Source organism: Caballeronia sp. dw_19 (assembly GCF_018449515.1).
Taxonomy (GTDB): Bacteria; Pseudomonadota; Gammaproteobacteria; order Burkholderiales; family Burkholderiaceae; genus Caballeronia.
Genome location: NZ_JAAVUQ010000030.1, coordinates 1 through 56,917, shown reverse-complemented (window position 1 = coordinate 56,917; position 56,917 = coordinate 1). Strand labels below are relative to the sequence as shown.

General features: G+C 60.4%; 55 protein-coding genes and 1 tRNA gene (1 of these 56 cut by a window edge). 22 read left to right on the top strand and 34 right to left on the bottom strand.

Going from position 1 to position 56,917, the window contains the following annotated elements:
* The 8 genes from coaE to HB376_RS30020 all read right to left on the bottom strand — a co-directional run.
* On the bottom strand, positions 1-595 hold the 5' portion of the coding sequence (gene coaE, locus HB376_RS30055) for a dephospho-CoA kinase (RefSeq protein ID WP_213767318.1). The gene continues 53 nt to the left of window position 1, outside the view; only the first 595 of its 648 coding nucleotides appear in the window; it begins with the start codon at positions 593-595; its stop codon lies off the left edge, out of view.
* 25 nt (positions 596-620) lie between these two features.
* Complete coding sequence (locus tag HB376_RS30050) at positions 621-1,532, bottom strand: A24 family peptidase (protein WP_213767317.1); 912 nt, start codon at positions 1,530-1,532, stop codon at positions 621-623.
* A 39-nt stretch (positions 1,533-1,571) separates the two neighbouring features.
* The gene (locus HB376_RS30045) at positions 1,572-2,777 is read right to left on the bottom strand and encodes a type II secretion system F family protein (protein WP_213767316.1); all 1,206 of its coding nucleotides are present in this window, start codon (positions 2,775-2,777) and stop codon (positions 1,572-1,574) included.
* Positions 2,778-2,785: 8 nt separating this feature from the next.
* On the bottom strand, positions 2,786-4,000 hold the full coding sequence (locus HB376_RS30040) for an ATPase, T2SS/T4P/T4SS family (protein WP_213767315.1): 1,215 nt from the start codon (positions 3,998-4,000) through the stop codon (positions 2,786-2,788).
* Between the two features lie 212 nt (positions 4,001-4,212).
* Complete coding sequence (locus tag HB376_RS30035) at positions 4,213-5,502, bottom strand: CNNM domain-containing protein (RefSeq protein WP_213767314.1); 1,290 nt, start codon at positions 5,500-5,502, stop codon at positions 4,213-4,215.
* Between the two features lie 115 nt (positions 5,503-5,617).
* Positions 5,618-7,291, bottom strand: coding sequence for a tannase/feruloyl esterase family alpha/beta hydrolase (locus HB376_RS30030; RefSeq protein WP_213767313.1), 1,674 nt, complete (start codon positions 7,289-7,291; stop codon positions 5,618-5,620).
* Between the two features lie 183 nt (positions 7,292-7,474).
* On the bottom strand, positions 7,475-8,497 hold the full coding sequence (locus HB376_RS30025; RefSeq protein ID WP_213767312.1) for a hypothetical protein: 1,023 nt from the start codon (positions 8,495-8,497) through the stop codon (positions 7,475-7,477).
* A gap of 1 nt (position 8,498) precedes the next feature.
* Positions 8,499-9,851, bottom strand: a complete 1,353-nt coding sequence (locus tag HB376_RS30020) for an MFS transporter (protein ID WP_213767311.1) — start codon at positions 9,849-9,851, stop codon at positions 8,499-8,501.
* A 118-nt stretch (positions 9,852-9,969) separates the two neighbouring features.
* Here HB376_RS30020 and HB376_RS30015 point away from each other — a divergent pair, with 118 nt between their 5' ends.
* The 3 genes from HB376_RS30015 to HB376_RS30005 all read left to right on the top strand — a co-directional run bounded on the left by HB376_RS30015 (position 9,970) and on the right by HB376_RS30005 (position 13,239).
* On the top strand, positions 9,970-10,938 hold the full coding sequence (locus tag HB376_RS30015) for a LysR substrate-binding domain-containing protein (protein WP_213767310.1): 969 nt from the start codon (positions 9,970-9,972) through the stop codon (positions 10,936-10,938).
* Positions 10,939-11,119: 181 nt separating this feature from the next.
* Entirely contained in the window at positions 11,120-11,722 is a 603-nt protein-coding gene (locus HB376_RS30010) for a cytochrome b (protein WP_213767309.1), read from the top strand.
* A 65-nt stretch (positions 11,723-11,787) separates the two neighbouring features.
* On the top strand, positions 11,788-13,239 hold the full coding sequence (locus HB376_RS30005; RefSeq protein ID WP_213767308.1) for a glycosyltransferase: 1,452 nt from the start codon (positions 11,788-11,790) through the stop codon (positions 13,237-13,239).
* Positions 13,240-13,291: 52 nt separating this feature from the next.
* Here HB376_RS30005 and HB376_RS30000 read toward each other — a convergent pair whose 3' ends face one another.
* The 4 genes from HB376_RS30000 to HB376_RS29985 all read right to left on the bottom strand — a co-directional run bounded on the left by HB376_RS30000 (position 13,292) and on the right by HB376_RS29985 (position 15,790).
* Positions 13,292-13,861 (bottom strand): YbhB/YbcL family Raf kinase inhibitor-like protein, encoded by a 570-nt coding sequence (locus HB376_RS30000; protein ID WP_255631636.1) that lies wholly within the window; start codon positions 13,859-13,861, stop codon positions 13,292-13,294.
* Positions 13,862-13,957: 96 nt separating this feature from the next.
* The gene (locus HB376_RS29995; protein WP_213767307.1) at positions 13,958-14,752 is read right to left on the bottom strand and encodes an anti-sigma factor; all 795 of its coding nucleotides are present in this window, start codon (positions 14,750-14,752) and stop codon (positions 13,958-13,960) included.
* Positions 14,749-15,267, bottom strand: a complete 519-nt coding sequence (locus tag HB376_RS29990; protein WP_031360721.1) for a sigma-70 family RNA polymerase sigma factor — start codon at positions 15,265-15,267, stop codon at positions 14,749-14,751. The genes HB376_RS29995 and HB376_RS29990 overlap by 4 nt, the downstream gene beginning before the upstream one ends.
* Before the next feature lie 154 nt (positions 15,268-15,421).
* Entirely contained in the window at positions 15,422-15,790 is a 369-nt protein-coding gene (locus HB376_RS29985; protein WP_255631637.1) for a hypothetical protein, read from the bottom strand.
* Positions 15,791-16,085: 295 nt separating this feature from the next.
* Between HB376_RS29985 and HB376_RS29980 the strand changes: the two genes are divergently transcribed.
* The 3 genes from HB376_RS29980 (at position 16,086) to HB376_RS29970 (ending at position 18,772) form a co-directional block, all read left to right on the top strand.
* Entirely contained in the window at positions 16,086-17,378 is a 1,293-nt protein-coding gene (locus HB376_RS29980) for a CaiB/BaiF CoA-transferase family protein (protein ID WP_213767306.1), read from the top strand.
* Positions 17,379-17,531: 153 nt separating this feature from the next.
* Positions 17,532-17,984, top strand: a complete 453-nt coding sequence (locus HB376_RS29975; protein ID WP_213767305.1) for a hypothetical protein — start codon at positions 17,532-17,534, stop codon at positions 17,982-17,984.
* Positions 17,985-17,986: 2 nt separating this feature from the next.
* A complete protein-coding gene (locus HB376_RS29970) occupies positions 17,987-18,772 on the top strand; it encodes a DUF1828 domain-containing protein (RefSeq protein WP_213767304.1) in 786 nt (261 codons plus the stop codon).
* A gap of 43 nt (positions 18,773-18,815) precedes the next feature.
* Here the strand turns inward: HB376_RS29970 and cls are convergent, their stop codons facing one another.
* Together cls and HB376_RS29960 are read right to left on the bottom strand one after the other, a co-directional pair.
* Entirely contained in the window at positions 18,816-20,099 is a 1,284-nt protein-coding gene (gene cls / locus HB376_RS29965; protein ID WP_213767303.1) for a cardiolipin synthase, read from the bottom strand.
* Positions 20,100-20,375: 276 nt separating this feature from the next.
* On the bottom strand, positions 20,376-20,819 hold the full coding sequence (locus HB376_RS29960; protein ID WP_213767302.1) for a MarR family transcriptional regulator: 444 nt from the start codon (positions 20,817-20,819) through the stop codon (positions 20,376-20,378).
* A 154-nt stretch (positions 20,820-20,973) separates the two neighbouring features.
* On the opposite strand from HB376_RS29960, the gene HB376_RS29955 reads away from it, so the two are divergent.
* A complete protein-coding gene (locus HB376_RS29955; protein WP_213767301.1) occupies positions 20,974-22,515 on the top strand; it encodes a DHA2 family efflux MFS transporter permease subunit in 1,542 nt (513 codons plus the stop codon).
* Between the two features lie 5 nt (positions 22,516-22,520).
* Here HB376_RS29955 and HB376_RS29950 read toward each other — a convergent pair whose 3' ends face one another.
* From HB376_RS29950 to HB376_RS29930, 5 genes are all read right to left on the bottom strand, one after another.
* Positions 22,521-23,030, bottom strand: a complete 510-nt coding sequence (locus tag HB376_RS29950; RefSeq protein ID WP_213767300.1) for a M48 family metallopeptidase — start codon at positions 23,028-23,030, stop codon at positions 22,521-22,523.
* A gap of 92 nt (positions 23,031-23,122) precedes the next feature.
* A complete protein-coding gene (locus HB376_RS29945; protein WP_213767299.1) occupies positions 23,123-24,355 on the bottom strand; it encodes a hypothetical protein in 1,233 nt (410 codons plus the stop codon).
* A 261-nt stretch (positions 24,356-24,616) separates the two neighbouring features.
* Positions 24,617-24,988 carry a hypothetical protein gene (locus tag HB376_RS29940; RefSeq protein ID WP_213767298.1) on the bottom strand — a complete coding sequence of 124 codons (372 nt, stop codon included), beginning with the start codon at positions 24,986-24,988 and terminating at the stop codon, positions 24,617-24,619.
* 180 nt (positions 24,989-25,168) lie between these two features.
* A tRNA-Pro gene (locus tag HB376_RS29935) sits at positions 25,169-25,245 on the bottom strand.
* A gap of 31 nt (positions 25,246-25,276) precedes the next feature.
* Positions 25,277-26,269, bottom strand: coding sequence for a polyprenyl synthetase family protein (locus HB376_RS29930; RefSeq protein ID WP_120309445.1), 993 nt, complete (start codon positions 26,267-26,269; stop codon positions 25,277-25,279).
* Between the two features lie 279 nt (positions 26,270-26,548).
* Here HB376_RS29930 and rplU point away from each other — a divergent pair, with 279 nt between their 5' ends.
* From rplU to proB, 4 genes are all read left to right on the top strand, one after another.
* Positions 26,549-26,863, top strand: a complete 315-nt coding sequence (gene rplU, locus HB376_RS29925) for a 50S ribosomal protein L21 (protein ID WP_056354755.1) — start codon at positions 26,549-26,551, stop codon at positions 26,861-26,863.
* Positions 26,864-26,906: 43 nt separating this feature from the next.
* Positions 26,907-27,167: a 50S ribosomal protein L27 gene (rpmA, locus tag HB376_RS29920; RefSeq protein ID WP_031360734.1), complete on the top strand. Its 261-nt coding sequence runs from the start codon at positions 26,907-26,909 to the stop codon at positions 27,165-27,167.
* A 220-nt stretch (positions 27,168-27,387) separates the two neighbouring features.
* The gene (obgE, locus tag HB376_RS29915; protein ID WP_213767297.1) at positions 27,388-28,524 is read left to right on the top strand and encodes a GTPase ObgE; all 1,137 of its coding nucleotides are present in this window, start codon (positions 27,388-27,390) and stop codon (positions 28,522-28,524) included.
* A gap of 48 nt (positions 28,525-28,572) precedes the next feature.
* The gene (gene proB / locus HB376_RS29910) at positions 28,573-29,691 is read left to right on the top strand and encodes a glutamate 5-kinase (RefSeq protein ID WP_213767296.1); all 1,119 of its coding nucleotides are present in this window, start codon (positions 28,573-28,575) and stop codon (positions 29,689-29,691) included.
* Between the two features lie 485 nt (positions 29,692-30,176).
* Here proB and HB376_RS29905 read toward each other — a convergent pair whose 3' ends face one another.
* On the bottom strand, positions 30,177-30,731 hold the full coding sequence (locus tag HB376_RS29905) for a CNP1-like family protein (RefSeq protein ID WP_213767295.1): 555 nt from the start codon (positions 30,729-30,731) through the stop codon (positions 30,177-30,179).
* 181 nt (positions 30,732-30,912) lie between these two features.
* Positions 30,913-31,563 carry an RNA pyrophosphohydrolase gene (locus tag HB376_RS29900; protein ID WP_213767294.1) on the bottom strand — a complete coding sequence of 217 codons (651 nt, stop codon included), beginning with the start codon at positions 31,561-31,563 and terminating at the stop codon, positions 30,913-30,915.
* Between the two features lie 231 nt (positions 31,564-31,794).
* Between HB376_RS29900 and HB376_RS29895 the strand changes: the two genes are divergently transcribed.
* The gene (locus tag HB376_RS29895) at positions 31,795-33,543 is read left to right on the top strand and encodes a proline--tRNA ligase (RefSeq protein WP_213767293.1); all 1,749 of its coding nucleotides are present in this window, start codon (positions 31,795-31,797) and stop codon (positions 33,541-33,543) included.
* 1 nt (position 33,544) lies between these two features.
* Entirely contained in the window at positions 33,545-34,156 is a 612-nt protein-coding gene (locus tag HB376_RS29890) for a MarC family protein (protein WP_213767292.1), read from the top strand.
* 153 nt (positions 34,157-34,309) lie between these two features.
* Here HB376_RS29890 and HB376_RS29885 read toward each other — a convergent pair whose 3' ends face one another.
* Together HB376_RS29885 and ffh are read right to left on the bottom strand one after the other, a co-directional pair.
* The gene (locus tag HB376_RS29885) at positions 34,310-34,861 is read right to left on the bottom strand and encodes a hypoxanthine-guanine phosphoribosyltransferase (RefSeq protein ID WP_213767291.1); all 552 of its coding nucleotides are present in this window, start codon (positions 34,859-34,861) and stop codon (positions 34,310-34,312) included.
* 119 nt (positions 34,862-34,980) lie between these two features.
* On the bottom strand, positions 34,981-36,348 hold the full coding sequence (ffh, locus tag HB376_RS29880; RefSeq protein WP_213767290.1) for a signal recognition particle protein: 1,368 nt from the start codon (positions 36,346-36,348) through the stop codon (positions 34,981-34,983).
* Between the two features lie 121 nt (positions 36,349-36,469).
* Between ffh and ccsA the strand changes: the two genes are divergently transcribed.
* The 4 genes from ccsA to HB376_RS29860 all read left to right on the top strand — a co-directional run bounded on the left by ccsA (position 36,470) and on the right by HB376_RS29860 (position 42,097).
* Positions 36,470-37,429, top strand: a complete 960-nt coding sequence (ccsA, locus tag HB376_RS29875; protein ID WP_213767289.1) for a cytochrome c biogenesis protein CcsA — start codon at positions 36,470-36,472, stop codon at positions 37,427-37,429.
* Between the two features lie 51 nt (positions 37,430-37,480).
* Positions 37,481-37,786, top strand: coding sequence for a PP0621 family protein (locus HB376_RS29870; protein WP_213767288.1), 306 nt, complete (start codon positions 37,481-37,483; stop codon positions 37,784-37,786).
* Positions 37,783-38,367: a 1,6-anhydro-N-acetylmuramyl-L-alanine amidase AmpD gene (gene ampD, locus HB376_RS29865; RefSeq protein WP_213767287.1), complete on the top strand. Its 585-nt coding sequence runs from the start codon at positions 37,783-37,785 to the stop codon at positions 38,365-38,367. The genes HB376_RS29870 and ampD overlap by 4 nt, the downstream gene beginning before the upstream one ends.
* 718 nt (positions 38,368-39,085) lie before the next feature.
* Entirely contained in the window at positions 39,086-42,097 is a 3,012-nt protein-coding gene (locus HB376_RS29860; RefSeq protein WP_213767286.1) for a ribonucleoside-diphosphate reductase subunit alpha, read from the top strand.
* 409 nt (positions 42,098-42,506) lie between these two features.
* Here HB376_RS29860 and HB376_RS29855 read toward each other — a convergent pair whose 3' ends face one another.
* Positions 42,507-43,904 carry an MFS transporter gene (locus tag HB376_RS29855; RefSeq protein ID WP_213767285.1) on the bottom strand — a complete coding sequence of 466 codons (1,398 nt, stop codon included), beginning with the start codon at positions 43,902-43,904 and terminating at the stop codon, positions 42,507-42,509.
* Between the two features lie 136 nt (positions 43,905-44,040).
* Here HB376_RS29855 and HB376_RS29850 point away from each other — a divergent pair, with 136 nt between their 5' ends.
* From HB376_RS29850 to HB376_RS29840, 4 genes are all read left to right on the top strand, one after another.
* Positions 44,041-44,259 carry a DUF3820 family protein gene (locus HB376_RS29850; RefSeq protein WP_213767284.1) on the top strand — a complete coding sequence of 73 codons (219 nt, stop codon included), beginning with the start codon at positions 44,041-44,043 and terminating at the stop codon, positions 44,257-44,259.
* A 764-nt stretch (positions 44,260-45,023) separates the two neighbouring features.
* Complete coding sequence (locus HB376_RS29845) at positions 45,024-46,319, top strand: ribonucleotide-diphosphate reductase subunit beta (protein WP_213767283.1); 1,296 nt, start codon at positions 45,024-45,026, stop codon at positions 46,317-46,319.
* Positions 46,320-46,488: 169 nt separating this feature from the next.
* Positions 46,489-46,803: a hypothetical protein gene (locus HB376_RS41300; protein WP_255631635.1), complete on the top strand. Its 315-nt coding sequence runs from the start codon at positions 46,489-46,491 to the stop codon at positions 46,801-46,803.
* 30 nt (positions 46,804-46,833) lie between these two features.
* The gene (locus tag HB376_RS29840; RefSeq protein ID WP_213767282.1) at positions 46,834-47,550 is read left to right on the top strand and encodes a histone H1-like repetitive region-containing protein; all 717 of its coding nucleotides are present in this window, start codon (positions 46,834-46,836) and stop codon (positions 47,548-47,550) included.
* Positions 47,551-47,834: 284 nt separating this feature from the next.
* On the opposite strand, the gene HB376_RS29835 is transcribed toward HB376_RS29840, so the two are convergent.
* Both HB376_RS29835 and HB376_RS29830 read right to left on the bottom strand, forming a co-directional pair.
* Positions 47,835-48,311, bottom strand: coding sequence for a glycine zipper 2TM domain-containing protein (locus HB376_RS29835; RefSeq protein WP_213767281.1), 477 nt, complete (start codon positions 48,309-48,311; stop codon positions 47,835-47,837).
* 127 nt (positions 48,312-48,438) lie between these two features.
* Positions 48,439-49,383, bottom strand: coding sequence for a PfkB family carbohydrate kinase (locus HB376_RS29830; protein WP_213767280.1), 945 nt, complete (start codon positions 49,381-49,383; stop codon positions 48,439-48,441).
* Positions 49,384-49,572: 189 nt separating this feature from the next.
* On the opposite strand from HB376_RS29830, the gene HB376_RS41295 reads away from it, so the two are divergent.
* Complete coding sequence (locus HB376_RS41295) at positions 49,573-49,701, top strand: hypothetical protein (RefSeq protein ID WP_255631634.1); 129 nt, start codon at positions 49,573-49,575, stop codon at positions 49,699-49,701.
* On the opposite strand, the gene tpx is transcribed toward HB376_RS41295, so the two are convergent.
* The 8 genes from tpx to HB376_RS29790 all read right to left on the bottom strand — a co-directional run bounded on the left by tpx (position 49,671) and on the right by HB376_RS29790 (position 56,791).
* The gene (tpx, locus tag HB376_RS29825) at positions 49,671-50,171 is read right to left on the bottom strand and encodes a thiol peroxidase (protein WP_213767279.1); all 501 of its coding nucleotides are present in this window, start codon (positions 50,169-50,171) and stop codon (positions 49,671-49,673) included. The genes HB376_RS41295 and tpx overlap by 31 nt on opposite strands.
* 211 nt (positions 50,172-50,382) lie before the next feature.
* Positions 50,383-51,711: a zinc-ribbon and DUF3426 domain-containing protein gene (locus tag HB376_RS29820; protein ID WP_213767278.1), complete on the bottom strand. Its 1,329-nt coding sequence runs from the start codon at positions 51,709-51,711 to the stop codon at positions 50,383-50,385.
* 45 nt (positions 51,712-51,756) lie between these two features.
* A complete protein-coding gene (gene prmA, locus HB376_RS29815) occupies positions 51,757-52,659 on the bottom strand; it encodes a 50S ribosomal protein L11 methyltransferase (RefSeq protein WP_213767277.1) in 903 nt (300 codons plus the stop codon).
* A gap of 29 nt (positions 52,660-52,688) precedes the next feature.
* Positions 52,689-54,071 (bottom strand): acetyl-CoA carboxylase biotin carboxylase subunit, encoded by a 1,383-nt coding sequence (accC, locus tag HB376_RS29810; protein ID WP_031360758.1) that lies wholly within the window; start codon positions 54,069-54,071, stop codon positions 52,689-52,691.
* A gap of 185 nt (positions 54,072-54,256) precedes the next feature.
* Positions 54,257-54,733 carry an acetyl-CoA carboxylase biotin carboxyl carrier protein gene (accB, locus tag HB376_RS29805; protein WP_213767276.1) on the bottom strand — a complete coding sequence of 159 codons (477 nt, stop codon included), beginning with the start codon at positions 54,731-54,733 and terminating at the stop codon, positions 54,257-54,259.
* Positions 54,734-54,888: 155 nt separating this feature from the next.
* Positions 54,889-55,389: a type II 3-dehydroquinate dehydratase gene (gene aroQ, locus HB376_RS29800; RefSeq protein ID WP_213767275.1), complete on the bottom strand. Its 501-nt coding sequence runs from the start codon at positions 55,387-55,389 to the stop codon at positions 54,889-54,891.
* 203 nt (positions 55,390-55,592) lie between these two features.
* Positions 55,593-56,144 (bottom strand): TlpA disulfide reductase family protein, encoded by a 552-nt coding sequence (locus HB376_RS29795; RefSeq protein ID WP_213767274.1) that lies wholly within the window; start codon positions 56,142-56,144, stop codon positions 55,593-55,595.
* On the bottom strand, positions 56,141-56,791 hold the full coding sequence (locus tag HB376_RS29790) for a UDP-N-acetylmuramate--alanine ligase (RefSeq protein WP_213767273.1): 651 nt from the start codon (positions 56,789-56,791) through the stop codon (positions 56,141-56,143). Before HB376_RS29790 ends, HB376_RS29795 begins: the two co-directional genes overlap by 4 nt.
* Positions 56,792-56,917 lie beyond the last annotated feature (126 nt).

The following is a 56,917-nucleotide window of genomic DNA, read 5'->3' as shown; positions in this document are numbered from 1 at the left end:
CCATTGCCAGATAGCGCACGTGCAAGGCGTCCACCTCGCGCTGCAGCGTTTCCAGCGTGGCGGCAGAGTCGTTGACGACGACGTCGTCGGCGGCCGCCAGGCGCGCTTCACGCTTGGCCTGACGCGCGATGATGGCGAGCACCTGATCGCGTGTGAAGCCGTTGCGCCGGATCACGCGCTCGATTTGCGTGTCTACCGGGCAGTCGACCACGAGAATCCGCTCCACCTTGCTCGCACGTTCGCCCGCTTCAATCAGCAACGGCACCACGACGATGTGATAAGCCCCTTGCGCCGCATTGCGTTGGCGCTCGCTTTCGGCGCGGATCAGTGGATGCGTGATCGATTCGAGTTGAGCTTTGGCGGCGTTATCGGAGAAAACGCGGGTGCGCATTTTTGCGCGATCCAGCGAACCGTCGGCGGCAACGTATTCCGGGCCGAACCCGCTTTCGATCAGCGGCATTGCGACGCCACCCGGCGCGGTAATCTGGTGCGCGATCAGGTCTGTATCGATAACGGGTACGCCGCGCGCGGCAAACATGTCCGCCACCGTGGTCTTGCCGCTGCCGATCCCGCCGGTCAAGCCGATGCTGAACATCGTTCAACTCCCTTTTCGTTTCGTTTTATCCGCCGAACACCGCGTAAAGCGGCGTGCCGAAAAATAACGTAATCACGCCGCCTGCTGCGAGAAACGGCCCGAACGGCAGCGGTTCTTCAAAGCGCATCTTGCCAATACCGGTTGCCGCCAGTCCGAAGATCGCGCCCATCAGCGCCGACACCAGCACTACCTGCGGCAGCGCCTGCCAGCCGAGCCACGCGCCAAGCGCGCCGAGCAGCTTGAAGTCGCCGTAACCCATGCCTTCCACGCCGCGTACGAGCCTGAACAGCCAATACACGCACCAGAGAAACAGATAACCCGCGATCGCACCGATAACCGCCTCCTGCAGCGGGACGAATGCAGTGTCGCCGAGATTGACGATCAGGCCGGCCCACAGCAGCGGCAAGGTCAGCGTGTCAGGCAGATAGCGGGTGTCGAAGTCGATCAGGCTCGCAGCCAGCAGCGTCGCGCACAAACCGAACGCCGCGAGCGCGATCAGCGTGGGTCCGAACGCAAACAGCGATAGCGAGGCAAACAGCGCCGTGGCCAGTTCGGTCAGCGGATAACGTGCGCTTACGCGTGCGTTGCATTTCGCGCAACGGCCGCGCAGCAGCACGTAACTCACGACCGGGATATTTTCCCACGGCCGCAACACGTGGCCGCAATGCGGGCAGGCGCTGCGTGGTACGGCGAGATTGTAGCGGGCGGGCAGCGCGTCTTTATGCGCGTCGTCCTCGTTGCTGATGGCGTTCTCGGCCTTCCACGCGCGTTCCAGCATGATCGGCAGGCGGTGCACGACGACCGTCAGAAAGCTGCCGATTACCAGCCCGAAGACGATCGCGAAACCATACTGCGCCGCGAGCGGCAAAGCGCCGAACGCGGAACCGTAAGCGTCGAGATAGCGGCCTGAAAACTCCGCCTGATACAAAGGCTGCATGACTGTCCTGGGTTGAATTCGGCTGCGATCCTACACCACCTACACCACATTCCCGAGCTGAACGATCGGAAGATACATGGCGACGACGAGACCGCCAACCAATGCGCCGAGTACCACGATCACAACCGGCTCGCACAGGCTCGCGAATGCGCTGGTCTGTTCGTCCACCTGACGGTCGCCCAGTGTAGCGAGATCGAGCAGCATCGCGTCGAGCGAACCGGATTCCTCGGCCACGGCGATAGGCTGCACCACATCCGGCGGAAAGCAGCCGACCGCACGCATGGCGGCGGCGAGCCGCTCGCCATGTCGAAGCCGCCTGGCAATTTCGACGGTGGCGGTATCGAAGATACGGTTGCCCGTGGCGCTCGCCAAGGAATCGAATGCATCCGATAACGGTGTGCCCGCCGCCAGTAATGTGCCGAGCGCGCGGCTCCAGCGTGCTACCGCCAACGCTCGCAGGAGGGATCCGGCGAGCGGCAGCTTCAGCATGGCGCGGTCAAACGCGCTTCTCGCTGCGGGGACTCGTCGTAGAAGTCGCTTGAACGCGATGCCGGACACCACGCAAAAGAGCGCGAACGGTCCGCACCAGCGCGCGACGCCATCCGATAACGCGAGCACGAACAAAGTGGGTGCCGGCAATTTAGCGCCGAAACCATCGAAGATGGTCTTGAAGGTCGGCACCACGCCAACCAGCAATCCTGCGGTAATGGCAAGCGACAACAACAGCACCGCGACCGGATAGGTCAGCGCGGCACGCAGTTTCGCCCGTTGAGCGCCTGCTCGTTCGCGGTCTTCGGCGAGCCGCGCGAGCACGACCGGCAACGCGCCGGCCACTTCGCCGACGGCAACCAGCTGGCAATACAGCGTGTTGAAACAGGCGGGATGACGCGCCAGCGCTTCCGAAAATGCAATGCCCTGCGTGATATCCCGTGCAACCGATCCCACGATGCGTGGCAGGCCACCGCGCGAAGGGGTATCGGCGATGAGATCCAGAGACGGCGCAAGCGGCAAGCCGGCGCGCAGCAAGCCGGCGAGTTGCCGCGTGAACAGCGTGACGTCGGCAGCGCGGGCTTTTGGGGGTGGCGCCGAACCGAGCGCAGTGAGTTCCAGCACCGTGACGCCGCCGCGCTTTAGCGCCGCGCGCGCACGGGTTGAATCCGCGGCGATTGTCTTGCCGCGCTTGTCCGCACCGTTTGCGTCAATGCCTCGCCAGCCAAAGCGCGTATCGAAAGACAGTGGGCTCATGTTCACGTTCACGTAAGCTCCGTCGCGTCGGCGGCTTCCGCTACGCTCGTCATGCCTTCGCGTACGCGTGCGAACGCGGCGTCGCGCAGGCTTGGCATGCCCTCGCTTTGTGCCTGCCGCGTGACGGCGTGCGTGGCGGTGCGCGCGACGATCAGTTCGCGCAACGTGTCGGAGATGGGCATCAGTTGATGCACGCCCACCCGGCCGCGATAACCAATGCCATGGCACGCGGCACAGCCACGGGGCTCGAACGGTTTGAAGCCCGGCTCGAACTCCAGGTCTGAAGGTCGCCGACAAGCGTCGCAAAGCCGCCGCACCAGCCGTTGCGCTGTAACAAGCCTCAGCGCCGACGCCAGGTTGTAGGGCGCAATGCCAATATCGATCAATCGTGCGATGGCTGCGGGTGCGTCGTTGGTATGCAGCGTGGAGAGTACGAGATGGCCCGTTTGCGCAGCCTTCACGGCCACGTCGGCGGTTTCGGCGTCGCGGATTTCACCGACCATGATCACGTCCGGGTCTTGTCGCATGAACGCGCGCAGCGCGACCGCGAAAGTGAGGCCCGCTTTGTCGCGGACACTGACCTGATTGATACCGGCAAGCTGGATTTCGGCGGGATCTTCGACGGAACAGACGTTGCGTGACTCCGCGTTGAGCATCTGCAAAAAGCAATATAGCGACAGGGTTTTGCCGCTGCCGGTGGGGCCGGTGACCAGCACGAGTCCGTGGGGCGCGTGGATCGCGGCTTGCACCGTCTTCTGCTGGTCGGGGGCAAGCCCCAGCGCCGCCAGCGACAGATCCGCCGGCAGTGACTCCAGGCGGCGCAACACGAGTTTTTCACCGAATAGGACCGGCAGCGAATTCACGCGATAGTCTTCCGGATTTCCGTTAGCCAACGGCAATCGCAAACGTCCGTCCTGCGGTACGCGCCGCTCGGCAATGTCCATGCGCGCCAGCACTTTGATCCGCGTGATGAAAGCGTCACGCAAATGCGGCGGCGGCTTGAGAAAGACATGCAACGCACCATCAATACGTAAGCGGATGCGCCACTCGTGCTCGCCCGGTTCGACGTGAATATCGGACGCTCCGCGTGCGGCTGCTTCGCGCAGGGTATCGGTGAGCAACGCAACGGCGGGCGCATTGTCGGCGTCAGGGATTGCATCGGCCGGGCGAGCAGATAGCTGCGGCGGCGGCCGTGAAAACGTAACTGGGAAAGAGGATGGCATCGGCATGGCTCGGTGAACGGAATGCCCCGATCATGTCCTTCCACGCGCCTCGTTCCAACTCGGCCGAACGGCTAACGCTTGGCGCTGCTGAAAAAGCCGACCGAATGGCTAACGCGGCCCGACAGGCGATTCGCGGAGGTGGAAAAGGCGCAAGCTGGTGCAACCAGAAGCCCAACGCGAAACCCGACCCGCCCATGAACCCAGCTTCGTTGCTACCCTTGTTTCCTCAGCACCACGCCTTGCGGCCGGAATATCTTCACCGTGCGTATTGCCTGGTCGTCGCTGCGCATTACTTCGAAGTGCACGCCGGCAATACGCACGCTCACGTCGCCGTCCGGAATCTCTTCCAGGGCTTCGAGGATCAGGCCGTTGAGTGTCTTCGGGCCGTCGGTGGGAAGCGTCAGCTTCAGCCAGCGGTTCAGCTCGCGCAACGGCATGCTGCCCGCCACAATGCATTCGCCTTCCTCGTTCCATCCGCCACGCGAACCGGCCCCGCGTGGAATAGTCGTGGTGAACTCGCCAATCAATTCTTCAATGATGTCTTCCGGCGTCACCAGTCCCTGCAGTTCGCCATATTCGTTCACCACAATCGCAATTCGATGCCGGCTCTCCTGAAAGAATTGCAGTTGCTGAAACACAGGCGTGCCGGCCGGGACGAAGTACGGTTCGGCCAACAGTTCGCGCAAGGTCTCGCGCTCGAATTCCTGGTTATGCAGTGCCGAGAGCGTCTTTCTCACGTGCAGAACCCCCAGCACGCGATCGATGTCGCCCTGATACACCACCAGCTTGTTGTGATAGCAGGTCTCGAGTTGATGCAGGATGGTGTCGAAGGGGGCATCGAAATCCAGTGCTTCAATCCGGCGGCGCGGAATCATCACGTCGTCGACCGTGATGTTCTCCAGGTCGAACAGGTTCAGCAGGATGCTGCGGTGCTTGGTCGGCATGAAATTGCCCGATTCCAGCACGATGGTGCGCAGTTCTTCCGTGGAAAGCCGCTGGTCCCGGCCACCTTTCGTGTTGATGTGCAGCACTTTCAGCACGCCGTTCGCGAACAGGTTGACGAACCAGACGAGCGGCCTCGCCACGCGCATCAAAGGCGACAAAACGAGGCTGGCCGGGAGCGCAACCTTTTCCGGATACGTCGCGCCTACAATCTTCGGCGCAATCTCCGCAAACACAATGATGAGGAACGCTACAACCCCGGTCGTCACCGACAAGACCACATTGTTATGGCCAAAGGTGCGCAGCGCGATGGACGTTGTCAGTACCGGAATGATCGTGTTGATCAGATTGTTGCCGATCAGGATCACGCTCAACAGCTGATCGGTCTTGGCAAGCAGGCCCTGCGTGACGCGAGCACGCAGCGAACCCTGGTTGGCGAGGTGTTTTAGCCGATGGCGATTGAGCGCCATCATCGACGTTTCGGAAATCGAGAAGAATGCGGAGAGAAACAGCAGCAGGAAAATGGCGCAGATTTGCGCCCATAAGGGAATGTGGTCCACGCGCGATCTGGAAAGGGAGGATGGGAAAGACTATAGCAGAGCAGAAAGCGATTGCTTCTCTTGCTCGACAAGCCTTTCGGACGACAGTTCGACCCGTCCCGTCCTCCCTCGTGGATTACTGGCTACAACCGAAACTCGCGGCGGAATTGACGTTACCGCCCGCGTATTTCGGCCAGTTCGGGTAACGGCACAGGGGGCGCGTGCGCCCGGCAGTCGCAGCGGTCGAGTCCGTGACGGTGAGCGTTTCCGGCGTGATGCCGTTTTCCGCCCATTGTTCCAGCGCCCCAAGCGAATCGACTTGCGGCAGGAACGGTCCGGTGCCGTGGCCAACGCCTGGCATCAAATAGAAGCGCACGAAACTGTCGACGGAAGCCTGACCGAACTTCTGCACCAGCGCGTTGTAGTAGTCCACCGACGAATCCGTGCTGACGATTTCATCGGCGAGACCGTGGGTGATGATCGCTTTGCCACCCTTCGCGATGAACGCCGAGAGATCGGGGTTGGTGGCATCGCTTTCAGCTGAAACTTGCTGGACTTGCGCCTGATACGCGCCGGGATTCAGCGGATCGAAGGTGAGCGAATTGAACGTCGGGATACGCGTGATGAAGTACTTCACCCACTGGTCGCCCGTGACCCACTGGTTCGCGTCGTTCTTGCCGGCGGGATTGGCCGGTATGGGTGAGGTGCCGAAGTTGCGCGTGGTGTACTGACCCGCGAACACGGAGCCGGCGAGGATGTTGTACCCGGCGTACTGCGTGACGCCGTTCGCAAGCGGATAGGGCAGCAGCAATGGCGAGGCGATGGTGTTCACGGTTGCGATCTGGGCATCGGAGAGGCAGGTGTCTCCCGTGTCCTTGCCAGCCGGGCAGCGCAGGGTGGCGAGCACGGCGGGCGCTTGCAGCTTGCAGGCCGCGACGTTCGAGATGATGCCGTCGGCTACACCGTCGAGCGTGTCGCAGGCTTTAGTCACGGTGTTCTCGAGCAGCACGGTCTTGTTCACGTCGAGCCAGCCCGCGCCGCCATTCAGATAAAGCGCGCGGCCAAGCACAACGTTGGAAAGACGCAGACCCGTGTAGTTAAGGGCGGGCCGGTTGACGACAATGCCGTCATAGTCGGCGGGCCATCGCTGGATCACGGTGAGGCCGTCACGACCGCCGGTCGAGCTGCCGAAGAAATAGGTTTTCGTGGGCGCCGCGCCGTAACGCGCCTTGAGCAATAGCATGGCGACGTCGTGGGTTTTTTTCAGGGTGAGGCCGCCGTAGTTGGCGAGCGCTTCGTCGTTCGCGGCGAACGCACCGTCGGTGATGCTTTTGCTTTGGTGACCGGAGTCGTCGCCGAAGGTCACGTAGCCGCGGGCGAGCGGTGTCGACGAACCTGCGGGCGCCATGTCGAGTGCGGCAAGGCCGGTGATGAGCGTGCCGTCGAAACCGCCGCCGCCATATTGCAGCGCCTTTTCGTTCCATGCCGTCGGCAAGTTGACTTCGAAATTGATGTTCGGCGCGGTTGTATCGACGGGGGCAATGGTGCCGTTCACCTGGCAATACTCGCCGGACGTACTCGACGCCGCGACCAGTGTCGCGCTCGCCACCGTTGCGCCGTTGCTGGGCGCGCCTATCGACGTCGCCGCAATCTTGATCCCGCCGAGCGCAGAGCATGCCGCGGCGGACGAAATAGGTGGCGTAGGCGGCACGGGGGGCGGACTGTCGTTATTGGACGATGAACCGCCGCAACCGGCCAGCGCAGCGACGACAAGGGATACGCCGCAAGCGGCGAGGGTGTTTTTGATCATGCTGTCTCCGTATGTTTATTAACTGCTGCTTGCATCGGACAAACGAACCAACCGAGCCAACCAAACGAGCCAACCAAACGCTTGCCGATAAACCGATCAAGAAACGAACGACGCACCGTCCGGACGACAGCAGTCCCGTCGCCGAAGCAACGTTCTTGAATGTCGTGATGTATTGCGCGGTGTCTAGTCCGTCGCGCCGGCCGTCGATGAATCGGCCACGTTCGCGAGCCGTTGTGCGTCGAACAACGCCCGCACGCCTTCGTGCGAACCGAGCATCGCTGCGCCGTTGTGGCCTACGCCGGCGACTTCCCAGCAGCGATGTCCAAGCCCTGGATGACGGGCTTTGAGGTACGAAAAATAAGAACGTCCACGCGCGAGCCGATGGGGGCCTTGCGCTTGTGCCGCACACGAACGGTCGAGTGCGTCGTGGTGTGGGTCGCAATCCTGCTGACCGAGCAGATAGATAACGTCGTTCGCCGCGTAACGTGTTTCGAACGTATCGAATGACACGGACTTTGCGTAACGCGGCGGGTGCCGCACGCCGTACTTCCAGTCATCCACGCCGGGGCACGCGGTGGTATCGGCGGGGCGCAGAACGCCGTCAGCGTAGGGCCGCACGGAGTCGAAGTACACATACGACGATGGATTCGCGATCACATACCGGCACCGCACGCCTGGCACGTTGCAGCCCGTGCCCACGATCGCGTACCGGTGCGCGACCTGCGCGCCGCCCGAATGCCCGGCGATCACCACCTCGCGCAGAGCCGGATAACGCGCAAGATCCGCGAATTGCGCGATGAATGCATCGAGGACATCGAAGGAACTGAGCGGCGCCGGGCCGAGCGCGTCGTCGCCGCCCATCCATGAGGTCCATTCCCAATGCAGCGTGTCGGCGGACAAGCCGTGCGCGGCAATATCCTCGGTGGCGAGGAACTGCGGTACGAGCAGTAACGTATGGGCGGGATCGGTCGATGCCGCCGCCAACGCACGTTGCGCTGAGAGCAAGTAAGCGTCGGCATCACGCAACCGGCCGTGCAGCAGGATCACGATTCGCGAAACGTTCGCAGCATCCCGTTCTTCGATCGACCGATAAAACGGCACCGTACCCGCGCCGCGCGACGTAACCACGCGCAGCCGTTCGTTGCCGACTGCACCAACCGGATGCTCATTGCGGGCTTTAGGGGAAGAGGGGAGCACGGCAGTCATTTCAATCCAGCGGGAGGGCATCGGGATCGCGGCGCAGACGTTGCCCGGAACGTGTCAGCCCGACCAGCGCGAGCGACACGAAGCCCGCGAAGATCAGGTAATACGCCGGCACGATATTCGATCCGGTCACGGTGATCAGCGTGGAGACGGTCAGCGGCGCGAGGCCGCCGAACAGCGTCACCGCGATGTTGTACGAGAGCGCGACGCCGGTAGAGCGCGTGGCAGTGGGGAACAACTGCGTGAGCATGCCGGGATGCGGTCCGGACATCAGGCTCAGCACCACGGTCGCGACCATTTGAGCGGCGAAAACACGGCCCGGCGTGGGGGACGCGAGTACCCATGCAAACAGCGGATACGCGATCACCACCCACACGATAGTCACCGGAAAGAACAGCCGGTACGCGCCGATCCGGTCCGCGAGTTTCCCCGCGAGCGGATAACCCACTATGGAAACCAGCCCCGACACCGCCGTGCCGAACAACGCATTCTTGAGCGGCAAGTGCAACTGACGCTCGACATAGAGCGGCATGAACGTGTGCCACAGATAATTCGTTGCGGTCCCGACGATGATCACGCCCATCGCGCACAACGACGCGTCACCGCGTTGCCGGAAAAAGCTGCGAATGGTCTGCCGCGGCGCATGGCCGAGCCGTTCTCGCAACTCCACGAACTCGGGCGACTCCGCGACTTTGTGCCGGATATAAAACCCCACCGGCCCGACCAGCGCGCCGACCAGGAACGGCACGCGCCAGCCCCATGATTCGAGCGATGCCCGGTCCAGATTCGATGTCAGGAAATAACCAAACGCCGAGGAAAGCACCAGCGCCACCGCCTGCGATGTCATCTGGAAGCTGCCGAAGTACATTTTCTTGCCGCGCGGCGCGTATTCCGTGAGCATCGCGGCGGCCGTGGCGAACTCGCCGCCCACCGACAAACCCTGCATGACGCGTGCAAGCAGTACTAGCAAGGGCGCGGCGACTCCGATGGTCGAATAGCCGGGCGTCAGGCCCATCAACAAGGTGCTGGCGGCCATCATCAGGATGAGCATGGAAAGAGTCTTGCGGCGCCCGACGCGATCCGCATAGGCCCCAATCACGATCCCGCCGAGCGGCCGCACGATAAATCCAACCGCAAACGTGCCGAGCGTCAGCGTTGTGGAAAGCGCGGTATTACCGACTGGGAAAAACACATGCGCGATGATCTTCGCGAAGTAGCCGTAGATCAGGAAATCGAACCATTCCAACCCATTGCCAATGACCGAAGCCAGCACGGCGCGGCGAATCTGCGACTTGCTGAGCGATGCCAATGAAGCGGGCGGATGATCGGCCGCGTTGGATGGGAAGGTGGTTTCCATATGTCTCCGGATCTGTGCATTTATGTGTATTTGAATCGAAGAGTACGAAACGCAGTGGCAAATGTAAAATACATATCGGATGGCATTGCCATATCTGTCACGTATGTGAGGCCTCTCGATGGAACTGCGTCATCTGCGGTACTTCCTTACCGTCGCCGAGGAGCGCCAGTTCACGCGGGCGGCGGCGCGGCTGCATATTCAGCAGCCGCCTTTGTCGCAGCAGATTCAGGAGCTTGAACGCGAACTGGGTTTTGCGCTTTTTACGCGATTGCCGCGCGGGGTGGAACTGACGTCGGCGGGTGCGGCTTTTGTCGTCGATGCCCGCGCCGTGCTCGACACGCTCGATCAAGGCGTGGTCAATGCGCGGCGGGTGGCGAACGGCCAGCTCGGTTCCGTGCGGATCGCGCTGACGAGTTCGGCGGCGTTCCACCCGCTGGCCACCGCCGCGATCCGCCGTTTTCGCGCGACGCATCCGGACATTGCCATCGACCTGAACGAGATCAATGCGGCTGACATCATCGAACGGATGGTGAATGGACGCGTCGATGCCGGCATCCTGCGCAAGCCGATCGAGACGCCCGCGGAGTTGCGCTTTGACCTGCTGCACGAGGAGCGCATGGTGCTCGTGCTGCCGGTCGGGCATGCGCTGCTGCCAGCGAAAGGGAAAGGCGTGCGCCCGGGCAAACAGCCGCGTGTGCCGCTGAAGGCGCTTGCCGGCGAGTCGTTTATTTTCGTGCGGCGGCCGGGCGCACCGGGCATGTACGCGGACTTCATCCGCGCCTGCGAGGCGGCGGGTTTCAAGCCAGAAGTGGTGAGCGAAGTGCCGCGCATGCTGAGCGCCATCAACCTGGTGGCGGCGGGCGGCGGTATCACGCTCGTGCCGGCATCCATGCAGCGATACCAGCAGGAAACCGTGGTGTATTGCGCTGTTGCCGGCGACGAAGCGTTCTCCGCGCCGCTCCACCTTGTCACGCGCCGCGACGCCGCGAATCCGGCCGCGTTGCGATTCGCGCAGGCGGTGCTGGCGTTTGTGTCGCCGGGAGCGAAGGGCGCCGAACCCGCCGAACCCTTTCAACGCCTTGACTGACAAACCTGCTACAAACGCAACTTCGCGTTTTCCCGCAGAATCGATGGAATAAAGCGACGCCACGGTGCGTTTGGATCGTGTCGTCTGCAAACATTCGCGCTTGGCTTGAATAGACCAATCCGCCGCGACAGTTTGCAGAAAGAACCATCCAGCCGATCCTCATTTTCCGCACGGAGTTTCAATGTCCACGCAAGCTGCCAACGTGGTGTCAGACCCGCCCCAGACCGAGATGCCGCTGCGCTACACGCGCACCGCGATGGTCCTGCACTGGCTCATCGCGTTGTTGATTATCTGCAACGTCGTGCTGGGGCTGACGGCGGAATCGTTCCCCGATTCGTGGGTGCGTCCGGTCGTCGATACCCACAAGTCCATCGGCATCACCGTTCTCGGGCTGGTGCTGCTACGGATCTTGTGGCGCGTTTCGCATCGGCCGCCGCCATTGCCGAAGGCGTTTCCTAAGTGGGAACACATGGCCGCGCACATCGCACACTTTGTGCTCTATCTGTTGATGATCGGGTTGCCGTTGTCCGGCTGGCTGCACGACTCGGCGTGGAAAGACGCCGCCACGCATCCAATGCATCTCTTCGGCCTGGTTCCGTGGCCGCGCGTGGGTTTCGTGATGCATCTCGATCCGGTCCTGAAGGAATCGTTGCACGATCGTTTCGGCGCATTGCATACGTGGCTGGGTTACGCGCTGTACGCCCTTTTGGCGATGCACGTGGGCGGCGCGCTCAAACATCAGTGGATCGACAAGAAGTCGGTGATCTCGCGGATGGTGCCGTGATGGATGTGAAACTTCACGCCGTACCCATGCGAACAAAAAAGACCCCGCCCCAACCGGATCTGGTGGTGAAACCCTCTCTGGAAGAGGCGCTCGCGCAGGCTTCGCCGCGCTTGGCGCCTCGCCCCGTGACGCTCGCGAGCGTGCTGATTCACGGCGGCGTGGTCGTGCTGTGGCTCGTGCTGTTCGCCCGCGCGTTTTTCCTGCACGGCGTGGTGGCATGGTCGACGGGCATTGCCTACGTGGTCTACGACACCTTGCTGCTGATGTTCGTCGCGGCGAAATCGTGGACGCTTGTCAGGCCGCGCAAGCCGCTTGATCGCAAGCAGCGCGAACGCGGTTTGCCGAAGCTCGGCGTGATCGTGGCGTCGCATAACGAGGCGGCCGTGCTGCCCAACACACTCGCGAAATTGCTCGGGCAAACGCATAGCGCGGCGCAAATCGTGATTGCCGACGATGGTTCTTCCGACGCCACCGCCGAGCTTCTCACGCAACGTTTTGGCCTTGTCTCGCCGGCGGAGGGAGAATTGAGCGCGGCATCGACGGTGCATCCGACGCTCTTCTGGCTACGCGTGGCACATGGCGGCAAGGCGCGTGCGCTGAATGCGGCAATCGAAAAGATCAGTACGCCGATCGTCATGACCGTCGATGCCGATACCCGTCTCGCCGATGACGCCGTCCTGGCCATGCGCAGTGCGTTTGCGTCGCGGCCGAACCTGGTTGCCGCGGCGGGCATCCTGGTTCCGGTGTGCAGCAAAACGATCAGCGGGCGCTTTTTCCAGTGGTTCCAGACTTACGAATACATCCGCAATTTCATCGCGCGTTTTGCGTGGATGCGCGCCGATAGCCTGTTGCTGATCTCGGGCGCGTTCGCTTCATTTCGCCGCGATGCGCTGCTGGCCGTCGGTGGTTTCGATCCGCAATGCCTGGTGGAGGATTACGAACTGATTCACCGGCTGCGCCGTCATTCCGTCGATCACGGTCTGGACTGGGATGTGCGGGTAGTGGGCAACGCGCACGCCATCACGGACGCGCCGAGTTCGTTCAGTGGTTTCATGCGACAACGCCGGCGCTGGTTCGCGGGCTTTTTGCAGACGCAATACTGGAATCGCGATATGACCGGCAACCGGCGTTACGGCACCCTCGGTTTGCTGATGTTGCCTGTGAAGGCCTTCGATACCGTGCAGCCTATCTACGGCTTGACGGCGTTTGCGCTGCTGTTGGGGTTTATCGTGGATCGGCGCGGCGCTATTGTCTTGCCTATTTTCAGCGTGATCGGGGGGAAGATTCTTATCGATTTCGCCTTTCATTTGTGGACCGTGCATTTGTACCGGCGCTGGACGGGCGACACCGCCGGGTCGAGCCTGTGGATGGCGGTCGTGACGGCGATTGTCGAGCCGTTCACGTTCCAGTTGCTGCGCCATACGGGCGCGGCGCTTGGCTGGGTCGACTTCCTTGGCGGTTCACGTGCATGGCGCGTGCAGACGAGAGCGGGGCTCGCGGCTGCGGATGAGGCCTGAAGGTATAAGCCGCGATGACGTTGATGTACTACCTAATCACGCATCGCGGTAATCAACGCCCGTACCGCACCACCATGCTCGATGCCGCCAGCACATGCCCCTTCATCGCCGCGATCAAAGCGTCGCGGTTGAGCGCGGAGGGCAGGGCATTGGCGGCGATATCCAGCGCATAGGCTTGCACGACATAGTGATGCGGTGCATCGCCGTGCGGCGGGCAGGGTCCGTAATAGCCATCCTTCCCCGTCCGGTTGATTCCGCCAATGCTCCCCGCCGGCGGCGGCCCGCCTTCTGCGAGCGCGGTCGTCGTAGCAGGAATTCCGTAGAGAATCCAATGCACGATTCCGAGGCCGCGCGCGCCGTCGGGATCGTAGATAGTGACCGCGAAGCTTTTGGTGTCAGTGGGCGCGTTGCTCCACGCGAGCGGCAACGAAACGTTCTTGCCTCCGCAATCCTGCGCGCTGGCGGCGTGGCGGGAGTCGAGGGTGGCGTTATCGGCGAGGCCGGGCGAGGTCAGGGTGAAGCGCTCATCGGCGACGGCGGCGACGCTCAGGAAACATCCCGCGCCTATCGCGGCAACGCGCAAAAGCCGCTTCGCGCGGCACATGCTTGAATCACTCTTCATTGTTCTTCTGGCCTTGAGTCTCAATAACTTCGCTCCGGGTACCACGTGCGCTTGATGTATTTCCGCCGCTTCAAGCGCCGCGATCCTGCCACCTTCTCACTGCCATTTCTTCGGATCGCCGCCCAATGCGGCGCAGGTATCGAAGCTGATGGCACGGAGCTTCGTCTCGCCGATCTGTCCCGAGAGCGCATAACCCGCGTGATCTGTCGTCCAGTAGAAAGTTCGTCGCGAGCCGTCGCGCAACATCCGTATGGCGTATTCGTCCTTGTGTTTGCCCGAACCGCTGGTCATGTACAGCGTGAGCCGTTCGCCGCTGGCGTTCTGATACATGAACTGAGCCGCCGGCCCGTCCTCGCCGGGCAACAAGCGGCCACCGACCAGCTCGAACCCATATTCGTGCAGTGAGGGAATCGTCAGGGTCCGGTTGAGCCGCTTGGACAACCATGTAACAAGATGATCTTCCTGCGATGCCGCGACTTCCACCGCGTGCCGCTGTTCAGGCGCATACACGGCGTAAGCGATATCCGCGCGTTGCGCGAACGTCGGCGCCGGATGATCCTGAGCGAGGACCGGCAACAGCATATGCATCAGGAAGCCGCACGCAATCCCCACCGCCAGCCAGCTCGCCGCCATCAGATAACGCTTGCGCGGACGCACGATCACGACTTGCGGTTCTTTATCGGCCGTGGCGGCAAACAGCGCCCGCAGCGCATTGTCCTGCGCGCGATACGCGGCGACCGTCGCCGCGCTCGCCGGATCGCGGGCGATGCGCGCCGCGGTTTCAGGGCGCTCGGCCTCAGGCGCCTCATCGTCGATGAACGCCGACAGCGCGCGCAGCTCATCGGCTGCCGCGCTGGATTCCGCCTGTTCCGGACGTTCGGGGTTCGTCATGTGCCACTCACGATTTTCAACGACGCCGATTTGCGGCCCGGTTCCTCACCGAGCAGCACACGCATATGCTCCCGTGCCCGCGATAGTCGCGACATTACTGTCCCAGCCGGCACGTTCAGCACCACGGATGCCTCCTGATAACTCATGTCCTCAACGCAGACGAGCAGCATGACTTCGCGTTGCTCGACCGGCAGGCAATACAGCGCGCGTTGCACGTCGCGCAGCACGAGCCCGTCGACTTCGCCCACGGGCGCGGCCATCTGCCGCCAGGGCGCGGTTTCATCGTCGACGGCAATATCGCGCCGGCCGCGCAACTGATCAATATAGAGATTGCGCATGATCGTGAACAGCCACGCGCGCAGATTGCTACCGACGCGAAATCCTTTCGACCGGCCCAGCGCGCGTTCGGTCACGTCCTGCACGAGGTCATCGGCCCACGCACGGTCTCCCGTCAGCGCGCGCGCATAACGCCGCAACTGCGGGAGAACTCCAACGAGATCGGTATCGAAGCTCAACGGCCTATGCTCATGACTGGTTCACTTTCAGCGCTCCGGACCCTGTTCCCGTGACGACGATATTGCCGCCACGGGAACAGCGGCCATCGATCGCTTCATGCTGGTCTCCATCGCTGTGATGGTGTCTTGCTGCTTCACGCTTGGTGCATCCCGCTTATTGCTTCACGGTGTGCCACATGTCCTTGAAATTGTCGCCGTTGGCATCGCCGGGCTTCTTGTCTTTCGCGAACGTGTACACGCGCTTGCCTTTGTATGCCCACTGGTTAGCGCCATCGGCTGCCGGCATCATGGTCCAGTCACCTTGGGGCTTGTCCGCGGCATCGGCCATTACCGCCGGCCACGCCTGGGCGCAACCGCCGCTGCACGCGCTCGGACCCGACGCCGGATCTTTGTCGAACGTGTAGAGCGTCATGCCTTTCGCGTCGGTGTACATACCGGCTCCGGCCATCGGCGGGGCGGCATGGGCGCTCAGGCTGAAGGCCGCGGCAAGGGCCAGGGCGGCAGCGAGCATTGGGATTCGCATTCTCACGTTGTTTGTCTCGTTACATTTGTACAGATACGGGATAAACGGGTGGCGCTCGCGGAATATTCCGATACCTGACAAATATTTCGACCAAGTTCCGTAATTTTGATCCTGTCGATTGGCTGGTGCGCCTCGAGATATACGAGGGGACGTCCTATCTGGCGACTTGGCTACAATCGACGGCATCGGACGATGCGGTTCTCCGCCAGCCGCCTGACCGGGCGTGCCGATTCGCATTTTTCCGGCCATGAACGGACCCATCAGCCAGAACCCGGCTTGAAACGAACGAGGTGAAATGGTGCAGGACAGCAAGAATCAAGCGACGCCGGAGAACCTTGGCGCAACCATCAATACGACAAGAAAACGCCCGTTGGACGGCATTCGCGTGCTGGATTTATCGAGGGTGCTGGCGGGGCCGTGGTGCACGCAGAACCTCGCGGATCTTGGCGCGCAAGTGATCAAGATCGAGCGTCCGGGCACGGGCGACGACACCCGCACGTGGGGGCCGCCGTTCCTGCGCGACGCCGAGGGCCGTAATACGTCGGAGAGCGCCTATTTCCTGTGCGCGAACCGCAACAAGCAGTCGGTTGCCATCGACATGAGTTCACCCGAAGGCGCTGCGCTGATCCGCGAGTTCGCGAAGTCGTGTGACGTGGTCGTCGAAAACTTCAAGGTCGGAGGACTCAGAAAATATGGGCTGGACTACGAGAGTCTTTCGGCGATCAATCCGCGGCTCGTGTACTGCTCGGTGACGGGTTTTGGACAGAGCGGCCCGCTATCGCAGCGCGCGGGTTACGACTTCCTGATCCAGGGGATGGGCGGGCTGATGAGCATTACCGGCGAGCCCGACAGCGTAGCGGGTGGCGGCCCGGAAAAAGTCGGCGTGGCGGTAACGGATCTGATGGCCGGCATGTATGCCACCACCGGTGTGCTCGCCGCGTTGATGGAGCGCGAGAAGAGCGGACTCGGGCAGCATCTCGATATCGCGTTGCTCGATTGCCAGCTCGCCATGCTCGCTAACCAGTCCATGAACTATCTCACCACGGGCATCGCGCCACAGCGCATGGGCAATGCGCATCCGAACATCGTGCCGTATCAGACGTTCGCCGCGAGCGATGGCCATGTGATCGTCGCATGCGGCAACGACAGCCAGTTTCGTTCGCTGTGCACCGCGATGAACGTGCCGGAACTTGCACTCGATGCGCGCTTCGCCACCAATAGCGGGCGCAGCGTGAACCGGGCGGAATTGCTGCCGCAACTGGCGGCGGTGTTCATGACGCGTCCCCGCGACGCATGGGTGGACGCGCTAGAAGCGTGCGGCGTGCCGTGCGGGCCGATCAACGATATCGCGCAGGCTTTCGATTCTGACCAAGCGCAATTTCGCGGCGCGGCGCGGGGGATTCCGCATCCCGTCGCGGGCGTGGCGCCAACTGTGGCGAGTCCGCTGCGTTTATCGGCTACGCCGGTTGCGTACGATCAGGCGCCCCCGATGCTTGGACAACACACGAGCGCCGTGCTGCGCGACGTGCTTGGAATGGATGACGCACAGATCGAGGCGTTGATGCGATCGGGGGTGATCGGCGGGTAGCTTCTTGATAGCTTTGTCGCGATGTCAGATGTGGTCGGCATGGCAAGTCGACACTTTATGACAACGTTCAGCTTGACTCGCCTAAAGTGCATCAAGGTATGGTTGGTCATGTGAAATCCACGCAAGCACGCAGGATGCAAACCATGACCTCATATGATCGACGATCTTCCACGGGACGAGGCGGAACGCCTGTTGAGCCTCAGCAAATTCGGCGATCCATCAACGGGATGGAACAAGCACAAGGAGGCAGTGAGTTTAGCCAAATGCGTGTTCGGAATGACGGATGCCGACGGCAGGCGCATTCAGGGTATGACTGCACGTCTCTCTGTCAGGTACGGCCGACGACCGCCCTTCAGGCGGTTTGTCTTCGGCATGTACCACTGTCAGAACAAAAGTGATCGACGTGCTTATCAGCTAGAGATTATTCAGGGCAGCCGGCTAATAACCGATCTGCATCGCAATCCTCATGAGCACGTCGGGCGTGATCGGATTGCGGGCGCCGCCGAATGGTCTGGCTTAAGTTACGCAAGTGCGCTACGGCTCTTTTGCAAAAAGACTAACTTGACGCTGACGTGCGTCTTACCTGACCCATCGGTTCCGGAATAGAAATGAACATTCAGTCATCCTGCCAGGACATGTGCGCGAAGCTTGGCTTCGGTTGCGTGCAACTTGAAGAGGAAGAGCCGCCCATGATGGCGCTCCACACACCGTTTGGTTTTTACGGCGGCGACCCGTTCGTCTTCTATGCCGAATATTTGGACGGTGGTAACCAGATACGCTTCTTCGATTCCGGCGAGACACTATTCCACTGCTTTTGTCGCCAGATCAATTCGTTTCATCTGCGGGACTACCAAGTCGTGAAGGCAGCGATCAAGCAGCCTGACATCAACGTAACGCATGAGGGCGAAATCGAAGGCACATTTGAAGTTGCCCACATGGCGTCTGGTTTCGCGAGCTATGTCGACGCGTTGCTGAGTCTGGCCAGATGGGAGTTCGATAACGCGGGCACGGACTTCGCTGTTCGCGAGCCCAGTCTGATCGGCGATACGAGGCTTTATCTCAACGCAATGAAGCCGGATGTCCCGGCGATCAAGAGCAAGTTCAAGGCCGCAGGCGTGTCGGGTCGTCAGTACGGCTTCGACCTGTCGCAGGGTGACACGCAGATCGACGTGATTTCATGTCATCGCAACGCTTCGTCGTCGGAGCTTTACAAGCTTGTGGACCTGCGTGGCAGTGCGCTGACTGCCAACACGCCGATCATCGTGGTGGTGGACGACCGTTTGCTACCCGAACAGGCGGATCGTGAGGTGGCTGTGATCGGCCAGTACGCCGAGGCGTGGCCTATGAGAAAGCTGATTGAGGCAGCGGCGGGCGGTGGGTTAACGCGGCATTGAGGTCCTATCCGGCAGTCGAAACCGGGGAAAACCATGCCGGTGTTCAAAGCTGCCAGTCGAGCAACGGCACCACTTTCTCTATCAGCTTCTCTGATCTTGGTCTGTGCAGCCACTCTTCGTACGTGACGAGGTGCGACTTTTCAATATCGGCGTCGAAGATCGCGCTTTGCTGACGGGCAAATTCGCGATCGTAGATATTGAGGTTCGCTTCGTCGTTGAGCTTGAACGAGCGGCTGTCGAAATTCGTCGATCCCACTGAAACCAGGTAATCGTCCACCACGAGTAATTTGCAATGGAACATGGTCGGCTGATATTCATGGATTTCGATACCCGCAGCCAGCAGATCTCCCCAGCAGGCGCGGGAGGCTTCACGCACTGTATGCGTGTCAATACGTTTTCCCGGCGTCACAATGCGCACTCTCACGCCGCGTCGTGCGGCTTCCACCAGGGCGTTGATCGCGAGGCCATCGGGGACGAAATACGCGCTCGCCAGATGAATGCTGTGCGTGGCCGCCGTAATCGCCATGAGATACATCAGTTCCATGTCGTCCGCGCCGTGGGTGGGAGAGCTGCTGAACATGTGCGCAACACCATGACAGGCCTCGGCTTCGGGCAAGGAGGAAATCTCAGGAAAGTACTTGGGACCATGCAGCACATTGCCGGTCGCCTTGATCCAGTTGTCCATGAACACGGCCTGCATGTGACCGACCACCGGACCTTCCACTCGGAAATGCGTGTCGCGCCAATGCTTTTCGTCTTGCGCGTTCCCCGTCCATTCCTCCGCGATCCCAACGCCTCCAGTGAAACCCATGCGGCCGTCGATGATCAGCAGCTTCCGGTGCGTCCGGTTATTCATTCGCCCGAGTCCGGTCCAGTGTGGCTTGTGATACTGAACGACGTCGGCACCGGCTTGCCGCAGTTCGTCGAGATAACGGTGATCCATTTTCTTGCAGCCCACCCAGTCGAGCAGGACATGCACCGCAACGCCCGAACGCGCTTTCTCCGACAACGCCGCCGCAAATCGCGCGCCAATGTCGCCGGACCAGTAGATGAACGTTTCGAAGGTAATGGTCTCTTTGGCGGATTGAATGCCATCGAGCATGGAAGGGAAGATTTCGTCGCCGTTCAGCAGCACGGCATACCGATTGCCCGACGTCACCGGCGGCCCCAGCAAGAGGCTCATTGAACGAATGAATTGCGGGTCGTCGCTGGAATACAGCCTGTCGATGTTGTGCTCGACCTTCTTTTCGCCGCTCACGAAGTTCGCAAGGATCAGGACAACGACGAGCGTGACGATTACCGTAAGCGGTATGGCGAGCAAGAGCATGTCGGATTCCGGACGAGACGAGCTGCAATCGGGAGGGAGGTGTGCGCGGTGCCGGAGCCCGGAAGCTCAGCTACGCGGCGGATGTTCCGACACGCTTGGTAGCAAGGGTCGGACCTCCTATCTATTGCACTGCGTCGATCGATCTAAAATCTGGCTGCTCCACGACCCTTGCACGGCCGAGTTCTGCAACTATCGAGTCGAGCGTTTCACGGCGGTGGCTTTTTGCAGTTTCGGAAGAGACATAAGTGCGCCGCTTCCCGAGCTCCTGCAAAACGCTTACTCGTCCACAATCGTGCTCAGATTCACCCGCACGCGCCGCAGCAGCGAGATCAGTTGCGCGCGCTCGTCGGCATCAAGCCCTGCCAACGCTTCAGCGGCCACTGAATCGCCCACCCGGCGCGCCCTGCCAAGCGCGCCTTCAGCCTTGGCCGTCATCCTCACCGTCCGCTCGCGACGGTCATCGGGATTCGAAAAACGCTCGATCCAGCCGCCTTCCTCCATCCGGTCCAGCAGGCGGCCGGCCGATATCGGCGCGACTTCCAGCAGATCGGCCAGCCGTGCCTGGTTCACATCGCCGAAATGGGACAGATAGGCGAGCGCGCGGCATTGCGCCCGCGTGAGATCGAGGGACGACTTCGCGAGTTCGTCGAAGCGCTTGCTGCACAAGCGCCCAACGTCCGAGATCAGAAAGCCAAAGCGCTTGTCGAGGTGCGTTTCCATGCCCGGATTATACGAAAGAAGCTCGCGCCCACCTACATTCCGGCAAACACGGGTTTCTCCTGATTTTTGACTTCTTGTCCCGATCATTAGCTTGTTTATAATAAGCATGCTTACTATTAAGGGTAAGCAATCTGATAACTGAATCGGCGCCTGAATGTCCTCTGAATCGATGCCGGCAAGCGCGGCGGCTACGCCGCTCAACCGGCCCATGCTCACAGTCTCGATCATGCTCGCCACGCTGATCCAGACACTCGACAGCACGATCGCCAATGTCGCGCTGCCGCATATGCAGGGCACGTTGTCGGCGTCGCAGGACGAGATCACGTGGGTGCTGACGTCGTACATTGTTGCGGCGGCTATCGCCACGCCGCTGACAGGCTGGTTATCCGACCGGCTGAGCACGAAGCGTCTGCTGATCATTTCTATTGGCGGCTTCACGATTGCGTCGGCGCTATGCGGGTTGTCGGAGAGTCTTGCGCAGATTGTCGCGTCGCGATTGCTGCAGGGAATTTTCGGCGCCTCGCTCGTGCCGCTCTCGCAGTCCATCCTGCTCGACATCAATCCGCGCGAAAAGCAGGGCCAGGCAATGGCCGTCTGGGGTATGGGCGTAATGGTCGGGCCGATCCTCGGGCCAACGTTGGGCGGCTGGCTCACCGATAGCTACAACTGGCGCTGGGTATTTTTCATCAACGTGCCGATCGGCGCGTTTGCGCTCTTTGGCGTGGTGACGTTCCTGCCGGCGCGAGCGGCGAAGCTCGGGGTGAAATTCGATGCGTTCGGGTTTGCCACGCTGGGTCTGGCGATCGGCGCACTCCAGGCCATGCTCGATCGCGGCGAGCAGCTCGACTGGTTCGGCTCGATCGAAATCCGTATCGAAGCCATTCTTGCCGTGCTGAGTTTTATCTTTTTTCTCGCGCATACCGCGACCGCCGGCAAGCGGTCATTCTTCAAGTACGAACTGCTGAAGGACCGCAATTTCGCGACCGGCGTGTTTTTCATCTTCATGATTGGCGCTGTGATGTACGCGACCCGTGCGTTGTTGCCGCCGATGCTGCAGAACCTGATGAACTATCCCGTCGCCACGACCGGTCTGGTCACGGCGCCCAGTGGCGCGGGAACGATGGTCGCCATGCTGATCGCCGGGCGGCTGTTACGACGCATCGACGCGCGTCTGTTGTTGCTCGCTGGTTTTCTCGTTTCCGCGTTCGCGCTCTGGCAGATGATGCAGTACACGCTCGTGCTGTCGGTGTCGGACATCGTGTGGCCCGGCGTGATCCAGGGTTTTGGCCTGGGTTTCGTATTTGTGCCGCTCAGTGCGCTGACGTTTTCCACGCTGACGCCCGAACTACGCGCCGACGGCACCGCGACCTACAGCCTGATGCGTAACATTGGCAGCAGTATCGGCATCTCGATCGTGCAGACCATGATGACGCGCGGCACGCAGGTGGCGCACGCCGATCTCGCGGCGAATGTGAACGTTTTCAATCCGTCGATGCAGTCCATGCTCGAAAGTGGATCACAGATGAGTCTCGCGCTGATGGATCAGTCGATCAATCAGCAGGCGCAGATGATCGCGTACCTGAACGACTTCAAGCTGATGTTCGTGGCGACCTTACTGGTCGTGCCGCTGCTTTTGCTGATCCGGCCAATGCGCAGTGTCGACAGCGAAACACTCGCTCACGCGGCTGCGGATTGATGCAATTACTTGACGGATGAGTCGCGCGAAAGCTCGCGCTGCGTCAGGTATATGCGCAGATCGAATTCGATCTGGTGATACCCGGGCTGCATGAATTCACATAGCCGATAAAACGCTTTGTTGTGGTCGCTTTCCTTCAAATGCGCAAGTTCATGCACAACGATCACGCGCAGGAATTCAGGCGGCACTTCCTTGAATAGCGACGCCACGCGAATCTCCTTCTTCGCCTTGAGCTTGCCGCCTTGCACGCGGGATATGGCTGTGTGCAGGCCGAGCGCATGACGCAGCACGTCGAGCTTGGCGTCGTACATTACCTTGTCGATGGCGGGCGCCACGCGCAGGAACTCCTGCTTCAGATCCGTGGTGTATTGATACAGCGCGCGGTCCGATTGCACGGCATGGCGGTGCGGATACCGGTCGGCGAGATAGACGCCCAACTGGTCATCGGCGATAAGTTTGCGGACCTTGTCCTGAAGCGTTTGCGGATAGGCGCCGAGGTATTTCAGAGGAAGCATGATCGATGATGGGACGTGACCGCCAAGTGGTGCCTTCGGCATTATAGGGGCCATGACTCAGGGGCCATGATTCAGGCGTCACGTCCCACGGATCACACCGGCAACGCGTGGATTTGAGCGGCTATTTCTTCGTAAAATCGATACAACTGCTCAATTGTCGTCTCGTGCAGCGGGATCACTATGCTGAGATGATCCATTCCTTCAATGGTCGGATTGACGTACCACACGCCCTTTTTCCTGGCGGTCGTTTTGTCCTCGCTCGCCATTTCGTGTGGATGGCCGACCGGGAACTGCGCCGAAGGCACGCTAACCAGGCCATCGTTCGGACGCCACGCAGCAAAACCGCCGGCGAGATCTTTTTTGTTCAGTCCGACCGCTGCGGCGCTGGGCTTCAAAATGACGTTCATGTTTGCCTGCGGGATGCGTATCCCTTGCGGACCGGCGAAGGTGCCATCGACCGCATAGGAACTGTAGTAGACGTTCTCCGACGTTTGCGCCCACGCATTCTGGAAATGCGCCGCTATGGTGGAGAGATCGTAGGTGCAACCGTCCTGGGTTTTCCAGACCCGGCTTTCCAGCGCTCGACGAATGTAGTCGTCAAATCCTTGTCCCTCTTCACGCTCCAGTCCCCATTGCTGCAGGTTGAAATCGTAGATTGGCTCGGTCGTTCCAAGTCCTGCGAGCGCCGCAGCGCCGATCATGAGATCGCGGATAAAGATCGGGAATTGGCTGACATCGTCCGCTGTCAGCGCGCCATTATGGACACCGGAAACCGACGTCACGCTATGTACCCATTTTCTCCCGCCCGCAAAGAGCGGAGAGCTGGGCGCTTCTCTCGGCCCAGGTTCAAAACCCGCTTCGTCCGCGTCGCCGTGTTCGAGCAGCTGGATCAATGTTCGCGATGTCGGGCCGCCCATGCTGTGCCCGATCAAATGCACCTTGTGCGCTTCGCTCCATTGCGGATAAACGCCGGGATAACTCCGGCCGTAGCGAGCATGGCCGTATCTGGCTGAATGAACTGCGCCGTAGTCCACCACACCGCCTACGAGATAGGTATACAACTCGCAAGCGCGGTCCCAGTTGCTGGAGATCGGACCCATGGATGCGGTGAATGTCTCGTAACCTTGCGCTTTCAGATGTTCCTGAATATCACCTTTTGCGCCGCCCCAATAGCGGAATTTCTGTCCGAATAACTCGTCGCGGCCCCAGCCGCACATGCCATGAACAAGAACGATCGGATATTCGTTATGCGAATCGTGAGTGGTGACAGAGCGCGATGTCGTTCTTTTGCCGGCCGCGACGGGCGCCGTTTTGGAGACTGTCATGATGATGTTCCTACCTTGAGGACAAAGAAGCGCAACGTGAAGTTGGCATCTGGAAAGACGTAAATCACGCCTTTGGCTGGCCTTGCGGTAGAAAATCTAGTGAAAGTTACTGGTGCGGAACATCGGAAGCATCTGAAAACGTCGAGGAATCGACGAGACAGTTTCTATCAGTCTGAAGCGGTGCGATCGGTGGCGATGGGTGACAACTTTCCCGCGCGAGGGATTTTCGCGCGCGGGTTAGCTAAGTGAATGAAGCACGAGTTAAGCGCGCCGCCGCGTGCTCCATAAAATGCACGCAATCAATACAAGCTGCAAAGGCAGCCGCACGAGCAATAACCACGATGGAATTTGTGAGAACTGATCCGCGTGTTGATACATGAATACGTTAGCGGGCGTGACGGCAATGGTCAGTAACGTCAGCCCGATGCCCGCTGCGCTTCGCGTGCGTTTGATCATCACGCCGATCGCGCCAAGCAATTCGAAAACGCCGCTCACAATGACGGCCAGGAGCGGGAAGGGAATACTGGGCGGCACGATTTTCACGAAGAGCGGCATGTACAAAAAGTGGCACGCTCCGCCGATCAGGAAATACAGAAACACGAACCACAGCCCGATGCGTTGGCCCACGGACATTCTTCTAACCGATGAAAATCTGAGTGAAGACATTGATGAGCGAGCGCAGTGTTATTGAATCTGACGATGGCAGCGCAAACCTTGCGCCGAACTTGTAGATCACCCATAGCCGATGACCTAAAAAATCGATGACCCAAAACAAAAAACCGCCCAGCAAGCTGGGCGGTTTTTTATCAATTCTGGTCGGGGTGAGAGGATTCGAACCTCCGGCCTCTACGTCCCGAACGTAGCGCTCTACCAGGCTAAGCTACACCCCGAATGTTCACTCTGAGACGGTTCGTTTCCTTTTCAGGACTGTCTTGCCGTCGAGTAAGAACATAATTCTAGCAGGCTCTCTTTAAAAATGGAATCTGGAAACGAAGAAATTGCATTCGCTGCCGCCTGGGCTTCCTGCCGTGCACATTTCAGCGTGTGATCCAGCGCGCCCGATTTCGTGATGGCTTCAAAGATGGTATCGAATTTATCGGTGCCGCCTTGCTCGATCGCCTCGCGCGCGAGCGCTGCCTGTTCGGCCGAACCATGTTCCATCAAATAGATGAGCGGGAGGGTGGGTTTGCCTTCGCGCAGATCGTCGCCGGCATTTTTCCCCATCGATTCCGCCGTGCCGGTGTAATCGAGCCAATCGTCCATGATCTGGAACGCCGTGCCGATACGCCGGCCAAATTCCGCCGCCGCCGCTTCCGTCCGGGCATCCGAGCCCGACAGCACTGCGCCCAGTTGGGCCGCCGCTTCGAAAAGCTTGGCCGTCTTGTAGCGGATCACCTGCATGTAGCGCGCTTCGTCCACATCCGGGTCGTGCATGTTCAACAACTGCAGCACTTCGCCTTCCGAGATCACGTTGGTCGCGACCGACAGGATCTCCATCACGCGCATCTTGCCCACGCCGACCATCATTTCGAAGGAGCGCGAGTACAAAAAGTCGCCCACGAGCACGCTTGCCGCGTTGCCGAACAGCGCGTTCGCGGTCTTGCGGCCGCGCCGGAGATCGGATTCGTCGACTACGTCATCGTGCAGCAGCGTGGCCGTATGAATGAACTCGACCACGGCGGCCAGCTCATGCCGGTGCCCGGTGGTGTCGCCGAGCGCGCCTGCGACCAGCAACAAGAGCGCGGGCCGGAGCCGTTTGCCGCCAGCCCCGATGATGTACTCGGAAATCTGGTTGATCAGCATCACTTCGGATGCCAGGCGCTGCCGGATGACGCGATTGACCTGCTGCATGTCCTCGGCGATAGGCTCGAGCACGTTGGCGGCGTTTGGGGAGGAAATGGCAGTGGACGACATGATCGGCAATTAGGATAGTGCCGCGAATTATAAGGCGAATCGGCCGATAGCCGCCTCTAAAGACGCCTCGGACGAACCGCGCGGGTGGCCGCGACAAGCCTGACGCGAGGCTTCAGGCGGCGAAATCGCGATAATGGTGCGCACGCCGTGCTCGGTTCGGACTGCCGCCGCTCCGTTTTTTCCGATGAACAACGGTTTTGACGGAGTGCCTAACTCTCTGTATAATCACGCGTTTTCGCGCACGGTGTGCGGAAAAATGAATTCAGAGTGAGGTTCTCAATGTACGCGGTCATAAAAACCGGTGGCAAGCAGTATAAGGTTGCTGTCGGCGAAAAATTGAAAGTAGAACAGATACCGGCAGACATTGACGCTGAAATCACGCTCGACCAGGTTCTCGCAGTAGGCGAAGGTGAATCGATTCAGTTCGGTGCACCGCTGGTCAGTGGGGCTTCCGTCACATGTACCGTCGTGTCCCAGGGTCGTCACAAGAAGGTCACGATCTTCAAGATGCGTCGCCGGAAGCACTACCAAAAGCACGCTGGCCATCGCCAGAACTACACCGAACTGCGTATCGACGCTATCAACGCCGCGTAAGCGTCGTCGAGTCGATTAAGCTAAACGGTCAAGGAGCTATTAAATGGCACACAAAAAAGCAGGCGGGTCATCCCGCAATGGTCGCGACTCTGAATCAAAGCGCCTCGGCGTGAAGGTTTACGGCGGCCAGGCTATCAACGCAGGCGGCATCATTGTTCGCCAGCGCGGTACGCGCATGCACCCGGGCGACAACGTCGGCATGGGCAAGGATCACACCTTGTTCGCGCTGACCGACGGCCACGTCACGTTTTCGACGAAGGGCGCAGCAAAGAAGCATCTGGTCAACGTTGTCCCGGCTGCCTAAGTAGTATTCAGGCACGGGCTTCAGGACCGGAAAGGGCCCCGCGAAGTTCGCGGGGCTTTTTTTATTGGCTGGCTTGATTGACTCGGCCAGGCAGTGACATATATCGAATGGCCTAGTGGCTGGCATCGGCCGGTCGCGGCAGAATAGTGTGTCGACGGGAGTTGGCGCTTTAGCGCTTACTCCCGTCCCATGCAAAGTGAAACACGGGACGGAGCAACTCATGAAGTTCATTGACGAAGCGAGAATTGAAGTCATCGCCGGCGACGGAGGGGATGGCAGCGCGTCGATGCGGCGCGAGAAGTTCGTCCCGTTCGGCGGACCGGACGGCGGCGACGGCGGCCGGGGCGGCAGCGTGTATGCGGTCGCGGACCGCAATATCAACACGCTGATCGACTACCGGTACGCGAAGAAACACCAGGCGCGCAACGGCGAAAACGGCCGCGGCGCCGACTGCTACGGCAAGGGCGGCGACGACATCATCTTGCGCATGCCGGTCGGCACGATCATCGCGGACACGGAAACGGGCGAGTTGATCGCCGATTTGACCGAGCATAACCAGAGCGTGCTGATCGCGCACGGCGGTGCGGGTGGCCTTGGGAACCTGCACTTCAAGTCGAGCACGAACCGGGCTCCGCGCCAGAAGACCGAAGGCAAGCCAGGCGACCGGCGCATGCTGCGTCTCGAGTTGAAAGTGCTCGCCGATGTCGGTTTGCTCGGCATGCCGAACGCGGGCAAGTCCACGTTCATCACGGCAGTGTCGAATGCTCGGCCGAAAATTGCCGACTATCCGTTCACCACGCTCGCGCCGAATCTCGGCGTGGTGCGTGTGGGACCGGAAAAGAGCTTCGTGATCGCCGATATTCCAGGCTTGATCGAAGGCGCGGCGGAAGGCGCGGGTCTGGGCCACCGGTTCTTGCGCCACTTGCAGCGGACCGGCGTGCTGTTGCATCTCGTCGATCTGGCCCCGTTCGACGACGCAGTCGATCCCGTTGTGGAAGCACGCGCGATCGTCAACGAATTGCGCAAATATGATGAAGCGCTGTATGAAAAGCCGCGTTGGCTTGTACTGAACAAGCTCGACATGGTGCCGGACGACGAGCGTAAATCGCGCGTGGCGGACTTCATCAAGCGGTACGAATGGGACGGCCCGGTGTTCGAAATCTCGGCGCTGACGGGGCAGGGCTGTGAAAGTCTGACGTATGCCATCTTCGATTACATCTCGAAGAATTCGGATGCGTCGCGCGCGGCAGAAGCCGAAGATCTCGCTGCGGATGTCCGTTTCCGCGACGAACCTGCCGTCGTGGCGCCGCAGATCGTGCCGGAGATCGACGAAGACCAGGACGAAGACGAAGCGTAAAAGTTTGGCCCGTGGTTATCGAGGCAAATCCGAGGAGAAATGCGTCAGATGCGTTCCGTCATAGCCGCTTCGAAGCGACTCGTAGTGAAAGTGGGATCGAGCCTGGTGACCAACGACGGGCGCGGGCTCGACCACGCGGCTATCGCCCGCTGGGCTGCGCAGATTGCGGCGCTGCGCGGGCAAGGCAAGGAAGTCGTGCTGGTCAGTTCCGGCGCGATCGCCGAGGGTATTCATCGTCTGGGCTGGACGAAGCGGCCGCGTGAAATTGACGAATTGCAGGCGGCTGCTGCCGTTGGCCAGATGGGCCTGGCGCAAGTCTACGAAAGCAGTTTCGCGAAGCACGGCATGCGCACGGCGCAGATTCTTCTCACGCACGCCGATCTCGCCGACCGTGAACGCTACCTGAACGCACGTTCAACGCTACTCACCTTATTGCGCCTGGGTTGCGTGCCGATCATCAATGAAAACGACACCGTCATCACCGATGAAATCAAATTCGGCGACAACGACACGCTCGGCGCGCTGGTCGCTAACCTTATAGAAGGCGACGCGCTGATTATCCTCACCGATCAGCGCGGCTTGTTTACCGCTGATCCCCGGCACGATCCCACAGCCACACTGGTCGAGCAGGCCGACGCGGGTACGCCGGAACTCGAGGCCATGGCAGGCGGCGCGGGTTCCAGCCTGGGGCGCGGCGGCATGCTGACCAAGATTCTTGCGGCGAAGCGCGCGGCGCACAGCGGTGCGAACACGGTGATCGCGAGCGGGCGGGAGTCGGATGTCCTGACCCGGCTGGCGTCAGGCGAGATGATCGGTACGCAATTGATGGCGCGCACAGCCCGCATGGCGGCCCGCAAGCAATGGATGGCGGATCATTTGCAGGTGCGTGGCCACGTGGTTATTGACGACGGTGCGGTCGAGAAGCTCACTGCGGGCGGTAAAAGCTTGCTGCCAATTGGCGTGATCGACGTTCACGGCGCGTTCGCGCGCGGAGAAGTGATCGCGTGCATGAATCCGGGCGGTCAGGAAGTGGCGCGCGGCATCACGAATTACAGCAGTTCGGAGGCGCGGTTGATCCAGCGTCGGCCGAGCGGTGAAATCGAAACGGTGTTGGGGTATATGCTCGAACCCGAATTGATTCACCGGGACAATCTGGTATTGGCATAGGCAGGGAGGCTCCTGTCCAACACAAGGAATCCGCGAATCTCAGTTGCACCCCAAACTCGTTGGACGGTGTGCAACGTCGCGGTGTCGGCTATTTCGGTTTCTGAGCGCCGACGTTTTGGCTAAACGCGTCTGTTTCTGCGCCTTTATATACCGAATCTTCTTCCTGATCGGCCGGTAATTGCCCGATGCTTGATGCGTCCCTGTGCGCGAGATCGCGCGACGCCAAGCGTACGGTCGCACCCGCCGTGCGCTGGAAGGCGTATTCGGACAAGAGCCTCGAGTCGAGCAGGGTCACCGTTATTTCTCCTCATAATGACGTCTTACTGAAACTTCCCGGCCGATTGTATGCGAGCGATTAATTGATCGGTAATAATTGCAACAAATTATCTCTTTTGCGCGACGACACCTTGTAAGACGATGTGACGACCGACAAAAAAAGCCCGCTGACCGTCAGGTGCAGCGGGCTTTTTCACCAGTCATTCGACCTAGTGATAGTTCGAAACCGCAGTCCGTTTCATCTTGATGTTCTGCAAAATCTCCTTGGCCGACCCTGTCGGCAACTTGTTCGCGCAGAAGTAATCCTGATACAGCGCGGCATGATAGGCGTTCAACTCGCCGTTTTCGATGCGTCGAAAATCGTTCTCGACCGTGCGGTCCCAGTCGGTCTGGTCCTCATTAATGCTCGCATACAGGCGCCAGTTATAGTTGTCGCAGCGAATGCCTTCGTAATTGACATTGCGCGCGCCGGCCGGGCTTTTCACGACAACCGTGTAGCGGATCACACCGTCGGTTCCCACGCTGAGCGAGTTTTTATCGATGAAAAAAGACAGCGGCGTATTTTCCGAGACATTGAACTCCAGGAGATCCGCGTTCTGCGGCAAAGGCGGCAGGGTATCGACCTTGTTTTCGACCCAGTTCGGCTTGCGGTCCATGAGGTAGACGAACGCGCTGTCGTCCTTATTTGTCGGCTTGGCGCTGCCGCAACCGGCGAGCACGGCAAGGGCTGCCGCGGATACCGCGAACAATGCAATGGCTTTCAATTCTTGATTTCCTGAGGTTGATGCAGAAGCGACTGCAAATAGATCGTGTCGCGTGAAAAGCGCCGCGTTTTGTCCCGCCAAGGGAACGCGCCGGCATGTCAAACACGCAAGCCCAGCCTTCGACGCTGCACGAAAAAAAGCGGCGTGCGTTGCCGCACCGCCGCTTCGAATGACACACGTCCTAATCCCGCGAAGGACGTTGTGCGTAGATGTGCAGCTCTTCGGTCACGGAACATTCTGCCTGAATGACACCGCCGTTAGCAGAAACGGCCGCATCTTCCAACGTCATGCCCTGAATCACGCGTGGATACCGGTTGGCATGATGCGCCATACGCTCCGCGCGCTCAGCCCGCACAACCGCGCGCCTAAGAAAGCGAGAAAGTTCCGTGAGCGCAAGCTGGTATACATCCCGCTTGAACTCGATCACCGCGTCGAGCGGGACCCAATACTCATTCCACCGCCAGGCATCGAATTCCGGATGATCAGTCGCACGCAAACAAATGTCACAGTCACGGCCTACCATGCGTAACAAAAACCAGATCTGTTTCTGTCCGCGATAGTGTCCGCGCACCTCGCGCTTGATGAACTTGTCCGGCACCTCATAACGCAGCCAGTCGCGGGTTCGACCCACGACCTTCACGTGCTCCGGAAGCAAACCGGTTTCTTCGTGTAACTCCCGATACATCGCTTGCACGGGGGTCTCGCCGTACTTGATGCCCCCCTGCGGAAACTGCCAGGAATGTTCACGCAGCCGCTTGCCCCAAAACACTTCATTGTGCGCGTTCAAGAGGATGATGCCGACGTTCGGGCGAAAGCCTTCACGATCCAGCATACAACCACCTTCGAATCCTTTAAAATTGCTTTGATTATAAACAGATAACGGGCCTGGCGCACCGGCACGAACCCGAATCGGAGTTCGTTTCGCTTGAGTGCCGGTGCGGTCGGCCGACGCCTTGCCGTATCGCTGTCCCGTCGTTCACTCGTTCCGCACGTTCTGCATGTTCCGCAGGTTTGGGCAATAAGCCCATTCAATCGACGCGCTCCCGCATTGGAAAATTTTTGAATGAAAGCATCCCGTTTCTTTATCGGCACCCTGAAGGAAGCTCCCACCGACGCGGAAATCGTCAGCCACCAACTCATGATGCGTGCGGGCATGATTCGCCGCGTGGCCGGCGGTATCTATAGTTATCTGCCTATCGGCCTGCGCTCCATCCGCAAGGTGGAAGCCATTGTGCGTGAAGAAATGAACCGGGCCGGCGCGCTCGAATTGTTGATGCCCGGCGTGCAGCCGGCCGAACTCTGGCAGGAATCGGGACGCCTGGAACAGTACGGCCCCGAACTGCTGCGTATCAAGGATCGTCATGACCGCGATTTCGTGCTCGGACCGACGCACGAAGAAGTGGTGACGGACATCGCGCGGCGCGAGATCAAGAGTTACCGGCAATTGCCGGTCAATTTTTACCAGATCCAGACCAAGTTCCGCGATGAAATCCGGCCGCGTTTCGGCGTGATGCGCGGGCGCGAATTCATCATGAAGGACGCGTATTCCTTCGACCGCGATCAGGCGGCACTCGCCGAGTCGTACAAAAAAATGTTCGATGCCTACGTGCGTGTATTTACGCGCATCGGCCTGGAATTCCGCGCGGTCGCGGCCGATAACGGCTCGATCGGCGGCAGCGGTTCGCATGAATTCCACGTGATCGCCGACACCGGCGAAGACGCAATCGCGTATTGCCCGACCTCGGATTACGCGGCAAACGTGGAAGCCGCCGACGCGCTGCCGTTGAATGCCACGCGTCCGGCGCCCGCGGAAGAAATGAAGAAGACGGCCACGCCGGGCAAGGCGAAGTGCGAGGCGGTCGCGGAATTGCTGAACATTCCGCTGCAACGCACGATCAAGTCGATCATCCTCGCGACGGAAAACGAAGGCGCCGAGCCGACCATCTGGTTATTGATGCTGCGCGGCGACCATTCGCTGAACGACATCAAGGCGAACAAGCAGCCGGGTCTGGCGGGTTATCGCTTTGCAACGGAAGCCGAAATTATCGATACGTTCGGCACGCCGCCCGGCTATCTCGGCCCGATCAACACGAAAAAGCCGGTCAACGTGATCGCGGACCGCACGGTCGCGAACATGAGCGACTTCGTGGTCGGCGCGAACGAGGTGGACTATCACATCACCGGCGTGAACTGGGGCCGCGACCTGCCGGAGCCGGTCGTGGCGGACATTCGCAATGTGCTGGCAGGCGATCCGTCGCCGGATGGCAAGGGCACGCTGGAAATCTGCCGCGGCATTGAAGTGGGCCACGTGTTCCAGCTCGGCACGAAGTACTCGGATGCCATGGGCGCATCGTTCCTCGATGAAAACGGCAAGCCCGCGCCCATGCAAATGGGCTGCTACGGGATCGGTATCACGCGAATCCTGGGCGCGGCGATTGAACAGAACTTCGACGCCAAGGGCATCATCTGGCCGGAATCGATTGCTCCGTTCGAAGTCGTGTTGTGCCCGATGGGCTACGACCGTAGCGAAGCCGTTCGCGAGCAGGCCGACAAGCTGTACGCGGCGCTGCAGGCTGCGGGTATCGACGTGGTCCTGGACGATCGCGGCGAACGGCCGGGCGTGATGTTCGCGGAGTGGGAGCTGATTGGCGTGCCGCATCGGCTGGTGATTGGTGACCGTGGGCTCAAGGAAGGCAAGCTCGAGTACCAGGCACGACGCGACGCCGAAGCTACCTTGTTGCCGGTGGATGACGCGGCGAACGTGGTGATCGAGAAGGTGCGCGCTGCACTCGCCCGTGGAGCGGCCCGGTAACGTGCAGTACAACTTCCTCTCGGCAACGGTGCTGCTTATCCTGATCACCGATCCGCTCGGCAATATCCCGATCTTCATCAACGCGTTGCGTGGTGTGGAGAAGGAGCGCCGGCGGATCGTGATCTTGCGGGAAGTCGCCATCGCCTTCGGGATCCTGCTGTTGTTCATGCTGGCGGGCGACCGCTTTCTTCGGGCGATGAGCCTGACGGATTTGTCGTTGCGGCTGGGCGGCGGGATCGTGTTGTTCCTGATCGCGTTGCGCATGATTTTTCCGCATCCCGATGGTCCGATGGGCGGTGATTCACGCGGCGGCGAACCGCTGATCGTGCCGCTGGCCATTCCCGCGCTGGCCGGTCCGTCGGCGCTGGCGACGGTGATGTTGCTGACGTCGCAGGCGCCCGGGCAGATGTGGGAATGGATCGGAGCACTGACGGTCACCATGATGGTCTGCGCGGTCGTGCTGGTGCTGGCCGAGAAGATTCAGCATTGGCTGGGTGAACGGGCCGTTACGGCGTTTGAACGGCTGATGGGATTGGTGCTGGTCGCGATATCGGTGGAAATGATCCTCACCGGGATACGGACCTTCGTGCATCAATTGGCTGCAAATGGCTGACTGAAGACCATTCCGGGGCAGCTTTCGAGGTGGTGAATATAAAAAGGCCGTTTCAACGTAAGTTGAAACGGCCTTTTTGATCTTGAGTGCGCAGAACATTACCAAGTGGATGATGCGGCTATTCGCCGCACCTCAAACGCTGGCGAAACTGAATTACGCGCCTTCGGTCAGCGCACGGATAGTCGGCAGGTTGCGCCAATATCCCTTCGCGTCCATGCCGCAGCCGAACACGTACCGATCCGGCACTTCGAAGCCGCAAAAGTCCGGCCGCAGGGGTTTCGATTTATTGATGAGCTTCTCGCACAGCACAGCCGAGAGGAATTTCTTCGCGCCCATGGCCATGATGCGGTCGCGGATGGCGGCCATGGTTTCGCCTTCATCCAGGATGTCGTCGAGCACCAGCACCACGCGATCCTTTACCGACTCCGCCGGCGCCACGCGCCATTCCATCTTGTCGCTACCCTTGGTCGCGTTCCGATACCGCGTCAAGTGGATGTAGTCGAACTCAAGCGGAAAGTCGAGATGCGGCAGCAGCATGCCGGTGAACACCGCCGCGCCGCCCATGACGGACAGCACGAGCGGGAACTCTTCGCCCGCGCTCGCGCCAATGGCTTTCGCCATGCTTTCGATCGATGCGGTCACGTCTTGTGCCGAAACAATCTCTTCGGAGTGGCTGAAAATGTGGAGTGCTTCTTCGCGATTCATAAGGGCAGGCGGCGAGGGTGTAGAGCTAAAAATAGGGGAAACGAGGCGCTAAGCGCCACATGATAAACCCGCGTTCCTCAGCAAAACGCGGGTCATGGAAATCAAACCCGATCAAAACTTCAACGCATGCCCGGCATCATGCCCTTCATGCCACGCATCATTTTCTGCAGATTGCCGCCCTTCAGCTTTTTCATCATGCCGCGCATCTGGTCGTATTGAGCGAGCATGCGGTTGACTTCCTGGACCTGCACGCCCGCGCCCGCTGCAATACGGCGCTTGCGCTGGGCCTTGATCAGATCGGGTTTCGCGCGCTCCAGCAGCGTCATGGAATTGATGATGCCTTCCATCCGGCGCATCTGTTTTTCCGCGACGCCCATGTTCGCGCCCGCCGCGGCTTGCTGGAACTGTGCCGGCAGCTTGTCCATCAGCGACGACAAACCGCCCATGTTCTTCATCTGCGCCAGTTGCGCGCGGAAGTCGTTCAGGTCGAAATCGCCGCCTTTCTTGACTTTATCGGCGAGTTTTTGCGCGGCCACGCTATCCACGCCTTTCTGCGCTTCCTCGACCAAAGCGAGAATGTCGCCCATGCCGAGGATCCGGTTCGCCATCCGGTCCGGGTGGAAAACTTCCAGCCCGTCCAGTTTTTCTGCGACACCCACGAACTTGATCGGCTTGCCGGTCACGTGACGCACCGACAGCGCCGCGCCACCGCGTGAATCGCCGTCCAGCTTGGTCAGCACCACGCCGGTCAGCGGCAGGGCGTCGCTGAACGCCTTCGCGGTATTCACGGCGTCCTGGCCGAGCATGGCGTCGACCACGAAGAGCGTTTCCGCCGGTTTCAGGATCGCGTGAAGCTCGCTGATTTCCTTCATCATCGCTTCGTCAATACCGAGCCGGCCGGCTGTATCGACGATCAGCACGTCATGGAAATGGCGTTTCGCCCAATCCACCGCCGCACGGGCGATATCCGCCGGCTTCTGATCCGGCTCCGACGGGAAAAAGTCCGCGCCGACTTGTTCGGTCACCGTTTTCAACTGCTGAATAGCGGCCGGACGATACACGTCGACGGAAACCGTCAGCACTTTTTTCTTGTGCTTTTCGCGCAGCAGCTTGGCGAGCTTGCCCGACGTGGTGGTTTTACCCGCGCCTTGCAGGCCGGCCATCAGGATGATTGCCGGCGGCGTGACCGCGAGATTCAGCTCGACGGCCTTACCTTCGTAATCCCCGCCGATGATCGCCGTCAGCTCGCGCTGCACGACGCCGACAAGCGCCTGACCCGGCGACAGGCTGGAAAGCACCTCTTCGCCGAGCGCTTTTTCCTTCACCTTCGCGATAAATTCGCGCACAACCGGCAACGCGACGTCAGCCTCGAGCAGCGCCAGGCGTACTTCGCGCAGCATTTCCTGCGTGTTAGCCTCGGTGAGCCGGGCTTCGCCGCGCAGCGTCTTGACGACGCGCGCCATCCGTGTAGTGAGTGTGTCGAGCATGGGAGCGTGTGGAGAGTGCGGCCGGGTAACAGTGACGACTTCCTGACGGAGCCTGGCTTCAAGACGACCCGGCAAGAGGGGGAAGACGTCGTGGCTTCAGGGCCTGGTGTAAACTTCGAACATGGATATTGTACTGTATGCCCTCACTGCGCTTCTCTACGGCGGACTTGCCGTAGCTGGCTGGCGCGCGCATCGCAACACGGCCGTTGAGCCGGCGCTGGCGGGCATGCCGGTGGGCGGTCGCCTGGCCGGCGGCGTGAGTACCGGAATGAACCCGGGCATGGCCGACTCCATGAAGAGCGGCCGGGCATCGAAGGCGTCGGGCATGAGTACGATGGGGCGCGTATTGCTCGGCGTCGCGTTGCTCGTGCATGGCGTCTTGTTGCACACCACCATCTTTCCGCAGAACGCGATGGTGTTCGGCTTCGCCTTCGCGCTCTCCGCCATGTTCTGGCTGGGCGCGGGCATCTACTGGATAGAGAGCTTTTTCTTCCCGCTCGACGGCTTGCGGCTGCTCGTGCTGCCGCTTGCGTGCATGGCCTCGGTCATGCCGCTGATTTTTGGCGGCGTGCGCGTGCTGCCGTATGCCGCCGCGCCCATGTTCAAGCTGCATTTCCTGATCGCGAATATTGCGTACGGGCTGTTCGCCATTGCCGCGCTTCACGCCATCCTGATGCTGATGGTGGAAAAGCGCCTGCAGAACATGCGCGGGACCGCTACGCGGCATACATCGAATAGCTGGGTGTCGAGCTGGCTTGATACGTTACCGCCGTTGCTTACGCTTGAAAAATTGTTGTTCCGCCTGATCTCGGCGGGCTTCGTGCTGCTGACGCTTACGCTCATATCGGGTGTCGCGTTCAACGAACAACTCGTCGACAAGGCGTTCAAACTCGATCACAAGACCGTGTTCGCCATTTTGTCGTGGCTGATGTTTGGCGCGCTGCTGACCGCTCGCCGCGTGTCAGGCTGGCGCGGCCGCGCCGCGTTGCGCTGGGTGCTCGCTTCGTTCGTCGCATTGCTGCTTGCTTACGTGGGCAGCCGCTTCGTGTTCGAAGTGCTGTTGCATCGCGCGGTCGTTTGACGCGGTCAGCTGAATCCTCCGGCTTTTATTGCCTCTACTATTAGTAAGATCATGCGCCAACTTCTCCTGCTGATATTTGTGTTCTTTGCGAGCCAGTGGCTGTTCAAGAAGCTCAAGCGCGCCCAGGCCGCCGCTGGTGCACAAGCGGGTCCACAAGGTGCAGGGGCCACGCGCGCGTCTCATGGCCCGGCGGCTTCCCGTTCCGCGCCGCAACTTCCCGATCCTCTGGTGCGCTGCGCGGAATGCGGCGTGCACACGCCCAAGAGCGAAGCGATTGTCGCGGCCGGGCATCGCTTCTGTTGCACCGATCACGCCCAGCGCTACGCCGCGCATCCCACAGGCCGCGACGCTCGATGAGCGTGACAGCGTTGATCGATGCCGACGGCTGGTACACGGCAGCGTTCCGGGTGCCGTCGCCGAACTTCGAAGCGCGTCCGGGTGGTATTGAGCCAACGCTCGTTGTTGTTCACAACATCAGCTTGCCGCCCGATGAATTCGGCGGCAATGCGATTGCCGAGTTCTTCCAGAACCGTCTCGATCACGACGCTCATCCCTACTATGACCACTTGCGGGGCATGCGGGTCTCGTCGCATTTCGTGATTCATCGCGATGGCCGCATCGAGCAGTACGTGTCGTGCAACGAACGCGCATGGCACGCGGGCGTGTCGAGCTTTCTCGGACGCGAGCGATGCAACGACTTTTCGGTGGGTATCGAACTGGAAGGCAGCGATCGATGTGCGTTCGAGGACGCGCAATATGCGTCGCTCAATGATGTCGTCCAGGCGCTCACCCGGCGCTATCCGATCGAAGCCCTAGCCGGACATTCGGACGTCGCTCCGGGTCGTAAAACCGATCCGGGCCCGTACTTCGAGTGGCCGCGGCTGCAGCGCGATACACAACTCCCGCTTCAGTACTTTCCCTATCTCGGCGACGTTTGATTCGCTGTGTGTTCACGCTTGATCAAGTGCGTTGCCGCGTGAGTCACTGAGCCGTGGTGACGCGCTATGCCTTGCCATCGTCGCCGGCTTACCGCCCGCCTTGCCTCACCGCTTCCGGTAGACCGAAAGAGCTTTCATTTTGCATCGCAGCGCGTTTGCGTGTGTTCGGCGCACCTTGGCGCGCTTTCCCTTATCCGACTTTGCCATTTCAAAAGTCAACCCTCTGAGGGCTATTCTTCAGCAAATAAAAGTTTTTGAGACTGTGCGGAATGCCACTATACTTGGTGCTCAGAGACGTAATTTGCACTATATGTTGTGTTGTCCAGGCGGCGCCCCGCTCATAGAGCCGGCGCCGCACGCTTTCCGGCCATAGAAGAAAACACCGGATAAGCCACTGATTTGTCGCGTAAAAACCGTCGGCATTCAGTTTGAAAGACCGAGGCAAACAGGCGTAGCGGGAGGGGTTGTCTTCATCGGTTTGAAGCGGATCGGGCCATGGAAAAACCATGGACTGAGCGCAAGAACGGCACCGGCAATTTTCCCGACTGAGCCGTTATTCAATTTTCAATTTCATCGTCGTGCGCGGTTGGCAGAGGTAGTAAACAGCAGCAGTGAACAGCAACAAAGCAGCAACAAAGCAGCAACAAGCAGCCGCTACGCACGGCACGCATCTCAATCCGCGGACGTTCCGCACCATCGAACACCTGGAGATTTGCACATGCAAACCACCGACAACACCACGACTTCCTACGAGGGCGCCTCCGTGCGGCCCATCGGCGCGCAGAGTCAGCCGAGCGCCAGCGCGCTCGCGCCGGACGCCACACTGGCCGACTACAAAGTGATCCGCCGCAACGGGACCGTGGTGTCGTTCGAGCCGTCGAAGATCTCCATCGCCGTGACGAAGGCGTTTCTGGCCGTGAACGGCGGCCAGGGCGCAGGCTCGGCGCGCGTGCGCGAACTCGTCGAACAACTGACGCAGAGCGTTATCCGGGCGCTGGTTCGCAGCCGTCCGAACGGCGGTACGTTCCATATTGAAGACATTCAAGATCAAGTCGAACTCGCGCTGATGCGTGGCGGCGAGCACAACGTGGCGCGCGCGTACGTGCTGTATCGCGAGAAGCGCACGCAGGAACGCGCGCACGCACCGGAAACGCGCGCGAATGCGCTTGGCATCAACGTGATCGACAACGGCGTGTCGCATCCGCTGGATCTGGACGCGTTGAAGGCGCGCATCAACGAAGCGTGCGCGAATCTCGGCAGCGAAGTGAGCGCCGATCCGATCGTCGCGGAAACGGTGAAGAACCTGTACGACGGCGTGCCGATGGCGCAAGTCTATGACTCCGCCATTCTCGCCGCGCGCACCATGATCGAAAAGGACCCGGCGTACAGCCAGGTCACCGCGCGTATTTTGCTGCACACCATTCGTCGTGAAATCCTGGAAGAGGACGTCTCGCAGGGCGAGATGGCTACGCGCTACGCTGAATATTTCCCGCTGTTCATCAAGCAGGGCGTGGAAGCGGAACTGCTCGATGAAAAGCTGCAGCAGTACGACTTGAAGCGTCTGGGCGCCGCGCTCGACGCCGACCGCGATCTGCAATTCGGCTATCTCGGCCTACAGACGCTGTATGACCGCTACTTCCTGCACAACGAAACCAAGCGCATCGAACTGCCGCAGGCGTTCTTCATGCGCGTTGCAATGGGTCTGGCGCTGAACGAAATCGACCGCGAAGCACGGGCGATCGAGTTCTACAACGTGCTGTCGAGCTTCGACTTCATGTCGTCCACCCCCACGCTGTTCAACTCCGGCACGCGCCGCTCGCAATTGTCGTCGTGCTATCTGACGACGGTTGCCGACGACCTCGACGGCATCTATGAAGCGCTGAAGGAAAACGCGCTGCTGTCGAAGTTCGCGGGTGGCCTGGGCAATGACTGGACGCGCGTGCGTGCGCTCGGTTCGCACATCAAGGGCACGAACGGCAAGTCGCAAGGCGTGGTGCCGTTCCTGAAAGTCGTGAACGACACGGCCGTCGCGGTGAATCAGGGTGGCAAGCGCAAGGGCGCGGTGTGCGCGTACCTGGAAACGTGGCATCTGGATATCGAAGAATTCCTGGAACTGCGCAAGAACACGGGCGATGACCGTCGCCGCACGCACGACATGAACACGGCGAACTGGATTCCCGACCTGTTCATGAAGCGCGTTCACGAAAACGGCGACTGGACGCTGTTCTCGCCGGCCAACACGCCCGATCTGCATGATTTGTTCGGCGCAGCGTTCGAAAAAGCGTACGTTGCGTATGAAGAGAAGGCGGCACGCGGCGAGCTCAAGCTGTTCAAGAAGGTTCCGGCCGCGCAACTGTGGCGCAAGATGCTGGGCATGCTGTTCGAAACGGGTCACCCGTGGATCACGTTCAAGGATCCATGCAACATCCGTTCGCCGCAGCAGCACGTGGGCGTTGTCCACTCGTCGAACCTGTGCACGGAAATCACGCTGAACACCAGCGACACCGAAATCGCCGTTTGTAATCTCGGCTCGGTGAACCTGGTCGCGCACATGAAGACGCAGGCTGACGGCACGCTCGCGCTCGATCACGACAAGCTCAAGCGCACCGTCAGCGTTGCCATGCGCATGCTCGATAACGTCATCGACATCAATTACTACGCCGTCGCCAAAGCGCGTAATTCGAACCTGAAGCATCGTCCGGTCGGTATGGGCATCATGGGCTTCCAGGACTGCCTGCACTTGCTGCGCACGCCGTATGCGTCGAACGAAGCCGTCGCTTTCGCCGATACCTCCATGGAAGCGGTCTGCTACTACGCTTACTACGCGTCGACGGAACTGGCACAAGAGCGCGGCCGTTATTCGAGCTATCGCGGCTCGCTGTGGGACCGCGGCATTCTCCCGCAAGATTCGCTGAAGCTGCTGGCCGAAGCGCGCGGCGGTTACGTGGAAGTGGACGACAGTTCGTCGATGGACTGGACCGAACTGCGTTCGCGGATCGCCACCTACGGCATGCGCAATTCGAACTGCGTGGCAATCGCTCCGACCGCGACCATTTCGAACATCATCGGCGTATCGGCATGTATCGAGCCGACGTTCCAGAATCTGTATGTGAAGTCGAATCTGTCGGGCGAATTCACGGTCGTGAACGATTACCTGGTGCGTGACCTGAAGGAACGCGGCCTGTGGGACGAAGTGATGGTCTCGGACCTGAAGTACTTCGACGGCACGCTGTCGCGTATCGACCGGGTTCCGGCCGATCTGCGAGCAATCTACGCAACGGCGTTCGAACTGGACGCGACCTGGGTGGTGGAAGCCGCATCGCGCCGTCAGAAGTGGATCGATCAGGCGCAATCGCTGAATATCTATATGGGTGGCGCGTCGGGCAAGAAGCTGGACGAGGTGTACAAGCTGGCGTGGCTGCGCGGTCTGAAGACCACGTATTACCTCCGCACGATGGCCGCCACGCACGTCGAGAAGTCGACGGTCGCTCACGGTCAACTGAACTCGGTGCCTTCGGGTAACTCGGGGAATGGCGAGGGCGGTGCTTCTGGCGCGAACGGCAACGGTTTTGGTTCGCAGGGTTCGCACGGATCGTCGACGGGTGGTTTCAACGCCGCTGCGGTTGCGGCGCCGGCGATTGCCGCTGCGGCCGAAGCAGAAGCCGATGGTCCGGTCTGCATGATGCGTCCGGGCGATGCCGGGTTCGACGAGTGCGAGGCTTGCCAGTAAGAGGGTGGTAAGCGAGAGGCCGATGCAATCGGTCTCTCGCCAGTCAGGTAGTGTTTGAGAGTCGAGGCCGGTACGAGGCGGCTGTTCCTTCCATAACGGAAGGGGCGGCGGGTTCGGAACCGGCCTTTTCTATTTGTGCTCGCCGAGTTCCGGTAGCTCGCGGCGTTTGAAATTTGAGTCGCGGTCCCGAAGCGTTTGCCCTTTCCGCAATCGGCTTGGGCGATCGGATTCGGAGCGAGCCTTTTGTATTTGTATTTACGCTCGTCGAGTTCAGAAGCGTTGCAGCGATTGAAATCAGAAGCCGGCACCGAAGATGCATCGGCTTTTCGACAATGGACCGGGCTGACGAATTCAGGTCGGCCTTCCTATAGGTATCGTCACCGCCGCTTCGAAGCGACGCGCATGCGCGTCACCCCCGTGTTCCCCTCGATATCTCATGCCCCGCGTCGCGTGCCAACTTCGCGGTAATCGGAATCGAAAGAAACGAAAACAATCCGACGACGACGAACGCAGGCCAGAAATCCGACCAGACGATCTGCGGATGTCCCTGCAGGGAATGCGAAATTTGCAGCGCGATTCCACCGATTGTCACGCCCAACCCGAGCGACACCTGCTGGATAAAACTCCCGAGACTCGTCGCACGACCCACATCGCGGCTTTCGATCTCGGCATACGTCAGCGAGTTGAGGCTCGTGAATTGCAACGCCGGGAAAAAACCACCGAGCAGCACGACGGCCCAGATGAGCCACGTCGGTGTGCCCGGATAGAACATGCCGCACGCGGCGATCGCGATGCCCGACAGCGCCGCGTTGACCATCAGCGTCTGCCGAAAGCCGAACCGGTGCAGCACGCGCGACGCGAGCGAGCGCATGAACATGCCGCCAAACGCCGACGCGCAGGTGATCGAACCGGACTTGAACGCGCTCATGCCGAGCCCTTCCTGCATGGCGAGTGGGAGCAGAAATGGCACTGCGCCCAGGCCGATGCGAAACAGCGAGCCGCCCACCACGCTCGCCTGGAACGTCGGCACGCGCAGGAAGCGCAGATCGAGGAGTGGCAGTTTTATGCGTCGCGAGTGCAGTAAATACACGATGAGGAAGGCCACGCCGGCGAGCGTCATGATCGTCGCGGTGAGATCGGAGACCAATTCGCCGCCGATCAGCGAGAGCCCGAGCAGAAACAATGTGCCGCCGCTCGCCGACAAAAAGAAACCGAACCAGTCCAGCGGTCCGGGATGCGGTTCGCGCGCATTACCGATGTAGCGGTTGGTCAGGTAGATGCCAAGGATGCCGATCGGGATGTTGATGAAGAAGATCAGGCGCCAGTGCAGATAGGTGGTGATGAAGCCGCCGAGCAGCGGTCCGACGGCGGGGCCGAACATGGCGGGCACCGAGAGGTAGTTCATCGCGCGGATGAATTCGGAGCGCCGCACGGAGCGGAAGATGATGATCCGGCCGACCGGCACCATCATCGCGCCGCCTACGCCCTGGACGAAGCGCGCGAGCGTGAACGGGATCAGCGAGGTGGACGCCGCGCACAGGATGGAGCCGGCGACGAAGATGCCAATAGCGAGACGGAAGATCGTGCGCGCGCCGAAGCGGTCGGCGACCCAGCCGCAGATCGGGATGAAGACCCCGAGGCCGAGCACATAACTGGTGACGGCGATCTTCAGTGTGACGGGGTCTCGGCCGAAAGCTTTGGCCATTTCGGGGATTGCGGTGACGATGACGTTGGCATCGACGCTTTCCATGAACATCGCGCAGGCGACGATAAGAGGGGCAGCGAAAGCTTTGATGGCTAGCGACATGGAGAACGGAAGGGGATCTCTTCGCGGCGGGAAGCTGGGATTATGGCATCGATATCATGACAGCGACATCGCGAAGTGCCGTGATGAGCGACACTCGAGCGACATCCGGCGACGATAAAACCCGAGGAGAACGACGATGGACCCCGAAGATCTGCAGCGTCTTGTCACGCAGAAGATGCCCTATGGAAAGTACAAGGACCGCTTGATCGCGGACCTGCCCGGCCACTATCTCGCGTGGTTCGCGCGTGAGGGTTTTCCTGCAGGACAACTTGGCCGGCTGCTCGCGCTGATGCACGAAATCGATCACAACAACTTGCGTGAATTACTCACGCCGCTGCGCGGCAAGCGAGGTTGAAAAGGCGTGTGCAAGCGGCCGCTGCCGGGTGATTCATGCGCGCGTCCGCGGTGCCTCCGTGAGCTCGCGGCCGCATTTTCACGCTTGAAATCCGCACTTGCATGACGTATTCGTTTGTACTATAGGTAGTCGTCACAGGCTCAAAACACCCAATATTTTGTGGTTTTGCCTTTGCGATGACGGCGTCGAGTGCTACACTTTCGACATGGAAACGAGACGCGTCAGCGTATCGTTTTCCGCAGCAAGACACGTGTAATCGCGAGCTCGGCGCAACGGTTTTTTTAGAGTGAACAAGCACTCGAAATGCGGGTTGAAGCGGGTCGTCGAAGGTCATGATCCGAAGCTTGGCTCAACCAATTTGAGCGAGTCGCGAGCAGCACTTAACTGGACGATCGCGCGCTGCGCGAAGACGCGGATGCACCAGTTTTCATCGAAGCAATCACGCAGTGAAAGCTATTCGATCTCACGCTTAACGACCACGCTAATTACGCACGCAGGACCACACGCAACACGATTCACAGCAGAGCCGGACGATGCAGCTGCTCCAAGCAAAAGCAACGCTGAAAGAGCTTGAAGAAGCACTGAGCAAGCACTGCATCGAACACGTTCAAAGAGACTTCGCATGAAGCTTCAAGCAGTGAGCTCGACGCAAAGTGTTGTATGCAAGTAGCAGCGTCAACACGAAAACAGGATTTTTATGAGCAAGCTCTTTTATCGCTCATGGAAAGATGGTACAAACCGATCTAAATTGATGGTGAGAATTTATGCTCAACTGGGATGACGAGACCACTGCCGTAACTCCCTCGAACGGTTCGCAACACAACACGTTGCGTAACCCGGCGGGTCAGGTTGCGGGTTTCAGCCAAGCAGTCAGCCAGGCGTCGCGTGCTGCAGCTCCAGTCACTTCGCATGCAGCCACGCAAGTCGCTGGTCATGGCGTTCTTCAAACGACTCATCAAACGGCAGCGGCACCGAATATTTTTGCGAGCGACTTCGTTGCTCCCGCAGCACCCAGCGCCAGCGACATCGCGGCAGCAAGTGCCAAGCGGGTGAATGTGGCGGACAAGCGCATCATCAACGGCAAGACCGACGTGAATCAGCTGGTGCCGTTCAAGTACAAGTGGGCGTGGGAAAAGTATCTGGCGGGTTGTGCAAACCACTGGATGCCGCAGGAAGTGAACATGTCGCGCGACATCGCGCTGTGGAAGGACCCGAACGGCCTCTCCGACGACGAACGCCGGATTGTGAAGCGCAACCTGGGTTTCTTCGTCACGGCCGACTCGCTCGCCGCCAACAACATCGTGCTCGGGACGTATCGCCACATCACGGCGCCCGAGTGCCGGCAGTTCCTGCTGCGCCAGGCGTTCGAGGAAGCGATCCACACGCACGCGTATCAGTACATCGTCGAATCGCTGGGTCTGGACGAGAGCGAAATCTTCAACGCGTATCACGAGGTCGACTCGATCCGCGCGAAGGACGAGTTCCTGATTCCGTTCATCAACACGCTGACCGATCCGGCATTCACCACCGGTACGCTTGAAGCGGACCAGAAATTGCTGAAGTCGCTGATCGTGTTTGCTTGCGTGATGGAAGGGCTCTTCTTCTACGTCGGCTTTACGCAGATCCTGGCGCTGGGTCGTCAGAACAAGATGACGGGCGCAGCCGAGCAGTATCAGTACATCCTGCGCGACGAGTCGATGCACTGCAACTTCGGCATCGACCTGATCAACCAGATCAAGCTTGAAGAACCGCAACTGTGGACGCCGGAATTTCGCGCGGAGATCCGCGAGATCTTCCAGGAAGCCGTCGAACTGGAATACCGGTACGCAGAAGACACGATGCCGCGCGGCGTGCTCGGTCTGAATGCCTCCATGTTCAAGAGCTATTTGCGTTTCATCTGTAATCGTCGTTGCCAGCAGATCGGCCTCGACCCGCTGTTCCCGAACGAAGAAAATCCGTTCCCGTGGATGAGCGAGATGATCGACTTGAAGAAGGAACGCAACTTCTTCGAGACGCGAGTGATTGAGTATCAGACCGGCGGCGCGCTGACCTGGGAATAAGCGAATCAGCGTCAGCCAGCGGCAATGGACGCATTGCCGCAACGAATCAAAGCAGACCAGGCGCCCGCAGAGGGCGCCGAGTAGACGGGATGAATGGCAAACCGGCGCCATTGCGTGCGATCAAGATTGCGCGCGCGCCGGCCAACAGGTTTAGGAGAACGGTCGCCTGATGCAAAGTGCGCCTTGTGGCTTAACCGCCCAAAAAGATGACAGGCGTTTTGCGGACCCTTCAGTGGGACGGGCAAACTTCCCCCCGAAATATGCCGTCGGCAGCGCCGACGGCCCGATCAAGCGATTGCTGGCACCTTCTTCTGGTGCTGACTTAATTTGGCGCGCGGTGCCTTGTGGCACTGCGCGCCTTGCCGTATTCATTAGCGTAAGCAGGCTCCATCAGCGTACGCCGATGAATAATCCGCTTCGCAGCGTGCGTCCTGAGAAGCCCACGCGGGAAGCGGGTTTTGACGAAGGGTGTTGTTTGAACTGACTCTCATCTTGAAACCTGAAGGAGAAAATGATGGCATTAGCCAAGAAATCCGTCGCAAAGAAAGCTGCAGCGAAACCGGCTGTTAAGAAAACGGCTGCCAAGAAGGCAACGGTAGCGAAGAAGGCACCGGCTGCGAAGAAAGTTGCAGTGAAGAAGGTTGCAGCCAAGAAAGTCGCAGTGAAGAAGGTTGCGGCGAAGAAGGTTGCAGCCAAGAAGGTCGCTGCTAAGAAGGCGCCGGCGAAGAAAGTTGCCGCCAAGAAAGTTGCAGTGAAGAAGGTTGCAGCCAAGAAGGCGCCTGCGAAGAAGGCAGCGGCCAAGAAGGTTGCCGCCAAGAAGGCGCCTGCTAAAAAGGCTGCTGCTAAAAAGGCGCCTGCCAAGAAGGCTGCGGCCAAGAAGGCCCCCGCCAAAAAGGCTGCCGCTAAAAAGGCCGCTGCTAAAAAGGCGCCTGCTAAGAAGGCACCTGCCAAAAAGGCGGCCGCCAAGAAGGCTGCGCCCGCCAAGAAGGCTGCCCCTGCTGCGAAGAAGGCTGCTGTAGCTGCTGCTCCGGTAGCGGTTCCTGCTCCTGCTGCAGCGCCCGCTCCGGTTGCTAAAAAGGCTCCGGCCAAGAAGGCTGCCGCTGCGAAGAAGACGGCTGCTGTAGCACCGGCGACGGCAACGACACCTGCAGCGCCGGCCCCGGCTGCAACGGTCAAGACGGCATTGAATCCGGCCGCTGCATGGCCGTTCCCGACGGGCAGCCGTCCGTAAGCGCAGGCTGTAACGCAGTACTTCGACACACGCGATGTGTCTCGTGACCGTGTAGTGCTACGCGGTCCAAACCCGCTCCCGGTGGTTGCCGGCAGCGGGTTTTTTTATCGACCGTCGTCATATGTAGACATGTAGCGGAGCAGCGCCGCTGCGTGCTCTCAGCATTCCCACGTGAGACGCACACCCGGCTCGCGGACGAAAAAAAAGCGCATGCGACCGAAGGCACACGCGCTTTTCTCCCACCCCGGCAAGACCGATTCGATCACGCCGGCACTTCATCCGCGCTAGTGCGTCACTCGCGTCACACCGCCGCTGGAAAGCAACCGAACCCGCTCGCCGGCCTGGAACACTTCACCGGTTGCGGTTTGCGTAATGGCGCGCATGTCGCCGTTATCCAGGCGCACGGTGATCTCCAGTCCGTTCTGCACGGCGACGCCGTTCTCGACAGCATTGCCCGCCACCGCACCCACAATCCCACCGATAATCCCTGTCACGATCGAGCCATTCCCGCCGCCGAGCGCGCTGCCTGCCACCGCACCCAGCGCACCGCCGCCGATAGCGCCAAGCCCACTAGGCTGGCCGTTGTTCGTGCTGATCTTCACGCCGCGCACGCTGTCGACGGTACCCATGCGGACCGTCTCTTCGCGCTGGGCTTGCGACGCGGTGTACACATCGGGCGAACTGCTGTTATAGGCGCATCCCGTCATGACGACGGAGCTAAAAAGCGCTGCTATCAGCGCCATACGACTTGTTATCTTCATTCTTCACTCCACAAAATTACGGCAGGCCGTTGCTTGAAAAAGCCAACGGCCTGCCGGTACATGTCATTGCCGAAGCGTCGTTCAAATTCGCTTCAATGACGCATTTCAACCTTCTTCACTGCACTGCTTAAAACCCTGGGAGCGCCGAACCAAACGCCTGCTCGAAGCGCTCGCCGATCTCGGCACGGGAGGGCGCATACGTCTGCGGTCCCTGATGTTCGATTTTCAGCGCACCCATCAGGCTGGCGAGACGGCCTGTTTTTGCCCAGCCCAGCTTGTTCTCGATGCCATACAGCAAGCCACCGCGGAACGCGTCGCCGCAACCGGTCGGATCGACGACTTTCTGCGCCGTCACGGCCGGAATTTCTTCGATACCTTCAGCGTGCAAAATCTGCGCACCGTGTTCGCCGCGCGTAATCACGAGTGCTTCGACGCGGCTCAAGATGTCGTCGATCGACCAGCCGGTCTTGTTGCTCAACAATTTCGCCTCGTAATCGTTGACTGCCACGTATGTGGCAAGTTCAATCATGCGACGAAGTTCCACACCTTCGAGAATCGGCAGGCCCTGACCCGGATCGAAGACGAAGGGCACGCCCGCTGCCGCCAGTTCCTCGACGTGCTGACGCATGCCATCAGCGCCGTCCGGTGCAACGATGCCCAGCGTGACGCCCTTGGTTTCGCCGGCGTGGTTCAGGTGCGAATCCATCATCGCCCCCGGATGGAACGCGGTGATCTGGTTGTTCCCGAGATCGGTGGTGATGAAGCATTGCGCCGAGTGCTGGTCGGGCAGCACGCGCACATATTCCCTCGACAAACCCAGCGCATCGAAACGATCGAGATAAAGCTGGGCGTCGGCTTCGCCGAGCGTCGCCATGATCTTCGCGTCGCCGCCGAGCAGGTTCAGCGCGTACGCAATGTTGCCCGCGCAGCCGCCGAAGTTGCGCCGCATCGTGGGGACGAGGAAGCTGATGTTCAACTGATGCACCTGGTCCGGCAGGATGTGGTCGCCGAAGCGGCCCTGGAAAGTCATGATGTTGTCGTAGGCGAGCGAGCCGCAGATAAGCGTAGACACTGGCGAATTCCCTGAAAGTAGATCTATGAAAGCGTCGATGAAAGTGCGCGCAGGCTTGAGTTACCGTGCATGCCTGCATGAAACGCTGCGCATTCGTCACGCGGCGGGTGTTCCACCCCGTCACGGATGCGCATTGCCGCTTGACCGCCGTGGCGGGTTGAACCCGTCACGGCTGACTGAATAACTGTCGTGCTTCAGATGTTCCGGCGCGGCGAGGCGCGGATCGAGATGCAGCTCGCCGCCGCTCGGGAAGAGGCAGGCCGCAACCGGCCTGCGTTCTTCGATGCTTACTTCAACGCGGCCAGCGCTGCATCGTAGTTCGGCTCGTTCTTGATTTCCGGCACGAGTTCCGAGTACAGCACCTTGTCGTTTTCATCGATCACGACCACTGCGCGCGCCGTCAGGCCCGTCAGCGGTCCGCTCGTGACATCGACGCCGTAGGCCTTCGCGAAGTCATGGCCGCGGAACGTCGATGCCGTCACCACGTTCTCGATACCTTCCGTCGTGCAGAAGCGCGTTGCCGCGAAGGGCAGGTCGCCCGAGACGACCACGACCACCGTGTTGTCGAGTCCGGCAGCGGCCACGTTGAACTTGCGCGTGGAGGTGGCGCACGTCGGCGTGTCGAGGCTCGGCACGATGTTCAGCACCTTGCGCTTGCCAGCGAAACTCGCCAGCGTCAGATTGCCCAGATCCTTGCCGACCAGGGTGAAATCGGCTGCTTTTGCGCCGGCTGCCGGGAACGTGCCTGCCACTTCGATCGGGTTGCCACCGAGGGTAACTTGGCTCATGTCTACTCCAGAAAGTGTCTGATGTTCAGGGAATATGCGCGTCGCTCGACCGGGGACGGACGAGAGACACGCGCGGAAAAAAACGACTGACTGATCACAGGGCACGCGCAGAAAACGCGTAGAAAACGGTTAAGCGTAAAAACGTGAAAGCGGACGCTGAAGCAGACGCGCATCAACAGACCGGCCAAAGCAGGCGCGTGTCACGGACAAATCAGGGATAAAAAATCTGCACGCGATAATTCGCCGCGACCGCGTCGCCGGTATCGAGTCGGACGATCACGGGCTGCGTACTGCGCGCGGCGAGACCTGCGCCGATCACCGTGCCCGGACGCGCATAGTCTTGCGGCCACAGGACACGCCGGATCGCGACGTTGTTCTTGTCGTCGAGGAGGGTGAGCTCCAGCGCCGGATAGGCGATCGCCACGTCGAAGCGATTGCGTAGCGAGAGTTTCAGTTCAAGCTTGTGTGATCCGTCCACCTGGCGCAGACCAGAGTTCTCGATCTGCAGGCCATCGATATCCCTCGGCGGCGCGACCACGCAGCCAATCTGCTCGCACGCTTGCGCGAAGAGCGGCTGCGAGGCGGGCCAGTAGACCATCACGGTCTCCCGTTGCCACCAGGCGACCTGCGCGATCAACGCGACAAACAGCACGAGCGCGATCAACGAGCCGAGGATCTTCCACACGATTCCCGAACGGGCTGGCGCGCGCGTTTCACGGATAACGGGGAACGGCTCGGAAGCAGGTTCGGACGATGCAGCCGCGCCGCCAAAACTTGGCTCGGCCGGGCCTGTTGCCCACGGCGCAGCGGGCGTGGTGCCGAGGGGGGCTGGTTCGGAGCGGGTGGTTGTATCGACTGGGCGGCGCGGCGCGGGCGTTTCCGGCTCCGCACGCGGGGCGCTCCAGCCGACGAACGGTTCTGTGCGTGATTCAGCGCGTGACTCGTTAAGCGCTTCGCTTTCAGTGCGGCCAATGAAGGGATCCGCGCGCGATTCCTTCAGCGAATCGCCTTCGTTACGGCCCACGAAAGAATCGGCGCGCGGGTCGGCGCGAGCGGGAGCGTCGGCGGGTGCATCAGCTTGTGCGTCCGCCTCAGCGCGATTGACCGCTTGCCACGGGAATTCAGTGCGTCCTTCTCCCGGAAAATCGCTGTCCGCGCGCGTGCGCGAAACCGCTTCAGCGGCAGCGAGCCCCGCGAGCGGTTCAGCGCGCGTAACCGGAGGGTGTTGCGCTTCGATCTGAGGCGCGAGGGCGGTAGTGGGGACGAACGGGTGCAGAGGGATGCCCAGTGCGTCGCGCTTGTCGGCGGAAACCTCTGCACTCGACTTCTCTGCCCACGGGCTTGCCGGATCTACGCCGTAATTAGGCGCGGTTGCGGCCAGCGCGGCCATGACGGTTTCGTCGCGGTCGAACTGGTAATGAGCGGCGTCGAAGATTTCCTGGCAATGACCGCACCGCACGCGGCCGTCGTGCGGCGCGAGCAAATGCGGGTCCAGACGGAAAACCGTTTCGCAGTGGGGACAGCGGGTTGCCAGCGCCATATGTAGCCGAAGGCCAGAGGCCGGTAGATGGACGATGGCGCTATTCTAAAGGCTTTCGCGGCGGGTACCGGCAAGACACCCCCAGCCTTCGTGTTCCCGCCATACGCTGATGTCGATCCAGCGTGCGTAGACCGCGGCAACTTCGTCGGCCTGGCGCGCCAGAATGCCTGATAACGCAATGCGTCCACCCGGTTTGACGCGTGTGGAAAGCATCGACGCCATCAGCTTCAGCGGGTTCGACAGAATGTTCGCGACCACGATGTCGAATTGCCCTTCGGCGAGATCGGCGGGCAAGCCGTAGGTGACATCGGCGTGATTGCGCTCGCTGTTCTGACGCGCGGATTCCACCGCTTGCGGATCGATATCGATACCAATCACCGGGTTCGCGCCGCATTTCTTCGCCAGGATCGCGAGGATGCCGGAACCGCAACCGTAATCGAGTACGGACTGGTTCGGTTCAACCGACTGCTCCAGCCATTCCATGCACAGCCGCGTAGTCGGATGGCTGCCGGTACCGAACGCGAGACCTGGATCAAGTTCGAGCACGAGTGCATCCGGATCGGGCGCTGCATGCCACGAGGGCACGACCCAGATCCGCTTGCCGATAGGAATAGGATCGAACTGGGATTGCGTGAGGCGCACCCAGTCCTGATCTTCGACATCGCGCAGCGTGAAGGCCGGCGTGTCTTTCAAGCCTATTTCATTGGCCGCCGCCGCAAGCAGCACGGCGGGGTCGGCGGCGTCCGCCAGAAGGGCGACTACGCGCGAGCGGTTCCACGCCTTCTGGTCCGGCGTGAGGCCGGGTTCGCCGAACAGAGGCTGCTCGTCGGGAGTATCGGCGTCGGCGTCTTCCACCGAAACCGACAGCGCGCCCAACTCCAGCAGCGCATCCGACAACGCTTCCGCGTGTTCCCGGTCCAGCTCGGCGATCAATTCCCGGTAGCTCATCTTGAAGCCTTACTTATTGCGTTGTTGCATTATTGCGCCGCGTCTTCCGCAGCGACGGCAGCTGCCGCCTTGCGCGCGGCGAGCTTGTTTTCGAGGTAGTGAATGCTCGTGCCGCCTTCGACGAACTTCGCGTCAATCATCATCTCGCGATGCAGCGGGATGTTGGTCGAAATGCCTTCCACGACCATTTCCGATAACGCAATGCGCATGCGGTTGATCGCCTGCTCGCGGGTCGCGCCATACGAGATCAGCTTGCCGATCATCGAATCGTAGTTCGGCGGCACGAAATAGCCGTTGTACGCATGCGAATCGACACGAATTCCCGGACCGCCCGGCATATGCCACGACGTCAACCGTCCCGGCGACGGCGTGAACTTGAACGGATCTTCCGCGTTGATCCGGCATTCGATCGCGTGACCGCGAAACACGATGTCCTTCTGGCGGAACGCGAGCTTTTCGCCGGCAGCAATACGGATCTGTTCCTGCACGATATCCACGCCGGTAATCAGCTCCGTCACCGGATGTTCGACCTGCACGCGCGTGTTCATTTCGATGAAATAGAACTCGTTGTTCTCGTACAGGAATTCGAACGTACCCGCGCCGAGATAGCCCATCTTCTTGCAGGCGTCGGCGCAACGATCGCCAATGCGCTCGATCAGGCGTCGCGCAATACCCGGCGCCGGCGCTTCTTCAATCACCTTCTGGTGACGGCGCTGCGTGGAGCAATCGCGTTCGCCCAGCCAGATTGCGTTACGGAACGAATCGGCGAGGATCTGGATTTCAATGTGCCGCGGGTTCTCCAGGAATTTCTCCATGTAGACCTGCGGGTTACCGAATGCACGGCCGGCTTCTTCGCGGGTCATGTTAACCGCGTTAACCAGCGCCGCTTCGGTGTGCACGACGCGCATGCCGCGACCACCGCCGCCGCCCGCTGCCTTGATGATCACCGGATAACCCACGGCGCGTGCAATCTTCACGATTTCCTTCGGATCGTCGGGCAATGCGCCTTCGGAACCCGGGACGCACGGCACGCCCGTCTTGATCATCGTTTGCTTGGCGGAGACTTTGTCACCCATCAAGCGGATGGTTTCAGGACGCGGTCCGATGAACGTGAAGCCGGATTGCTCCACACGCTCCGCAAAGTCCGCGTTCTCTGACAAGAAACCGTAGCCGGGGTGGATCGCTTCGGCGTCGGTGACTTCGGCGGCGCTGATCAGCGCCGGCATGTTGAGGTAGCTGAGGTTGGACGGAGCCGGTCCGATACAGACGGCTTCATCGGCCAATTTCACGTACTTGGCTTCTTTATCGGCTTCCGAATAGACGATGACCGTCTTGACGCCTAGTTCGCGGCACGCGCGCTGGATTCGAAGCGCGATTTCACCACGGTTCGCAATGAGGATTTTTTCAAACATAGCAAGGTTTCGACTCATCGATGGAACACCGGGACGGTTGCCCGCGGCGGTCCTGGGAGATCGGCGGCGCGTCTCGCCGGTTAGCCAAAAGAAATCAGGCTAGGCTGGCGAGCGCCCGGGTACTGCGGCCACCGGCTGGGCGCATGACGACTGACTGCGCTTTCATCCGGCGGCATCGCGGGAAATCAATCGCCGATCAAGAACAGCGGCTGACCGTACTCGACAGCCTGGCCGTTTTCGACCAGGATTTCCTTCACGATGCCCGACTTGTCCGACTCGATTTCATTCAACAGCTTCATTGCTTCGATGATGCAAAGCGTCTGGCCTTCCTTGACGGTGTCTCCGACTTGCACGAAAGCGTCGGCGCCCGGCGACGGCGCGCGGTAGAACGAGCCGACCATCGGCGAGGTCACCACGTGACCTTGCGGCACGACGGCGGCGGGCGTAGCCGGCGCGGCGGCGCCCGCATTGCCTGCTTCGCCCGGCGGGCCGTATTGCGGCGCTTGCTGCATCGGTTGCTGCATGTACTGCGGAGCCTGCATGTAGACCGGCGCGGCATTCTTGACGATGCGAACCTTGCCTTCGCCTTCGGTGACTTCCAGCTCCGAGATGCCGGATTCCGAGACGAGGTCGATAAGAGTTTTAAGTTTACGAAGGTCCATCGAAAATTCCCCTTTCAATGCTTGGTGACCGGAAGCTTTTTCCGGTGCTTGACTTGGTAGTTGGGCGCCGCCGATGGGAGCGTTGTCCGATGTTGCGGACGCGCGCTCCGCATCACGTTGTGCGAGCAGTTCAATTGCCTTGAGCGGATCGCGGCTCAAGCGCGTGGCTTTTCAGCTGACTGCTCAGCCGGCTTCGCAGCAAGCTTTACAGCAGCATTCGCAGCAAGACGCTCGAGGGCGAAGTCGAGCGCGTACAGATAGCCTTTCCAGCCCAGGCCGCAAATCACGGCTTCGGCCAGATCGGAGAAATAGGAGTGGTGCCGGAAAGCTTCCCGCTTGTGCACGTTCGACAAGTGAATCTCGATGAACGGCAGCGCCACGCCTGCGAGGGCATCGCGGATTGCGACGCTCGTGTGCGTATAGGCAGCGGGATTGATCAGCACGAAGTCCACCTGTTCGGTCCGCGCTTGCTGAATGCGGTCCACGATCGCGCCTTCATGATTGCTTTGAAACGAAGACAATTCCGCGCCGGCCGCCTCTGCCTTCTCTGCGAGGGCCTTATCGATTTCTGCGAGCGTTACCCGACCGTAGACATCCGGTTCGCGGGTGCCGAGCAGATTAAGATTTGGGCCGTGCAGGACCAGCAGTCGTGACATAGTGGCTTTGGTTTGTGCGGAGTTGGGCGCACTTTAGCGCCCTTTAGAGAATTTTGTCTAGTTTCACGACCCGCCCGGGGCCCGGATCAGGGGGCGGGGAAGGACGTATTCGCGTATTTTGCACGTATTTTCGTGCAAAGTTTCTTGAAATGACGGCATCTCCCCGCGATCGATATCGATTTGCGGAGGATCAAACGGCCGTCTTACAAGGCGTCGAGCGTTGCTTTCAGCTCTTTTGGATCGACTTCGCCGAGTTTTGTCGAGCGAATCACCCCTTTCGCGTCGATGACGACGGTGAACGGCAGCGCGCCCACGTTATTGCCGAAACTGCGGGCAAGATCGGCTCCGCCGAAGCCCGCGATGTAGATTGGGTAATCGACGGGTACCTTCTGAAGAAAGGCGTTGACGTTTTTCTCGGAATCGACGCCGAGGCCAATAAACGTGATGCCTTTCTTCTCATATTCCCGATGCAGCGCCGCGAGTGTCGGCATTTCCTTCACGCAGGGACCGCACCACGACGCCCAGAAGTTCACCACCACGGGTTTGCCTTTGAATGAGGCAAGTGCTTGCTGCGTGCCTGCGGCGGTTTGCACCTGTGCTTTCCAGAGTTCATCGACTGCGTTGCCGCTTGGTTTCGATGTGGCTTCTGCTGCCTGGCTCGTTTCGCCGCCCATCATCAGATGGCTGGCGTAGAAACCGCCGCCGGTTGCCGCGATGGCGATAACGAGGGCGGCAACAATACGCATGGAATTCATAGAGAGGGTGCCAGTGTGGGGGCGGGGGGCTCGTCGAGCAATGCGCGCACGGCGGCGGCGCTTGCGCGGGCGAGTTTGCCTCGGCCGTCCGCGCGGACGGCGCCGCGCAGGTCGTTGGTGTCGTAGAGCGCGATGTGAATGCCCATGGGTTCTTCGTCGCGCGAGGGGCGCATCAGGAAGCTCAGGGTTTCGACGTAGCCGCGGCCGGCGAAATGCCGGGTTTCCGATACGTCGTATTGAACGTTCGCGTTCAGCAGGTAAATAGCGACTTCCTTGGGGTTATCGCAGAAGCATTGCAGGTGGATGTCCGAGTGTTCGCCAGCTGTGCCGTTTAGCACGGCGCCGGTCAGGTACGGGTTGAATGGCTGGAGACGTTGCATCCATTCGAATGCGACTTCGCGCATGCGCCGCAGGACGGCTGGTTGGCTTTCGCTTTGGAAGATTGCCTGGTATTCGCGGATTTCATCTTCGATCTGACCGTTATCGGGGAGCCATTCGCCGGCAATGCGTGTTTCGCCGACGACCTGGCGGGCGGCTTTGCGCTTCGCGGTGGAATAGTCGAGGCCGTCTTCGGCGATTAGCCGCGCCGCCGCGATGGCGATTTCTTCGCGCACGCGCTGCGGATCGAAATGTGATTTGCGAATCATGGGGGGATGATACCGGAGATGGGTTTTCGTTCGCACTCGGGGGGCTGGGGGCTGGTTGCTGGGTTTCGGCGTTTGCGGTCGGGGTTGATGCTGGGGTGGTGGTTTTGGGGTTAGCGGTCGGGGTCT

Excerpts from the sequence above, each read along its gene's own strand:
- HB376_RS30050 (WP_213767317.1), bottom strand. The coding sequence starts at position 1,532 with ATGCAGCCTTTGTATCAGGCGGAGTTTTCAGGCCGCTATCTCGACGCT.
- HB376_RS30045 (WP_213767316.1), bottom strand. The coding sequence starts at position 2,777 with ATGAGCCCACTGTCTTTCGATACGCGCTTTGGCTGGCGAGGCATTGAC.
- HB376_RS30040 (WP_213767315.1), bottom strand. The coding sequence starts at position 4,000 with ATGCCATCCTCTTTCCCAGTTACGTTTTCACGGCCGCCGCCGCAGCTA.
- HB376_RS30030 (WP_213767313.1), bottom strand. The coding sequence starts at position 7,291 with ATGATCAAAAACACCCTCGCCGCTTGCGGCGTATCCCTTGTCGTCGCT.
- HB376_RS30025 (WP_213767312.1), bottom strand. The coding sequence starts at position 8,497 with ATGACTGCCGTGCTCCCCTCTTCCCCTAAAGCCCGCAATGAGCATCCG.
- HB376_RS30020 (WP_213767311.1), bottom strand. The coding sequence starts at position 9,851 with ATGGAAACCACCTTCCCATCCAACGCGGCCGATCATCCGCCCGCTTCA.
- HB376_RS30015 (WP_213767310.1), top strand. The coding sequence starts at position 9,970 with ATGGAACTGCGTCATCTGCGGTACTTCCTTACCGTCGCCGAGGAGCGC.
- HB376_RS30010 (WP_213767309.1), top strand. The coding sequence starts at position 11,120 with ATGTCCACGCAAGCTGCCAACGTGGTGTCAGACCCGCCCCAGACCGAG.
- HB376_RS30000 (WP_255631636.1), bottom strand. The coding sequence starts at position 13,861 with ATGAAGAGTGATTCAAGCATGTGCCGCGCGAAGCGGCTTTTGCGCGTT.
- HB376_RS29995 (WP_213767307.1), bottom strand. The coding sequence starts at position 14,752 with ATGACGAACCCCGAACGTCCGGAACAGGCGGAATCCAGCGCGGCAGCC.
- HB376_RS29985 (WP_255631637.1), bottom strand. The coding sequence starts at position 15,790 with ATGCGAATCCCAATGCTCGCTGCCGCCCTGGCCCTTGCCGCGGCCTTC.
- HB376_RS29980 (WP_213767306.1), top strand. The coding sequence starts at position 16,086 with ATGGTGCAGGACAGCAAGAATCAAGCGACGCCGGAGAACCTTGGCGCA.
- HB376_RS29975 (WP_213767305.1), top strand. The coding sequence starts at position 17,532 with ATGATCGACGATCTTCCACGGGACGAGGCGGAACGCCTGTTGAGCCTC.
- HB376_RS29970 (WP_213767304.1), top strand. The coding sequence starts at position 17,987 with ATGAACATTCAGTCATCCTGCCAGGACATGTGCGCGAAGCTTGGCTTC.
- cls (WP_213767303.1), bottom strand. The coding sequence starts at position 20,099 with ATGCTCTTGCTCGCCATACCGCTTACGGTAATCGTCACGCTCGTCGTT.
- HB376_RS29960 (WP_213767302.1), bottom strand. The coding sequence starts at position 20,819 with ATGGAAACGCACCTCGACAAGCGCTTTGGCTTTCTGATCTCGGACGTT.
- HB376_RS29955 (WP_213767301.1), top strand. The coding sequence starts at position 20,974 with ATGTCCTCTGAATCGATGCCGGCAAGCGCGGCGGCTACGCCGCTCAAC.
- HB376_RS29950 (WP_213767300.1), bottom strand. The coding sequence starts at position 23,030 with ATGCTTCCTCTGAAATACCTCGGCGCCTATCCGCAAACGCTTCAGGAC.
- HB376_RS29945 (WP_213767299.1), bottom strand. The coding sequence starts at position 24,355 with ATGACAGTCTCCAAAACGGCGCCCGTCGCGGCCGGCAAAAGAACGACA.
- HB376_RS29940 (WP_213767298.1), bottom strand. The coding sequence starts at position 24,988 with ATGTCCGTGGGCCAACGCATCGGGCTGTGGTTCGTGTTTCTGTATTTC.
- HB376_RS29930 (WP_120309445.1), bottom strand. The coding sequence starts at position 26,269 with ATGTCGTCCACTGCCATTTCCTCCCCAAACGCCGCCAACGTGCTCGAG.
- rplU (WP_056354755.1), top strand. The coding sequence starts at position 26,549 with ATGTACGCGGTCATAAAAACCGGTGGCAAGCAGTATAAGGTTGCTGTC.
- rpmA (WP_031360734.1), top strand. The coding sequence starts at position 26,907 with ATGGCACACAAAAAAGCAGGCGGGTCATCCCGCAATGGTCGCGACTCT.
- obgE (WP_213767297.1), top strand. The coding sequence starts at position 27,388 with ATGAAGTTCATTGACGAAGCGAGAATTGAAGTCATCGCCGGCGACGGA.
- proB (WP_213767296.1), top strand. The coding sequence starts at position 28,573 with ATGCGTTCCGTCATAGCCGCTTCGAAGCGACTCGTAGTGAAAGTGGGA.
- HB376_RS29900 (WP_213767294.1), bottom strand. The coding sequence starts at position 31,563 with ATGCTGGATCGTGAAGGCTTTCGCCCGAACGTCGGCATCATCCTCTTG.
- HB376_RS29895 (WP_213767293.1), top strand. The coding sequence starts at position 31,795 with ATGAAAGCATCCCGTTTCTTTATCGGCACCCTGAAGGAAGCTCCCACC.
- HB376_RS29885 (WP_213767291.1), bottom strand. The coding sequence starts at position 34,861 with ATGAATCGCGAAGAAGCACTCCACATTTTCAGCCACTCCGAAGAGATT.
- ffh (WP_213767290.1), bottom strand. The coding sequence starts at position 36,348 with ATGCTCGACACACTCACTACACGGATGGCGCGCGTCGTCAAGACGCTG.
- ccsA (WP_213767289.1), top strand. The coding sequence starts at position 36,470 with ATGGATATTGTACTGTATGCCCTCACTGCGCTTCTCTACGGCGGACTT.
- HB376_RS29870 (WP_213767288.1), top strand. The coding sequence starts at position 37,481 with ATGCGCCAACTTCTCCTGCTGATATTTGTGTTCTTTGCGAGCCAGTGG.
- ampD (WP_213767287.1), top strand. The coding sequence starts at position 37,783 with ATGAGCGTGACAGCGTTGATCGATGCCGACGGCTGGTACACGGCAGCG.
- HB376_RS29860 (WP_213767286.1), top strand. The coding sequence starts at position 39,086 with ATGCAAACCACCGACAACACCACGACTTCCTACGAGGGCGCCTCCGTG.
- HB376_RS29855 (WP_213767285.1), bottom strand. The coding sequence starts at position 43,904 with ATGTCGCTAGCCATCAAAGCTTTCGCTGCCCCTCTTATCGTCGCCTGC.
- HB376_RS29850 (WP_213767284.1), top strand. The coding sequence starts at position 44,041 with ATGGACCCCGAAGATCTGCAGCGTCTTGTCACGCAGAAGATGCCCTAT.
- HB376_RS29845 (WP_213767283.1), top strand. The coding sequence starts at position 45,024 with ATGCTCAACTGGGATGACGAGACCACTGCCGTAACTCCCTCGAACGGT.
- HB376_RS41300 (WP_255631635.1), top strand. The coding sequence starts at position 46,489 with ATGCAAAGTGCGCCTTGTGGCTTAACCGCCCAAAAAGATGACAGGCGT.
- HB376_RS29840 (WP_213767282.1), top strand. The coding sequence starts at position 46,834 with ATGGCATTAGCCAAGAAATCCGTCGCAAAGAAAGCTGCAGCGAAACCG.
- HB376_RS29835 (WP_213767281.1), bottom strand. The coding sequence starts at position 48,311 with ATGAAGATAACAAGTCGTATGGCGCTGATAGCAGCGCTTTTTAGCTCC.
- tpx (WP_213767279.1), bottom strand. The coding sequence starts at position 50,171 with ATGAGCCAAGTTACCCTCGGTGGCAACCCGATCGAAGTGGCAGGCACG.
- HB376_RS29820 (WP_213767278.1), bottom strand. The coding sequence starts at position 51,711 with ATGGCGCTGGCAACCCGCTGTCCCCACTGCGAAACGGTTTTCCGTCTG.
- prmA (WP_213767277.1), bottom strand. The coding sequence starts at position 52,659 with ATGAGCTACCGGGAATTGATCGCCGAGCTGGACCGGGAACACGCGGAA.
- accC (WP_031360758.1), bottom strand. The coding sequence starts at position 54,071 with ATGTTTGAAAAAATCCTCATTGCGAACCGTGGTGAAATCGCGCTTCGA.
- accB (WP_213767276.1), bottom strand. The coding sequence starts at position 54,733 with ATGGACCTTCGTAAACTTAAAACTCTTATCGACCTCGTCTCGGAATCC.
- aroQ (WP_213767275.1), bottom strand. The coding sequence starts at position 55,389 with ATGTCACGACTGCTGGTCCTGCACGGCCCAAATCTTAATCTGCTCGGC.
- HB376_RS29795 (WP_213767274.1), bottom strand. The coding sequence starts at position 56,144 with ATGAATTCCATGCGTATTGTTGCCGCCCTCGTTATCGCCATCGCGGCA.
- HB376_RS29790 (WP_213767273.1), bottom strand. The coding sequence starts at position 56,791 with ATGATTCGCAAATCACATTTCGATCCGCAGCGCGTGCGCGAAGAAATC.